This is a genomic window from Roseomonas sp. GC11 (assembly GCF_024437745.1).
Classification (GTDB): domain Bacteria; phylum Pseudomonadota; class Alphaproteobacteria; order Acetobacterales; family Acetobacteraceae; genus Pseudoroseomonas.
In genome coordinates, this window is record NZ_JANFNY010000020.1 from 1 (window position 1) to 52,815 (window position 52,815).

General features: G+C 69.7%; 61 protein-coding genes and 1 pseudogene (1 of these 62 only partly in view). 48 read left to right on the forward strand and 14 right to left on the reverse strand.

Annotated features, from left to right (window positions below; all coding sequences use genetic code 11):
- From NON00_RS08215 to NON00_RS08275, 13 genes and pseudogenes are all read left to right on the forward strand, one after another.
- A pseudogene (locus NON00_RS08215) lies at positions 1–200 on the forward strand (hypothetical protein); the annotation flags it as partial.
- Positions 197–865: a hypothetical protein gene (locus tag NON00_RS08220; RefSeq protein WP_256019626.1), complete on the forward strand. Its 669-nt coding sequence runs from the start codon at positions 197–199 to the stop codon at positions 863–865. The pseudogene NON00_RS08215 and the gene NON00_RS08220, both read left to right, overlap by 4 nt.
- Positions 862–1,143: a FliM/FliN family flagellar motor switch protein gene (locus NON00_RS08225; protein ID WP_256019628.1), complete on the forward strand. Its 282-nt coding sequence runs from the start codon at positions 862–864 to the stop codon at positions 1,141–1,143. Before NON00_RS08220 ends, NON00_RS08225 begins: the two co-directional genes overlap by 4 nt.
- 66 nt (positions 1,144–1,209) lie before the next feature.
- A complete protein-coding gene (gene fliP / locus NON00_RS08230; RefSeq protein WP_256019631.1) occupies positions 1,210–2,013 on the forward strand; it encodes a flagellar type III secretion system pore protein FliP in 804 nt (267 codons plus the stop codon).
- Positions 2,014–2,096: 83 nt separating this feature from the next.
- Complete coding sequence (locus tag NON00_RS08235; RefSeq protein ID WP_256019634.1) at positions 2,097–2,357, forward strand: hypothetical protein; 261 nt, start codon at positions 2,097–2,099, stop codon at positions 2,355–2,357.
- Positions 2,354–3,385, forward strand: coding sequence for a flagellar motor switch protein FliG (locus NON00_RS08240; protein ID WP_256019637.1), 1,032 nt, complete (start codon positions 2,354–2,356; stop codon positions 3,383–3,385). The genes NON00_RS08235 and NON00_RS08240 overlap by 4 nt, the downstream gene beginning before the upstream one ends.
- A gap of 27 nt (positions 3,386–3,412) precedes the next feature.
- A complete protein-coding gene (locus NON00_RS08245) occupies positions 3,413–4,132 on the forward strand; it encodes a hypothetical protein (RefSeq protein WP_256019640.1) in 720 nt (239 codons plus the stop codon).
- A 53-nt stretch (positions 4,133–4,185) separates the two neighbouring features.
- Entirely contained in the window at positions 4,186–5,103 is a 918-nt protein-coding gene (locus NON00_RS08250; RefSeq protein WP_256019643.1) for a flagellar motor protein MotB, read from the forward strand.
- Between the two features lie 117 nt (positions 5,104–5,220).
- Complete coding sequence (locus NON00_RS08255; RefSeq protein ID WP_256019646.1) at positions 5,221–6,747, forward strand: flagellar hook protein FlgE; 1,527 nt, start codon at positions 5,221–5,223, stop codon at positions 6,745–6,747.
- A gap of 76 nt (positions 6,748–6,823) precedes the next feature.
- Positions 6,824–8,299 (forward strand): flagellar hook-associated protein FlgK, encoded by a 1,476-nt coding sequence (flgK, locus tag NON00_RS08260; protein WP_256019651.1) that lies wholly within the window; start codon positions 6,824–6,826, stop codon positions 8,297–8,299.
- A 23-nt stretch (positions 8,300–8,322) separates the two neighbouring features.
- Positions 8,323–9,405 (forward strand): flagellin, encoded by a 1,083-nt coding sequence (locus NON00_RS08265; protein WP_256019654.1) that lies wholly within the window; start codon positions 8,323–8,325, stop codon positions 9,403–9,405.
- A 37-nt stretch (positions 9,406–9,442) separates the two neighbouring features.
- A complete protein-coding gene (locus NON00_RS08270; RefSeq protein WP_256019659.1) occupies positions 9,443–9,796 on the forward strand; it encodes a polysaccharide deacetylase in 354 nt (117 codons plus the stop codon).
- An 11-nt stretch (positions 9,797–9,807) separates the two neighbouring features.
- Positions 9,808–10,923 (forward strand): flagellar basal body P-ring protein FlgI, encoded by a 1,116-nt coding sequence (locus NON00_RS08275; RefSeq protein WP_256019662.1) that lies wholly within the window; start codon positions 9,808–9,810, stop codon positions 10,921–10,923.
- A 49-nt stretch (positions 10,924–10,972) separates the two neighbouring features.
- Here the strand turns inward: NON00_RS08275 and NON00_RS08280 are convergent, their stop codons facing one another.
- The gene (locus tag NON00_RS08280) at positions 10,973–11,311 is read right to left on the reverse strand and encodes a hypothetical protein (protein ID WP_256019666.1); all 339 of its coding nucleotides are present in this window, start codon (positions 11,309–11,311) and stop codon (positions 10,973–10,975) included.
- A gap of 120 nt (positions 11,312–11,431) precedes the next feature.
- Complete coding sequence (locus NON00_RS08285; RefSeq protein ID WP_256019669.1) at positions 11,432–11,818, reverse strand: hypothetical protein; 387 nt, start codon at positions 11,816–11,818, stop codon at positions 11,432–11,434.
- A gap of 240 nt (positions 11,819–12,058) precedes the next feature.
- Between NON00_RS08285 and NON00_RS08290 the strand changes: the two genes are divergently transcribed.
- Positions 12,059–12,727 carry a hypothetical protein gene (locus NON00_RS08290; protein WP_256019672.1) on the forward strand — a complete coding sequence of 223 codons (669 nt, stop codon included), beginning with the start codon at positions 12,059–12,061 and terminating at the stop codon, positions 12,725–12,727.
- An 84-nt stretch (positions 12,728–12,811) separates the two neighbouring features.
- On the opposite strand, the gene NON00_RS08295 is transcribed toward NON00_RS08290, so the two are convergent.
- The gene (locus NON00_RS08295) at positions 12,812–13,648 is read right to left on the reverse strand and encodes a serine protease (protein ID WP_256019675.1); all 837 of its coding nucleotides are present in this window, start codon (positions 13,646–13,648) and stop codon (positions 12,812–12,814) included.
- Positions 13,649–13,751: 103 nt separating this feature from the next.
- Here NON00_RS08295 and NON00_RS08300 point away from each other — a divergent pair, with 103 nt between their 5' ends.
- Positions 13,752–14,147 carry a hypothetical protein gene (locus NON00_RS08300; RefSeq protein ID WP_256019678.1) on the forward strand — a complete coding sequence of 132 codons (396 nt, stop codon included), beginning with the start codon at positions 13,752–13,754 and terminating at the stop codon, positions 14,145–14,147.
- A gap of 81 nt (positions 14,148–14,228) precedes the next feature.
- Here the strand turns inward: NON00_RS08300 and NON00_RS08305 are convergent, their stop codons facing one another.
- Positions 14,229–15,968 (reverse strand): hypothetical protein, encoded by a 1,740-nt coding sequence (locus NON00_RS08305; RefSeq protein WP_256019681.1) that lies wholly within the window; start codon positions 15,966–15,968, stop codon positions 14,229–14,231.
- 425 nt (positions 15,969–16,393) lie between these two features.
- Between NON00_RS08305 and NON00_RS08310 the strand changes: the two genes are divergently transcribed.
- The 3 genes from NON00_RS08310 (at position 16,394) to NON00_RS08320 (ending at position 19,129) form a co-directional block, all read left to right on the forward strand.
- A complete protein-coding gene (locus NON00_RS08310) occupies positions 16,394–16,732 on the forward strand; it encodes a methionyl-tRNA synthetase (RefSeq protein ID WP_256019683.1) in 339 nt (112 codons plus the stop codon).
- Positions 16,733–17,086: 354 nt separating this feature from the next.
- Positions 17,087–17,998, forward strand: a complete 912-nt coding sequence (locus tag NON00_RS08315) for a hypothetical protein (protein ID WP_256019686.1) — start codon at positions 17,087–17,089, stop codon at positions 17,996–17,998.
- Positions 17,999–18,097: 99 nt separating this feature from the next.
- The gene (locus NON00_RS08320) at positions 18,098–19,129 is read left to right on the forward strand and encodes a polymer-forming cytoskeletal protein (RefSeq protein ID WP_256019689.1); all 1,032 of its coding nucleotides are present in this window, start codon (positions 18,098–18,100) and stop codon (positions 19,127–19,129) included.
- A 121-nt stretch (positions 19,130–19,250) separates the two neighbouring features.
- Here NON00_RS08320 and NON00_RS08325 read toward each other — a convergent pair whose 3' ends face one another.
- Positions 19,251–19,694, reverse strand: coding sequence for a hypothetical protein (locus NON00_RS08325; RefSeq protein WP_256019692.1), 444 nt, complete (start codon positions 19,692–19,694; stop codon positions 19,251–19,253).
- A 179-nt stretch (positions 19,695–19,873) separates the two neighbouring features.
- Between NON00_RS08325 and NON00_RS08330 the strand changes: the two genes are divergently transcribed.
- From NON00_RS08330 to NON00_RS08375, 10 genes are all read left to right on the forward strand, one after another.
- Positions 19,874–20,293, forward strand: a complete 420-nt coding sequence (locus NON00_RS08330; protein WP_256019695.1) for a rod-binding protein — start codon at positions 19,874–19,876, stop codon at positions 20,291–20,293.
- On the forward strand, positions 20,290–20,661 hold the full coding sequence (locus NON00_RS08335; protein ID WP_256019698.1) for a hypothetical protein: 372 nt from the start codon (positions 20,290–20,292) through the stop codon (positions 20,659–20,661). The genes NON00_RS08330 and NON00_RS08335 overlap by 4 nt, the downstream gene beginning before the upstream one ends.
- The gene (locus NON00_RS08340) at positions 20,661–22,682 is read left to right on the forward strand and encodes a tetratricopeptide repeat protein (protein ID WP_256019700.1); all 2,022 of its coding nucleotides are present in this window, start codon (positions 20,661–20,663) and stop codon (positions 22,680–22,682) included. The genes NON00_RS08335 and NON00_RS08340 overlap by 1 nt, the downstream gene beginning before the upstream one ends.
- Before the next feature lie 175 nt (positions 22,683–22,857).
- Positions 22,858–24,675, forward strand: coding sequence for a flagellin (locus NON00_RS08345; protein WP_256019703.1), 1,818 nt, complete (start codon positions 22,858–22,860; stop codon positions 24,673–24,675).
- Positions 24,676–24,829: 154 nt separating this feature from the next.
- Complete coding sequence (gene flaF / locus NON00_RS08350; protein ID WP_256019706.1) at positions 24,830–25,273, forward strand: flagellar biosynthesis regulator FlaF; 444 nt, start codon at positions 24,830–24,832, stop codon at positions 25,271–25,273.
- Entirely contained in the window at positions 25,273–25,761 is a 489-nt protein-coding gene (locus NON00_RS08355; RefSeq protein ID WP_256019709.1) for a flagellar biosynthesis repressor FlbT, read from the forward strand. The genes flaF and NON00_RS08355 overlap by 1 nt, the downstream gene beginning before the upstream one ends.
- A 73-nt stretch (positions 25,762–25,834) precedes the next feature.
- Positions 25,835–26,149 carry a hypothetical protein gene (locus NON00_RS08360; protein WP_256019712.1) on the forward strand — a complete coding sequence of 105 codons (315 nt, stop codon included), beginning with the start codon at positions 25,835–25,837 and terminating at the stop codon, positions 26,147–26,149.
- A complete protein-coding gene (locus NON00_RS08365) occupies positions 26,146–27,315 on the forward strand; it encodes a DUF1217 domain-containing protein (protein ID WP_256019714.1) in 1,170 nt (389 codons plus the stop codon). Before NON00_RS08360 ends, NON00_RS08365 begins: the two co-directional genes overlap by 4 nt.
- Positions 27,316–27,359: 44 nt before the next feature.
- Positions 27,360–29,357 (forward strand): hypothetical protein, encoded by a 1,998-nt coding sequence (locus tag NON00_RS08370; RefSeq protein WP_256019717.1) that lies wholly within the window; start codon positions 27,360–27,362, stop codon positions 29,355–29,357.
- 3 nt (positions 29,358–29,360) lie between these two features.
- Complete coding sequence (locus NON00_RS08375; RefSeq protein ID WP_256019720.1) at positions 29,361–30,392, forward strand: bifunctional 2-polyprenyl-6-hydroxyphenol methylase/3-demethylubiquinol 3-O-methyltransferase UbiG; 1,032 nt, start codon at positions 29,361–29,363, stop codon at positions 30,390–30,392.
- 131 nt (positions 30,393–30,523) lie between these two features.
- Here the strand turns inward: NON00_RS08375 and NON00_RS08380 are convergent, their stop codons facing one another.
- Positions 30,524–31,864, reverse strand: coding sequence for a FliI/YscN family ATPase (locus NON00_RS08380; RefSeq protein ID WP_256019723.1), 1,341 nt, complete (start codon positions 31,862–31,864; stop codon positions 30,524–30,526).
- A gap of 253 nt (positions 31,865–32,117) precedes the next feature.
- Here NON00_RS08380 and NON00_RS08385 point away from each other — a divergent pair, with 253 nt between their 5' ends.
- The 8 genes from NON00_RS08385 to NON00_RS08420 all read left to right on the forward strand — a co-directional run bounded on the left by NON00_RS08385 (position 32,118) and on the right by NON00_RS08420 (position 38,025).
- Positions 32,118–32,522 (forward strand): flagellar basal body protein, encoded by a 405-nt coding sequence (locus tag NON00_RS08385; RefSeq protein WP_256019725.1) that lies wholly within the window; start codon positions 32,118–32,120, stop codon positions 32,520–32,522.
- Entirely contained in the window at positions 32,522–32,962 is a 441-nt protein-coding gene (gene flgC, locus NON00_RS08390; RefSeq protein ID WP_256019727.1) for a flagellar basal body rod protein FlgC, read from the forward strand. The genes NON00_RS08385 and flgC overlap by 1 nt, the downstream gene beginning before the upstream one ends.
- 5 nt (positions 32,963–32,967) lie before the next feature.
- On the forward strand, positions 32,968–33,258 hold the full coding sequence (locus tag NON00_RS08395) for a flagellar hook-basal body complex protein FliE (protein ID WP_256019731.1): 291 nt from the start codon (positions 32,968–32,970) through the stop codon (positions 33,256–33,258).
- Between the two features lie 36 nt (positions 33,259–33,294).
- A complete protein-coding gene (locus NON00_RS08400) occupies positions 33,295–33,558 on the forward strand; it encodes a flagellar biosynthetic protein FliQ (RefSeq protein ID WP_256019734.1) in 264 nt (87 codons plus the stop codon).
- A gap of 5 nt (positions 33,559–33,563) precedes the next feature.
- A complete protein-coding gene (gene flhA / locus NON00_RS08405) occupies positions 33,564–35,624 on the forward strand; it encodes a flagellar biosynthesis protein FlhA (protein ID WP_256019738.1) in 2,061 nt (686 codons plus the stop codon).
- A gap of 12 nt (positions 35,625–35,636) precedes the next feature.
- On the forward strand, positions 35,637–36,398 hold the full coding sequence (locus NON00_RS08410; protein ID WP_256019741.1) for a flagellar biosynthetic protein FliR: 762 nt from the start codon (positions 35,637–35,639) through the stop codon (positions 36,396–36,398).
- Between the two features lie 9 nt (positions 36,399–36,407).
- Positions 36,408–37,502: a flagellar biosynthesis protein FlhB gene (locus NON00_RS08415; protein ID WP_256019744.1), complete on the forward strand. Its 1,095-nt coding sequence runs from the start codon at positions 36,408–36,410 to the stop codon at positions 37,500–37,502.
- A gap of 103 nt (positions 37,503–37,605) precedes the next feature.
- Positions 37,606–38,025, forward strand: a complete 420-nt coding sequence (locus NON00_RS08420; protein WP_256019747.1) for a flagellar basal body-associated FliL family protein — start codon at positions 37,606–37,608, stop codon at positions 38,023–38,025.
- 147 nt (positions 38,026–38,172) lie between these two features.
- Here the strand turns inward: NON00_RS08420 and NON00_RS08425 are convergent, their stop codons facing one another.
- The 5 genes from NON00_RS08425 to NON00_RS08445 all read right to left on the reverse strand — a co-directional run bounded on the left by NON00_RS08425 (position 38,173) and on the right by NON00_RS08445 (position 42,961).
- Entirely contained in the window at positions 38,173–38,865 is a 693-nt protein-coding gene (locus NON00_RS08425; protein ID WP_256019750.1) for a flagellar hook assembly protein FlgD, read from the reverse strand.
- Between the two features lie 24 nt (positions 38,866–38,889).
- Positions 38,890–40,485, reverse strand: coding sequence for a flagellar hook-length control protein FliK (locus NON00_RS24725; protein ID WP_305123266.1), 1,596 nt, complete (start codon positions 40,483–40,485; stop codon positions 38,890–38,892).
- A gap of 82 nt (positions 40,486–40,567) precedes the next feature.
- A complete protein-coding gene (locus tag NON00_RS08435; protein WP_256019753.1) occupies positions 40,568–41,197 on the reverse strand; it encodes a protein phosphatase CheZ in 630 nt (209 codons plus the stop codon).
- A gap of 9 nt (positions 41,198–41,206) precedes the next feature.
- Entirely contained in the window at positions 41,207–41,569 is a 363-nt protein-coding gene (locus NON00_RS08440; RefSeq protein WP_256019756.1) for a response regulator, read from the reverse strand.
- A gap of 138 nt (positions 41,570–41,707) precedes the next feature.
- On the reverse strand, positions 41,708–42,961 hold the full coding sequence (locus tag NON00_RS08445; protein ID WP_256019759.1) for a hypothetical protein: 1,254 nt from the start codon (positions 42,959–42,961) through the stop codon (positions 41,708–41,710).
- 166 nt (positions 42,962–43,127) lie between these two features.
- On the opposite strand from NON00_RS08445, the gene NON00_RS08450 reads away from it, so the two are divergent.
- The 6 genes from NON00_RS08450 (at position 43,128) to NON00_RS08475 (ending at position 46,493) form a co-directional block, all read left to right on the forward strand.
- Positions 43,128–43,571 (forward strand): hypothetical protein, encoded by a 444-nt coding sequence (locus tag NON00_RS08450; RefSeq protein WP_256019762.1) that lies wholly within the window; start codon positions 43,128–43,130, stop codon positions 43,569–43,571.
- Entirely contained in the window at positions 43,568–44,260 is a 693-nt protein-coding gene (locus NON00_RS08455) for a hypothetical protein (protein WP_256019765.1), read from the forward strand. Before NON00_RS08450 ends, NON00_RS08455 begins: the two co-directional genes overlap by 4 nt.
- Before the next feature lie 145 nt (positions 44,261–44,405).
- Complete coding sequence (gene minC / locus NON00_RS08460; RefSeq protein WP_256019768.1) at positions 44,406–45,104, forward strand: septum site-determining protein MinC; 699 nt, start codon at positions 44,406–44,408, stop codon at positions 45,102–45,104.
- A 40-nt stretch (positions 45,105–45,144) separates the two neighbouring features.
- The gene (gene minD, locus NON00_RS08465) at positions 45,145–45,987 is read left to right on the forward strand and encodes a septum site-determining protein MinD (protein WP_256019770.1); all 843 of its coding nucleotides are present in this window, start codon (positions 45,145–45,147) and stop codon (positions 45,985–45,987) included.
- Between the two features lie 21 nt (positions 45,988–46,008).
- Positions 46,009–46,254 carry a hypothetical protein gene (locus tag NON00_RS08470; RefSeq protein ID WP_256019772.1) on the forward strand — a complete coding sequence of 82 codons (246 nt, stop codon included), beginning with the start codon at positions 46,009–46,011 and terminating at the stop codon, positions 46,252–46,254.
- An 8-nt stretch (positions 46,255–46,262) separates the two neighbouring features.
- Positions 46,263–46,493 carry a helix-turn-helix domain-containing protein gene (locus NON00_RS08475; RefSeq protein ID WP_256019774.1) on the forward strand — a complete coding sequence of 77 codons (231 nt, stop codon included), beginning with the start codon at positions 46,263–46,265 and terminating at the stop codon, positions 46,491–46,493.
- Between the two features lie 269 nt (positions 46,494–46,762).
- On the opposite strand, the gene NON00_RS08480 is transcribed toward NON00_RS08475, so the two are convergent.
- Positions 46,763–47,740, reverse strand: a complete 978-nt coding sequence (locus tag NON00_RS08480) for a replication initiator protein A (protein WP_256019777.1) — start codon at positions 47,738–47,740, stop codon at positions 46,763–46,765.
- 794 nt (positions 47,741–48,534) lie between these two features.
- On the opposite strand from NON00_RS08480, the gene NON00_RS08485 reads away from it, so the two are divergent.
- The 3 genes from NON00_RS08485 (at position 48,535) to NON00_RS08495 (ending at position 49,436) form a co-directional block, all read left to right on the forward strand.
- Positions 48,535–48,813, forward strand: coding sequence for a hypothetical protein (locus tag NON00_RS08485; protein WP_256019780.1), 279 nt, complete (start codon positions 48,535–48,537; stop codon positions 48,811–48,813).
- Positions 48,814–48,885: 72 nt separating this feature from the next.
- Positions 48,886–49,113: a hypothetical protein gene (locus NON00_RS08490; RefSeq protein ID WP_256019783.1), complete on the forward strand. Its 228-nt coding sequence runs from the start codon at positions 48,886–48,888 to the stop codon at positions 49,111–49,113.
- Positions 49,113–49,436, forward strand: a complete 324-nt coding sequence (locus NON00_RS08495; protein WP_256019785.1) for a hypothetical protein — start codon at positions 49,113–49,115, stop codon at positions 49,434–49,436. The genes NON00_RS08490 and NON00_RS08495 overlap by 1 nt, the downstream gene beginning before the upstream one ends.
- A 22-nt stretch (positions 49,437–49,458) precedes the next feature.
- Here NON00_RS08495 and NON00_RS08500 read toward each other — a convergent pair whose 3' ends face one another.
- Complete coding sequence (locus NON00_RS08500; RefSeq protein WP_256019787.1) at positions 49,459–49,656, reverse strand: hypothetical protein; 198 nt, start codon at positions 49,654–49,656, stop codon at positions 49,459–49,461.
- A 199-nt stretch (positions 49,657–49,855) separates the two neighbouring features.
- On the opposite strand from NON00_RS08500, the gene NON00_RS08505 reads away from it, so the two are divergent.
- Positions 49,856–50,581, forward strand: coding sequence for a hypothetical protein (locus NON00_RS08505; protein ID WP_256019790.1), 726 nt, complete (start codon positions 49,856–49,858; stop codon positions 50,579–50,581).
- Between the two features lie 76 nt (positions 50,582–50,657).
- Here NON00_RS08505 and NON00_RS08510 read toward each other — a convergent pair whose 3' ends face one another.
- The gene (locus NON00_RS08510) at positions 50,658–50,912 is read right to left on the reverse strand and encodes a WGR domain-containing protein (RefSeq protein ID WP_256019793.1); all 255 of its coding nucleotides are present in this window, start codon (positions 50,910–50,912) and stop codon (positions 50,658–50,660) included.
- A 151-nt stretch (positions 50,913–51,063) separates the two neighbouring features.
- Here NON00_RS08510 and NON00_RS08515 point away from each other — a divergent pair, with 151 nt between their 5' ends.
- Both NON00_RS08515 and NON00_RS08520 read left to right on the forward strand, forming a co-directional pair.
- Positions 51,064–52,086, forward strand: a complete 1,023-nt coding sequence (locus tag NON00_RS08515; RefSeq protein WP_256019798.1) for a ParA family protein — start codon at positions 51,064–51,066, stop codon at positions 52,084–52,086.
- Positions 52,083–52,815, forward strand: the 5' portion of a protein-coding gene (locus NON00_RS08520) for a ParB/RepB/Spo0J family partition protein (RefSeq protein WP_256019801.1). 140 nt of this gene lie beyond the right edge of the window; 733 of the gene's 873 nt are visible here — the first part of the coding sequence; it begins with the start codon at positions 52,083–52,085; the stop codon falls past the right edge of the window. Before NON00_RS08515 ends, NON00_RS08520 begins: the two co-directional genes overlap by 4 nt.

Consider the following 52,815-nt stretch of genomic DNA (forward strand, 5'->3'; position numbering starts at 1 on the left):
CCGCCGCCGCCGCCGCCGCCGCGGCAGCCGCCGCCGCCGCCGCCGCCGCGGAGAGCATGGACGAGGCCATCGCCACGGTGGGCCAGGACATCCAGATCCGCCTGTCCTCGCTGACCGCGCTGCAGGAGATCATCGACAACCGGCCTGAGGAGGCCCTGGCGGTGATCCGCACCTGGATCGAGGAGGGCACGCCGCAATGATGGTGCGCCCCTATCACCCGCCCTCCCTGGCCGCGCTGCTGGCCGATGAGGACGGCTCGACCGCCGCGCGGCTGGCCAATGAGGAACGCATCCGCGCCATCGCGCTGGAGACGGGCCGGCAGCGCGGCCTGGAGGAGGGGCTGGCGCGCGGCCGGGCGGAAGGCCAGGCCGCGGGCCGGGCCGAGGCGCAGCGCGAGGCCGAGGCCGAGATGGCCCGGCGTGGCGAGAAGGGGGCGGCGCTGGCCGCCTCCGCGCTGGAGAAGCTGCTGGCCCGCCGGGCCGAGGACCGCCGCCTGCTGGAGACCGACCTGCGCGCCGCCATGGTGGCGGCGCTGCAGGCCGTCTTCCCCGCCCTCCTGGCGCGCGCCGCCGGCGGCGAGGTGGCGGCCCTGCTGGCCGAGGCGCTGACCGAGCGCGCGGCCGACACCATCACGCTGCGCGCCCACCCCGCCGTGCTGGCGGTGATGCAGACCGATGGTTTCCCCGGCCAGGAGCAGCCCGGCCGGGTGCGCCTGCTGCCGGATGACACCCTGCCCGAGGGCCAGGCCGAGGCCGCCTGGGCCGATGGCGGGCTGATCTACGACCCGGCGGCGCTGATGGCGCGGGTGCTCGCGACGCTGGGCGCCCCCGCCGCCGATGCCATGCCACAGGAGAAGACGCAGTGAGCGAGAGCGCCCCTACCGAGAACCCGTTCCTCGCCGAGCGCAAGCCGCGCATCATGGACATTCCGGTGAATGTCCAGGTCGTGCTCGGCAACAAGCGCCTGCCCATGGCGGCGCTGTTCAACCTCAGCCGCGGCTCGGTGATCGAATTCGAAAAGAAGGTGGGCGAGCCGATCGACCTCATGGCCAATGAGCGCCTGATCGCGCGCGGTGAGATCCAGATCACCGATGATGGCCGGCTGTCGATCTCGATCACCGAGATCGTGTCCTCCTCCAGCTGACGCCCCCGGTCGCGGAAGGCGCGCAGAATGCCGCTTCCCCCCTTTCCCCGCGGGGTGCCGGCCAGGATGGCCGCGGCCGTGCCGCTGGCGCTGGCCGGCCTCGCCCTGCTGCTCGCCGCCGCCGGGCCGGCGCTGGGCCAGAGCGTCACCCTCAGTGTCGGGCCCAATGGCGGGCAGGCCGTCGCGAGTGGCGCGCAGAGCCTGACGACCAATGTCGTCGGCCTGATCGTCGCCACCACGCTGCTGGCGCTGGCGCCGGGCATCCTGGTGGTGGCCACCGCCTTCACCCGCATCGTCGTGGTGATGTCGCTGCTGCGCACCGCGCTCGGCCTGCAGCAGTCGCCGCCCAACACGGTGATCATCAGCCTGAGCCTCTTCCTCTCGGCCTTCGTCATGGCGCCGGTGCTGGAGCGCGCCTGGAACGACGCGGCGCGGCCGCTGATCGATGGCACCATCACCGAGGAAATGGCGGCGGAGCGGGCCATCCTGCCCTTCCGCGGCTTCATGGAAGCCAATGTGCGCGAGCGCGACCTGGCGCTGTTCATCGAGATCGCCAAGTGGACGCCGCCGGCCGAGGCGCGGGGCGAGGGGGCGAACAGCGTCAGCCGCCAGGGCCGGGCCAGCGTGCCGCTGCATATCCTCTCGGCCGCCTTCATCATCTCCGAGCTGAACAAGGCCTTCCAGATCGGCTTCCTGCTCTTCCTGCCCTTCCTGGCGATCGATATCGCCATCAGCTCCGTGCTGATGGGCATGGGCATGATGATGCTGCCACCCGTGGTGGTCAGCCTGCCCTTCAAGCTGATCTTCTTCGTGCTGGTCGATGGCTGGACGCTGGTGGCCGGCTCGCTGGTGCGGAGCTTCACGCAATGAGCGGCGCCACGCCTCCCACCGGATCGCCCCAGCCCCCTGCCCAGCCCCCCGCCCAGCAGGCGCGGCCGCGCCGGCGGCGGGCCATGGCCTCCGCCCTGCGCTGGCTGGCGGCGCGGGAGGGCGCGCCGCGCGATGCCGCGCCCCTGCGGGAGCGGCTCTCCGCCATCGCCGCCAGCCAGGGCGTCTTCCTGCCTGCCCCGCGCGCCAGTGAGGGGGACCTGGCCGAGATCATGGCCCGTCTCGCCCCCGGCAGCACCCTGCCGCCGGAACTGGCGCCGGTGCTGGCCGCCCTGTTGCAGCCCTTGTTCAGCCTGCGTCCTGAGCCGCGGAGTCCCGCCCGATGAAAGCCCCCGAAGGCCGCCGCGCCGTCCGCGCCGCGGAGACGAAGTCCGACCCCCTGGCCGATGTCGCGGTCCTGTTCATGACGCTGGACGAGCAGCGCATCACCTCCCTGTTCGACCGGCTGGAGGAGCACGAGATCCGCCGCGTCAGCCGGGCGATGGCCAATCTGGGCAAGGTGGATATCGACCAGGTGGAGCGCGTCATCACGCGCTTCCGCAATGAGGTGGGCCGCACCGGCACGGTGATCGGCACCGCCGAGACGACCGAGCGCCTGCTGCGCCGCATGCTGCCCAATGAGAAGGTCAGCGAGATCATGGACGAGATCCGTGGTCCCGAGGGCAAGACCATGTGGGAGAAGCTGGCCAATATCTCGCCCGAGGTGCTGGCCACCTATCTGCGCACCGAGCTGGCGCAGACGGCGGCCGTCATCCTGGCCAAGCTGCCGGCGCAGCACGCGGCGCGCGTGCTGGCGCTGCTGCCCAAGACCTCGATCGACGAGATCATCCTGCGCATGGTCCGCATGGACAGCATCCAGAAGGGCGTGCTGCAGGATATCGAGGCGACGCTGCAGAAGGAATTCATCACCAACCTCAGCCGCAGCTACGAGCGCGACAGCTCGCAGATCGTGGCGGAGATCATGAACCGCGCCGAGAAGGGGCTGGTGGACCACCTGATGCGCCACATCGAGACGCGCGAGCCGCATGCGGCGAGCCGGATCAAGCGCATCATGTTCACCTTCGACGACCTCATCCGCGTCGACCGCACCACCTTCGCCACGCTGGTGCAGGAATGCCCGGCCGACAAGCTGCAGATCGCCCTCACCGCCGCCAGCCTGGAGCTGCGCGAGCTGTTCCTGAGCAGCATGTCCGCCCGCGCCGCCGCCATGATGCGCGACGAGATCGAGAACATGCCCGCCCAGCGCCGCAAGACGGTGGAGGACGCGCAGGCCGACATCATCACCATCGCCAAGCGCCTGGCCGATGAGGGCCGCATCTTCATCCTCGACGAGGACGAGACAGGCGATAACTGAGCCGTCCGGTAGCCACAGGGGGAAGCGATGACCGAGGAGGCGGACGAGCTGGGCCCTGTGCCATCGGTCTCCCCGTCCGATTTCGGCGGACGGGGGGAGCGCGGTTCGGATCCCGGCTATGGCGCGACGGCGCGGGCGCTGAGCGCGCTGCCGCCGCTCGGCCGGCACGACCCGCCGGTGGACCCGGATGGCGTGCCCGGGCTGGATGGGCCGGCGCTGCTCTCGGCCGGGCTGGGGGGCGTGCTGCCCGGTGGGCTGGGGGGGCTTGCGGTGCCGCTGGCGCTCGCCCTGCTGCGCCCCGATGTGCGGCGCTGGATGGGGCCGGAGCGGGTGGGCGCGCTGGCCGCGCGGCTGGCGATGCCGGAGGAGGAGCTGGTGGCGCTGCTGGAGGCGCCGCCGCTGCCGCCGGTCGGGCTGGGCGATCCCGCGCAGTGGAGCGGGCGGCAGGTGCCGCTGCTGCTGCCGGGCGGCGGGCTGGCCTGGATGGCGCTGTTCTGGCGGCCTGATCGCGGAAGATTGCGCGACCGCCACGCCCTGGCCGCGCGGCTGGTGCTGCCGGTGACGGGGCGGGTGGATCTGCGCGCGCGGCTGGAGGATGGGCGGCTGGATGCCGTGATGGAGACGGCCAATCCCCTGCCGCGCGGCACGGTGGTGGACCTGGAGGAGGCGCTGGCGGCGGTGCTGCACCGGCTGCGGCTGCAGGGCAGCCTGGTGGTGCGGCACACGGAGCAGGATCGGCGGACTTGAAATGCGAAAAACCATCAGGCTAAACAGGATGGACGCCGCAGAACGGGCTGCCCATGAGCGCTGACGACCACCTCAAACGCCCGATCATCATCAAGAAGCATCATGGCGACCATGATGATGAGCATGGCGGCCAGTGGAAGATCGCCTATGCCGACTTCGTGACGGCGATGATGGCCTTCTTCCTGGTGATGTGGCTGCTCTCGAGCACCACGGAATCGCAGCGGGAAGGCATCGCGCAGTTCTTCACGGCGTCGAGCATCCTGGACATGCCGGCCGGCAATGGCGCGCTGGATGGCGGGCGCTCGGTGCTGATCGCGGGCGACAGCCGGCAGGATGCGCTGACGCAGACCGATGATGGCGGCGCGCGGCAGGACAGCCAGGGCGGCGAGACCAACAATGATGGCGAAGCCGCGCCGATCAACCAGGAAGCCATTCGCGACCCGATCGAGCGGCAGCGCTTCGACGCGCTGAAAGCCGAGCTCGAGCGGCAGATGAATTCCGACGCGCTGAAGGAATTCGCGCAGAACATCCAGCTGGAGATGACGCCCGAGGGTCTGCGGCTGCAGATTTTCGACCGCGACGGCCAGCCGATGTTCAACCCCGGCGCCACCGAGCCGACGCCGCGCCTGCTGCGCATCCTCGACGTGGTCGGCAATGTGCTGGCCACGGTGCCGAACGCCGTGGTGGTGGCGGGCCATACCGATGGCCAGTCCTTCCAGCGCGGCAATTACGGCAACTGGGAATTGTCGGCCGACCGCGCCAATGCGTCGCGCCGGGCGCTGGAACGCTCCGGCGTGCGCCCGGCCCGGCTGTTCCGCGTGGAAGCGAAGGCATCGGTTGAACCGCTGCTGCCCGACGCGCCGAATGACGCCCGCAACCGCCGCATCGCGGTGACCGTGCTCCGGTCCGACGTGGTGGCGGATGCCCGTAACGCGGCAGCACGCCGCGCCCAGCAAGAGCCGCGGCGGTGAAGCCCCGCGCATATCCGGCCCGCTGGCAGAAGCCGGCGCCGGTCCCCCCAGCTGATGAACCCGGCCCGGCAAGATGCCGGCCGTTCCCGATGTTCCACTGATTCTTGAGGGACCGCCATGACGGCCATCAACGCGCTTCGTACCAGCACTTCCGGCCTGAATGCCCAGGCCACCAAGCTGTCTGGTATTTCCAACAACATCGCCAACAGCTCGACCGTCGGCTACAAGCGGGTCGACACGCAGTTCGAGAGCCTGGTGCTGGAAGGCTCCAGCAGCGGCTCCTACTCGATGGCGGGGACGCAGGCCAACAACCGCGTCGAGATCAGCAAGGTCGGCCAGGTGCAGTATACCGGCACCGATACCGACATTGCGGTGAATGGCACCGGCTTCCTGGTGGTGAACGAGACCTCGGACAGCGATGGCAAGTACCTCGCCACCCGCGCCGGCTCCTTCCGCCCCGATGCCTATGGCAACCTGGTCAACTCGGCCGGCTATTACCTGCAGGGCGTCAAGCTCGGCGCCGATGGCGAGCCGGTGGACAATGCCGGTGACAACAATGTCGAAGGCCTGACCACGGTCAACATCAACAACATCTCGGTCGCCTCGGCACCGACGACGGAGATGCGCACCTGGTTCAACCTGCCCAAGACCGAGACGGGCTATGCCAACCCGCCGCCCGATGCCGATTCCTTCGTCAGCAGCATCGACTATTACGACCTGACGGGCGGCACGCAGACCCTGACCTACCGCTTCACGCCGCGAATCCCGGAAGAGGATGGCGCGAGCGATACCAACACCTGGACGCTTGAAATCTTTGACAGCGCCTCGGGCGACCTCTCCTCGACCGATACCTTCGACACGACCAAGCGCGTGGCGGCCATCGGTATGCAGTTCTGGAGCACTGGCGATTATGCCGGCACGATCGGCGCCATCTGGGATGAGAGCGGCGCGCTGCTGGCCGATGCCGACTTCCTGACGCAGCAGACCACCATGGCCGCCGCCGGCAGCGCCCCGGTGCTCTCCGGCGTGCCCAACCCCGCGACCTATGGCGCGACGGCTGCCAGCCCCTCCACCGATTATGGCGATACCGATAACCTGGCGGCAGCCAGCGTACTCGGCACCTATGACTCCGAAACCGGCGTGCTGACCGTCAAGGTCGGCGTGCAGGGTGGCTATGAGGGCTATGACCTGCCGATCACCATCGGCACCTTCAACAGCTTCGAGGGCATCACCCAGCTCACCGGCAGCTACCAGGAGACCAAGGTCGAGAAGGATGGCTCGGGCTTCGGCCTGCTGGAGCGCGTCTCGGTCGAGGAGGATGGGCAGGTGATCGCCACCTTCTCCAACGGCAAGTCGCGCGCGATCTACGAGCTGAAGCTGGCCGTCTTCCCCAATGCCAACGGGCTGAACCCGGTGAGCGGCGATGCCTATGAAATGTCGCTGGCGGCCGGCGCCGTGCGCCTGCTGCAGCCGGGCGATGGTGCGGCCGGCACCACCAGCGGCGCCTCGCTCGAATCTTCCAACGTCGATATCGGCACGGAACTGACCAACCTGATCGAGACGCAGCGGGCCTATAGCTCCAATGCCTCGGTCATCCGCACGGCCGACCAGATGATGGAAGAGGCCACGAACCTGAAGCGCTGAGGCCGGCGCCGGGGCGGCCGCGCGCCGCCCCGCACGCATCGCCTGAGCCGCTTCACATCGTGCCGGAGGCTGCCTTATGAGCATCCAAGCCGCTATGTCCAACGCCCTGTCGTCGCTCACGGCTGAGCAGCGGCAGGCGATGATCATTTCCAACAACATCGCCAACGCCAATACCACCGGCTATGTGCGCCGCGACATGGAGCGCAGCGAGCGTCTGGTGGCCGGTGTGGGATCGGGCGTCGATGCCGGCATTGCCAAGCGCCTGGGCGATGATGCACTGACCGCCGCCGCCCGCTCGGCCACCGCCAGTTCCGCCTATGCCAGCCGCATGCAGGAGGGGCTTGAGGCCTATAACGCCCTGGTCGGCCAGCCCTCGGATGAGCGCTCGCTCTCCTCCACGCTCGGCGCCTTCCAGACGGCGATGACGACGCTCTCCTCCTCGCCGGACAATGCGGTCTCGCAGAGCCAGGCCCTGGCGGCGGCGTATAACCTCGTCGACACGCTGCATGATGCCGATGACGCGGTGGCGCAGGCGCGCGTCACGGCCGATCTCGACATCGCGACCGATGTGGATGCGGTGAACACCGCGCTGGAAAGCCTGGCCGAGGTGGACCGGCAGCTGGCCATAGCCAGCGCCCGCGGCGGCTCCACCGCGCCCTATGAGGACCAGCGCGACCTCCTGCTGGCCGAGATCAACGAGAAGCTGCCGATCCGCGTGCATGACAACGGCCCCGGCCACCTGCTGGTGATGACCGAGAGCGGCACGACGATCTATGACAGCACGGTGGTGCACAAGCTCTCCTTCACCCACACGCCGGTGATCGAGGCGGAGCAGCGCTACCCCGCCACCCTCTCCAGCATCACGGTGGATGACAAGACGCTGCGGCTGAGTGATACCGGCTCGATCGCCGCGTCGATGAAGCTGCGCGACGAGACCTTCCCCAACTTCGTCGACATGCTGGACCAGGTCAGCGTCCGCCTGATCGAGAGCTTCCAGGATGCCGATGCTGCCGCCGCCACCACGCGCGGCGAGACGGTGACGGCCAATGCCGCCGGCCTCTTCACCGATGCCGGCGCGGCCACCTGGGATGGCAGCGGCGGTTATTCGACCTTCATCGGCATGGCGCGCAAGATCGCCGTCAACACGGCGGCCGACCCCGACCAGGGCGGCAGCCTGTGGAAGATGCGCACCGGCGTCTATGCCAGCGCCGCCGGCAATGCCGCCGACAACACCTATGTCATCGACGCGCTCGACGCGATGAACGATGTGCGCGCCTATGACAGTTCGACCGGCCTGCCCTCCTCCATGAACCTGTCGCAGGCGGCGGCGCAGAGCATCGGCCTGATGCAGAGCGAGCGCGCCGTCTGGACGGACCGGGCGGAGGTGCGCAGCAACCTCGCCACCCAGGCCAGCGAGGACCTGGCCAACAAGACCGGCGTGAACATCGACGACGAGCTGCAGCGCCTTCTCCTGGTGCAGCAGACCTATTCCGCCTCGGTGCAGATCATCCAGGCGGCCTCCAAGATGCTCGACGAGCTGGTGCAGATCTGAGCGCCGCAGGAAGGAACAGACCCATGATCACCGATCGTGTTTCCCCGAGCGGCGTGGCGATCAACCGCCAGAACAACCTGACGCGGCTGCAGAACGAGCTGGCGACGCTGACGGCCGAGATGTCCTCCGGCCGCAAGTCGGACCCGACGCGCGAACTCGGCGTCGGTGCCTCGCTGCTCTACAAGCTGTATGGCGATGTGCAGCAGGGCGAGGCCATCAAGAACTCCACCAGCCTCGCCGGCAAGCGCATCGAGGCGATGCAGACGGCGCTCACCCAGGTGGGCGACCTGATGGACCAGATGTCGCCCGAGATCCTCAAGACGGATTCCCTGAAGGGCAATGGCTACACGATCATCGCCAGCAATGCGCGCGAGATGCTGGGCAGCATGATCGACCTGCTCAACACCAGCTGGGACGGGCAGAACATCTTCGGTGGCACCGACAGTTCGCAGCCGCCGCTCGCGAATTCCTCCACCCTCCTCGACTGGGCGCAGACCCAGCTCGATGACGCGGTGACAGCCGCCGGCGATGCGCTGGACGAAACCGAGGCGGCGGCGCTGATCACCACCTTTGACACCATGTTCGCCAACGAGACGCGCGACACCAGCAATTCCTTCTACGGCCTGGTCTACCAGTCCACCAGCCGCACCTCGATGGGCAGCAGCGCGGACCCTGAGTCGGACACGGATACGCTGATCCGCATCGGGGCTGGCGAGACGCTCAGCTACAATGTCCGCGCCGACAACCAGACCTTCAAGGATGCCTTCAAGTCGCTGGCGATCCTCTCGACGCTGGACGCCTCCTCCAGCGAATTGTCGGAGGATGCCAAGACCGCGCTGATCGACGAGGCGGGCGAGCTGATGCGCGGCGCGCGCAGCCAGCTCACCGTGCTGGCCGGCGTGCTCGGCGGCAAGCAGGAGCGGCTGGAGAAGGTGGCGACCATCCAGGACAAGGCTGTGACCGCCGCGACCGCCCAGATCAATGATCTGGAAGGCGCGGACTATTACACCATCTCGGACAAGGTCAGCACGCTGCAGATCCAGCTGAACGCCACCTATGCGATCACCGCCAAGCTCGCTGAGCTGAGCCTGGTGAACTACCTCTGAGCAGCCTGTCACCGCATCAAGGACGGAGAAGCCGGACATGACGACCCAGAGCACCCTGCAGGCGGCGGAGGAAATCCCCTTCATCCCCATCGCGCTGGAGGAGGAGGATATCGCCGCCTATGCCAGCATGGCGGAGGCGCTGGGCTGCAGCCTGGAGACCTGCGCCGAGGGCTTCATGCTGGCCACGCCCGCGGCGCGCGACACGGCGGCGCAGCTCTGGGGCTGCCTTGTGCGGCTGCGCGAGGCGCGGCCGCTGCCGCCCGAGGCGCGCGCGCTGCGCGATGTGCAGATCCACGAGGGGGTCGAGGCGCTGCGCAGCCTGATCGGCCTCAACCCCGACGTCATGTCGACCGCCACGCTGGCCGCCGCCGGCCTGCGCTACCGCGCCTGAAGGGACGGGCCATGCCGCGCCGCCACCCGCTTCTGCTGTCCTGCCTGGCCCTGCTCGGCCTGCTGATGGCCGCGCCCGCCATCGCGCAGGTGCGGCTGAAGGACGTCGTCTCGATCGAAGGGGTGCGCGGCAACCAGCTCGTCGGCTATGGGCTGGTCATCGGGTTGCAGGGCACGGGCGACCAGCTCCGCAACAACCCCTTCACCCAGCAGAGCCTTGCCGCGATGCTGGAGCGCATGGGCGTCAATGTCGCCGATGCCCGCGTGCAGACCAAGAACACCGCCGCCGTCATCGTCACCGCCACCCTGCCGCCCTTCGCCCGGCAGGGGACGACGCTCGATGTGCAGGTCTCCTCCCTCGGCGATGCGCGCAGCCTCAATGGCGGCACGCTGATCGTCACCCCCCTGCTCGGCGCCGATGGCGAGGTCTATGCCGTGGCGCAGGGCTCGGTGGTGGTGGGCGGCTTCCAGGCGGGCGGCCAGGCGCAGACCATCACCAGCGGCGTCACCACCCAGGGCCGCGTGCCCGGCGGCGGCATGGTGGAGCGCGAGGTGCCGGTGGATATGCGCAATGTGGAGAGCATCCGCCTCTCGCTGCGCTCGCCGGACTTCACCACGGCGGTGCGGGTGGAAGAGGCGCTGAACCGCCGCTTCGGCGCCGGCAGCGCCACGGCGCTCGACCTCGCCACGGTGGAAATGCGCGTGCCGCCGATGTTCCAGCAGCGCCTGCCGGGGCTGGTGGCGCAGATGGAGGCGCTGACGATTCAGCCCGAGGTGCCGGCCCGCGTCGTGGTGGATGAGCGCACGGGCACCATCATCGTCGGTGCCCAGGTGCGCATCGACCCGGTGGCCATCACCCATGGCAATCTGGTGATCCGCGTGACGGAAAGCCCCATCGTCAGCCAGCCCAACCCGCTCGCGGGCGGGGAGACGGTGGTGGTGCCGCGCACCAATGTGGAGGTGGACGACCAGCGCGGCCGCCGCCTGGCCACGCTGCCGCGCGCCAATACGCTGAGGGATCTGGTGGACGGGCTGAACGCGCTGGGCCTTGCGCCGCGTGACCTGATCTCGGTGCTGGTCGCGCTGAAGGCCAGCGGCGCGCTACACGCCGACCTGCACTTCATGTGAGGCCGGAAGCTGAAGTCTGAAGTCTGAAGGCTGGGGCGCCGGCGGCGCCTCAGCATTTCCCTGCCCGGCCGTTCCAGCCGGGATGCGCGAGCTCCCCCAGATGCTCCTCCAGCCCCGCCTCGCGCAGGGACTGGATGCTGGCCCAGCCGCCCGGGCGGTCGATCTTCACCGGATACAACGCCAGCCCCGCTGTGCGTTCATCCTCTGGCCAGCCGCCTTCCCAGACCTCCACATGCCAGCGGGCCAGGGCCTCGCTGGGGAAGGTGGCGACCGCATCCCGCCCGGCGGCGTTCAGCTTGGACCAGTAGGACAGGCTGGGGGTGCGTCCGACATAAAGCCCCAACGCCGTGTGAACGACGACGAAACCCTGGCCGAAATGCGCGCTCATCAATTCCCTCTGTTCCGGTAACAGGGCACGTGGCCCGGCACCGCCGCATCATGCGCGGAAAGAGAATTCTCTGAAACAGCTACAGTGTCTCAAATGATGAGACTATAGATCATTGGGGGATCATCGCACCGCGCCGACGCCATCCCGCCGCCACCCATCGCTGAAGAAGGGCCGCGCGCCCTGCGCCGCCTCGCCCGTCAGCTCGGCATGGGCCTCCCGCGCCGGGGCGAGGGTGGCGGGGGCCGCCATCACGGGCGCCGCCGCGGCAGCCTCCGGCAGGCCCAGCGGATCAAAGCCGCGGACATCGAAGCTGCTGGCATGAAGGTGGCGCACATCCAGCGGCGGCACGCCCTGGCGCGCCATCGGCTGGTGCCCGGCCTGATGCCCTGTCTGGGGCATGGTCTGGGGCACGGTCTGGGGCATGGTTTGCGCTGGGGCCAGGGTGGGCAGCAGGGCCAGTCCGCAGGCAAGGGCGAAGGGGCCGGGGCGCATGCGGGCATCCTCCATGACGGGAGATCCGGGGGGGACATGCCGTCCTGGCGGCCTGTCCCTCCTGGAACAGGCGGCGCGGGCGCGCGTTGCGGGCGCCTTGTTTTTTCTGGGTCTTTATAGCACCGCCGGACGCTTAGGCGTTGTTAACCATCGGTGCCTCATACTCCTTCCATTCGCTGAATCGCGGAACGCCAGCCAGAACGGCGGAGCGACCTGCTCCACTCTGACGTGCCCGCCCAGGACATGGATGAACCAATGTCACTCGGCCTGACCCTGTTGCTGAACGCCGCCAACGCTGCCCTGGACCAGCTGTGGCATTCGCGGATGGAGCGTGACGCGGCGGTGGTCGTGCCGGACTATCTGGACCCGGGCCTGTTGCCCCCTCTGGAGAGCGCCCCCCCGGCGGCGGAGGAGAGGGTGCGGGCGCATCTTCTGCGGATTGGCGCGCAGATGCGTGGGGTCGGGCTGGCGGCGGTGGCCGAGGCGGTGTTGCAGGCCCGGCTGGCCGGTCGGCGCCAGGCGGCGCTGCTGGCCCTGGCTGGCAGTGGTGACTGGGCGGCGGTGCCGGGCCATCCCGCCCTGCGCCAGCGCGCCGCCGCCGATGGCAGCATCTACCTGCTGGACAGCCGCGCCGCCGGCGGGGCAAGCCACGCCCCGCATGCCATGCTGGAGCAGGAGCAGCGCCTCTGGGTGCTGCCTGCCCCCACCGCGTCCTGCCCGGCCACCCCGCCGGCCCTGGAGCGCCTGAGCGCCCCGGACTGCCTGTCGGTGGAGGCCGCCCTGCGCGATGTGGTGCTGGCCCTGCAAGCCGAGGGCGAGGCCACCTTGGCGGCCGATGTGGCATCCCTGGCCGGTGCGGAGAGCCTGTCCTGGGCCGTGCCCGCGCCGCTTCCCGCCGCGGCCCTGGCCCCCGCCGCCGCCTGACGGGCGTGGCCGTGCCGCGCCACGCCCCCTGACAAAAGGTTTTTGGTTCTTTTTCCCAAAAAGAACTTTTCTTTCAGTTCCCTTTCAGCAGGCGATCCGCTTCACCCCATCCGCCGCGCGGCGGCGCACGGTCTCCCAATCCACCGGCCCATGGCTGGCGGGGGCACGGAACATGGGCACCACCCCGGCGCGGCTGAGGAATTCGCGCAGATCGGCGAGCGGCACGGCGGAGGTGAACCCCGTCCCCCCCGCATAGACCACGCCGACGACATTCCCCGCCCCATCGAGCACCGGCCCCCCCGAGCTTCCCCCGGCGGCCATGGCGTCGATTTCCAGCCGCCAGCGCAGGCGGTCGGCCTTGTCGGCGCCGAAATAGCGCAGCCCATCTTCCCAGTTGGCTTCCACTTCCTGCCCGTTGCGGTCGGTCATGACGAAGCTGACGGCACGGCCGGCCTCCGGGTCATGCACCGTCAGCGCGGCGCGGCGCAGCTGGCCGTTGCTGGCCTGCAGGGCGGCCGGGCGGCCGGCGGTGGCCGGGTAGCCCATCACCATCACCGGTGTCCCGCGCGGCAGGCGCGGCGCGGCGGAGAGCGGCAGGGGCGCATCGCCATGCCAGGCCGGGCCGGCGAGCAGCGCCAGGTCATTGCTCGATTCATCGGCCAGGACGCGCCAGGGGCCGGGCTGGCCGGAGACTTCCACGGGCAGCCCCTCCGCCCGGCAGCGCAGCACCACATGGGCATTGGTCACCAGCAGCCCGGGTGCCACCTGGAAGGCCGAGCCGGTGCGGTGCGCGCCCGCCGCCCAGGGCGTGCGCGCCGTGGGCCGCGCCCCGGTGCCGGACACCGCCTGCGCGCCGCCCCAGAGCGCGCCGGCGCCCGTCACCACAAGTCCCGCCAGCAGCCAGCGCCGCCATGCCTGCATTGGAGTCTCGCCATTTTGCGAAAAACGGATAGAATCACTATCATGCCGCCCCCACCCCGCCAAGCGGCTTGAGGAAGAGGAGGACACCATCAAGGGTCTGCCCTTGCTGATACGCCTCGCACGGCAGGAGGCCGATGCCCGCCGCCTCGCGGTCGCGCAGGCCGAGCACGCGCGCATCGCGCAGGAAGCCCATCTGGCGGCGCAGGACGCCCAGATGGCCGCGGAGGCTGAGCGAGCGCGGGAAGGGCCGGACAGCATGGCCCTGTGGTCCCGCTGGATCGGCGCGGCCAGGCGGGAACGGCAGAAGCGCGAGCAGGCGCTGCTCCAGGCCCACCTCGCCGAGGAAGCCGCGCGCGAAGCCCTGCGGGAGGAATTCGCGCGGATGAAGCGGCTGGAAATCGCCCAGCAGCAGCATGAGGACGCGGCGCGCCTCGTGGCGGCGCGCAAGGCCGAGCAGCGCAGTGAGGAAACTGAAATGCTGAAGCGGCAGGGGCGGTAGGAAAAAAAGAAAACAAAAAAGCAAAAGAAAAGTGCGGGGGAAGGAATTCCCCCGCACCCCCATCTTTTTTCTGTCTGTTGGTTACAGACGCTCGAGGTCGGGCTTGTCCTGGAAACGCTTCCAGGCGCTCAGCAATTCCCGAAGCTGCTCATCCTGGCTGGTACGCTCGCGGCGCAGGATCTGCATGCGCTTGCGCAATTCCAGGATCAGGTGGCCGCGCGGCAGGTCGGCGCCGGTTTCGAAGCGCTCCAGGAAGATGCGGCCCAGCTCCGGGTCGTCACGCTCGATGCAGTAGGCGGCGTAGGCCAGCACCGAACCACGGCCGAACTCGATCATCTTGCGGCCGAAGGTGCGCATCTCCAGCAGGCGCGGATGCTGCTCGACAATGCGCATCACCTCGGCCGGGGTGGGCTTGGCGTTGCGCGTCCCAGGCGGCTTCAGCTCGCGCTTCCACAGCAGCACGGCGGCGGCGGCGATCAGCGGCTTGTCGCCGAAGCTCTCGAAGGCGGCGCCGAGCTGCGGGCCCTTCTTGGCGTGGATGTCGTAGGTGGCGTAAGCCTCCTCCGGCAGGCCGCGCATCACCGGCACCTCGATCGCCTCGCCCGCCAGCAGCACGGCGGAAAGGCGGTGCTGGCCGTTCAGCAGCCGGCCGGAGCGGCTGAAGCAGATGGGCTGCGCGTTCATCATCCAGTTGCCGGCACGGATGTCGCGCGCGATGGCATCCACATGCGCCGCCACGATCTTGCGGTTGCGCGTGTTGTGGGTGAGGTAGGCCTCCGCCATCTCCGGGGTGATGGTCTCGATGGTGAGGGGGAAGACGTTCTCTTCCTTCGAGAGCCGGTCGACGGCGGCGCGGAGCTGCTGGGCCGTCTCCTCCGTCTCGCCGGGCAGGCCGGGGTCGTCGAGGCCGCGATAGCTCTCCAGGCGGGGGAATTCCTCGCCCTTGGTCGGGTTGGCGGTCTTGTCGATCCAGGTGAAGCTGCGCGGCTGCTCGCCGGCCATGGTGGCGTTCAGCGCCTTGATGGACAGGGCGAAGAGGGTGACGGGCTTGAGCCGGGTCGCCGGGTCGCCGCGCGTCAGGTCGATCAGGTCGCGGATGCGCGCGCCCGGCTCCATCGGCGTGTATTTCTCGGGCCAGGCGACGGCGTCGAGGAAGCGGCGCGTCGCCGCCTTGTCCACGCGGAAGCCCATGAAGAGGAGCGGCGTGCGCACGGCCTCGGAGAGGGTGGTGGCCTCGCTCTCCAGCGACATCTTCACCGCCTGCTCGAGGTCGGGGTTGGCGCGCAGCACGCGGTCCATGCGCGACCAGGAGGCGGTGCCGGCGCCGCGCAGCATCTTGCCGTCATCATAGCGGATCAGCTTGACGAGGGCGGATTGCAGGGCATGGGCATGCGGGATGCCGCGCGCCTCGAGCACGCCGGCGAAGGAGCGGCGGCGCTGCTGGTCGATGGTGTGCAGCACATCATCGGGGATGTTCTGCGCCATGACGGTGAGGAAGGGGACGCCGGCCTTCACGCAGGCGCGCAGGCGCTGCACGCCATCGAGCAGCACGCCGCCGCGCGAGAGGATGACGGGCATGCCGTTGAGGATCCAGCGGCCCTCGCGCATCGCCTCGGCATAGGCGTTGATGGCGGTGAGGTTGTCGCCCGCGCTCGGGCGCTTGCGCTGGAGGAGTTCGGTCGCGCCCTGGGGCGTGACGAGTTCGATCGAGAAGCGGGGCCCGTCGGCATTCTTCTGCCCCTGGACCTGGACGATGCGGCCCGTCTGCGGCGCGGCATCCGTCCTGGCGGCCTTCCGTGCTGCTCCGTTCATCCGCGCCATGCGCTGCTTGCTCCCGCTCCAACCGGCGGGCCGATCCATCGCCTCGAGGGAGGCGGCGGGGCTCGGCCACGCCCTGCGTTTAGACTTTTTTCGCTCTTTAATCCATACGCAAAAATAGGTCACGGCACAGATCTATTATCAATTTTTCGCAACATCCGGCGCGCGGGCTCCCTGTCCATAAGGGCCATGCGGGCCAGGGCCGGGGTTGGGGTGGCGTTTCCTTTACCATGTTCTCGATCACTGATGTGGTGATGCGGCGCACATGGTGCTAAAAATCCTTGGCCGGAGTCCGGCCATGCCACGGAATCCGGGGCTGGCGCCGGGCCGCGAGAAACCGGCGTGGCGAAGCCGATGCGAAGCATGCCGGGCTCCGCCCGCCCGGCGTGCCTGATCCCGTGTGTATCCAGGAAGGAGAACCCCTCCCCATGACCGGATCCGCCCCTTTCTTCGTCAATCATACCATCCGCCTGACCCGCACCGAGGTGCTGGAGGCGCTGCGTGGCGCGGCCCTCAACCGGGCGCGCGAGACGCTGCGGCTGGTCGAGCCGACACCGCGCGGGGTGGAGATGGAAACCCGCCTGCTCTCCGGCGCCATGGTCGAGATCGACGGCGCGGCGGTGATGATCGAGGGGCGCCTGCCGGAGGATCTGGCCGCGCTGCTGCGCGCCGCGCCGCTGCCGGCGCCGGCCGCCGCGCGCGGGCGGGGCGAGACGCGGGGCGACAGCCCGGCCGACCCCTCGGCCGAACCGCTGGTGATGGCCTGAACCGGCCCTTCCGGCGGCTCTCTGGCCGGCCGGGCGGCGGGCGCGGAACCGCGGCCTGAGGCCAGGTCCGTGCTGGCCCTCGGGCCGGGGGGAAGGGTTTGCAGCGTCTCCCATGACGTTGCGAAATATCATGATTAAGGCGGCAAGGCGATGCATGCGCGGGGCTCGCCCACCGTTTTTGCGTCCCCCGCGCGGATCGGCTCTTGCCGTCGGGCGACAGGGCCGGTTTTCTGCTCACGAAAACGAGAGCGCGCCAGGACGGCCCGCGCCCGCCCGATGGAACCCCAGGGGGAGACCTCTCCGCGGGGCCAGGGCGGGGGTGGCGCGGAGAATGGCGGCACGAGGACGGCAGGCATGGTGACGCGTGTGCGACCCGGGCGGGATGGCACCTGGCAGGTTGCGGTGGGCCAGGGCCCGATGAGCTTCCAGCGCGACGCCTTCCCGGACCGCGCCGCGGCCGAGGACTGGGCGGCGATGGCGACGCTGGCCGCGCGCATGTGCATGATCCGCATCGGCACCAAGCGCTTCCTCGGCACGGCGGCGGAGGCGCTGCGCCGTTGGGCGATCGACCAGGGCACGCTGCCGCGCAGCGAGGGCGGCACCCAGGTCGCGCCGCTGCAGCGGCTGGAGGCGCTGATGGCCGACCCGGATTGCGCCCTGCCCCTGGCGGCGCTGCAGCCTTCCGACCTCGCCGCGCTGCGCGCGCGGCGGCTGGAGGCGCTTGGCTCCCACGCCGCCATGCTGGCGGAGCAGGCGGCGCTGGCGGCGGCGCTGGAGCATTTCCGCGAATTCCATATCCCCTCGCTCGACGACCCCTTCGCCGAGCTGGCGCCGGACGGGCTCTGCGTGCTGGACGATGCCGCCTGTGCCCAGGCCATCGCGCGGGCGGGGCAGATCCATGAGTCGCTCGGCACGCTGGTGGCGCTGATGCTGACCACGGCGGCGCCGCTGCCCGCGCTGCTGCAGTGCTGCAATGCCCAGGCCGATGCGCGGGCGGGGCTGCTGCACCTGCCGGGCGGCCCGGCCGTGCCGGTGCCCTCGGAACTGCTGCCCCCGCCCTCCGCCCTGCCCACGGCGCCACTGCTGCCGGGGCTGGAGGCGGCGGCGGCGCGGCGCGGGCTGGAGGCCGTGGCGGCCTATCTGGACAAGCCCGGCCTCGACCCTGACGCGCTGCGGCTGACGGCGCTGACCCAGGTTCTGAACCAGGGCCAGCACCTGGACGAGATGCTGGTGCTGGCCGGGGCGCGCGGCTCGCTGGTGAGTTGAACACCGGCATTGCGAAAATCATTGCATGGATTGTGCGAAAAACGTAGGAGAGAGAACCGAGCGGCCGCCTCTGCCGTGCTTCCTAGAATGGGATTCGACATGAGCATCTTCGGCAAGCCCAGCGGCGGGGAGCCGCGCATCACCTTCGAGCGCTTCGATCTCTCGGCGGAGGGCGCCGATGGCTTCGACAATGCGCCCCTCTCCCGCCCCGTCGCCGAGCGTGCCCCGCCCGACAGGAGCTTCCCTGACCGGCATTTTCCGGACCGGGCTTTCCCCGAACGCGCCACCCCCGAGCGGACCCTGTCTGAGCGGGCCCTGTCTGAGCGGACCCTGGCGGACCGCGTCCTGGCCGAGCGCCCGGCGGCGGAGCGGCTGGAGCCGCGCATCGAGCGCGCCCGGGGCGCCGCCGCGGCCAGCCCCGCCGGCACGGCGGTGATGCTGATCGCCGCCGATAGCGAGGTGGAGGGCCGGCTGCGCAGCCGTGGCGTGGTGCGGGTGGAAGGGGTGCTGCGCGGCAGCATCCATGCCCCCGTCGTGCTGCTGGAGGCCGGCGGGCTGATCGAGGGCACGGTGACGGTGGAGCGCGCCAAGCTCTGCGGCACGCTGCGCGGCACGCTGCTGGCGCGGGAGATCGAGATCCTGCGCACCGCCTCGGTCGATGCCGAGCTGGTCTATGACGAGATCTCCGTCGAGCGCGGCGCGCGGGTGCGCGGCCTGCACCGCCAGCGCGACCCCGAGCCGGTGGCCGAGCCCGCCACGCCCGAACTGGCCGGGACCCTGCCCACCGACACCCTGGCCACCGAGGCCCTGGCCGGCGCCGCGCTGCCGGCGGAGATCCTGCCGGGGGCCGCCGAGGCCGCGGGCAACCCGGTGGTGCTGGCCGCCGCCGCCGCCAGCACGGCGGCGCTGGTGGCCGAGGCCGAGGCGGCGCTGCAATCCCTGGCCTCCGTCAGCCAGGCGGCGGCCGAGGCCGTGGCCGAGCTGGCCGAGGAAGGCGTGACCGACCTCGTGGCGCTGGAGGCTGAGCTGCGCGCCGCGCCGGATGAAATCCTGCTGGGCAAGCCGGTGCTCGGGCTCAACCCGCTGGCGCCGTCGCCGCTCTCTCCTCCCCTGGCCACTCCCCTGGCCTGATCTCCGGGCGGCGATGCAGAGGCAGTGCTCCGGGCGCGGCTCTGCCGTGCCCGCGCCGGCCTTTCTGGCCTGGCCCGGGTTCCGGGAAGGGAACGCTCTGTCTGTCGGGGGGGATCCCGCCTTACCGGTAGAGCGGCGTGAGGCCGGGATAGGGAATTTCCGCCAGGCCGCGCTCACGCAGCAGGCGGTTCGCGGCACGGGTCACTTCCTTGGGCCCGGCCTGGAAGCCATCGAGAACATAATAGCCGTTGCGCAGCGGGCGCACCCGGGTGCCCAGCACGCAACAGGCGTACTGGATCGGCGTCATCTCGTCCTCCACCTCCGAGAAGCTGGAGAGGAAGGGGGAGGTCTCGCGCCCCTTGCTGGCGCGGCTCAGGACGCGCTTGGCGCGGCGCTGGGCATACCAGGGCTCAATCCCGAAGGCGCGGGCCAGGCTGTTCACATCCTCCCCCGCCAGGAGCCTGCGGTCGAACTCGCCGCGCAATTCCACAGCCAGGGCACGCCGCCGAACCTGCTGCCGTCGCTTCGGTGCCGTCTGAAAAGACCGGTCCTCATCCTCGCCCACAGCGTCTTCCCTCTGTGTCCGCGTCTCACGACGCGATCCGGGTTGCTCCTTCTGGAGATCAAGGAGCCGTCCCTTCTGGAGGCCGGGTTTGGCGCACGTTATGCGAAAATTTCCTGATTCCTTGCTAACGTGAGGGGAGCGAAGAGCGCGCGACTCACGATTTTGGGAGCAAAAAGCTCATGAGCATGGATGGCGTGCCAGCTGTCGGGGGGCTCCCGGCGGCGGGGGCGGCGCGGGCGTCTGGCCCGAACACGCCGCGCCGGCTGGCGCAGCAGCTGGAGGCGAGCTTCGCCGCCGAATTGCTGCGCGCGGCGCGGCCCAGCCAGAAGGAAGGCCTGGCCGGCCGCGGCACCGGCGGCGAGGCCTTTGACAGCTTCATGGACCAGGCCCTGGGCGATGCGCTGGTCTCCAAGGGCGGGCTGGGCCTGACCAAGGTCCTGGAAGAGACGATCGCCGCGCGGGCCCGGCCCGGGCACCCCGCCTCTCAGGCCACCCAGACGACCCAGGCCGCGCAGGACACCCCGGCCCCGCAGGCGATGGCCCCGCAGGCTGTGGTCCCGCAGGCGCCGGCCGCCCAGCCCGGCGGGGTGCGGCCATGAGCGCCGTGACCCAGGCCGCGCGCCAGTTGCAGCGGGTGCTGGAGCAGGAAACCGCCGCCGCCCGCCAGGCCCTGCTGCCCGAGCTGCGCCGGCTGATCGAGGAAAAGCGCCGCGCCGTCGCCGCCATGGGCGAGGTTGGCGCGCCCTCCACCCCGGAGGAGCGCGAGGCGCTGCGCAGCATGATGCTGGCGGCGGAGGAAAATGCCCTGGTGCTGGGCGCCGTGGCCGGCGCGCTGGAGGGCATCCGCGACCGGCTGCGGCGTGACCTCGCCCAGGCGGCCGATCCCGGCCTCTACGGGCCGGGCGGGCGGCCCAGGCGGCGGCCCCCCCGGCATACCCTGGCCGCCAGCATCGACAGGACCGCGTGATGGCCACCCTGACCCGCGCCCCTGCGAAAAGCGCCGATGCGCTGTTGCCCCAGGCCGTCGCCCTGCACCAGGCCGGCCGGCTGCAGGATGCGGAGGCGCTCTACCGCGAGATCCTGCGCCAGCAGCCGCGCCAGGCGGATGCGCAGAACCTGCTTGGCCTCGTGCTCTACCAGCGCGGTGACCACGCGGCGGCGCTGCCGGCGTTTCGCCGCGCCCTCGTGCTGCGGCCGGGGGCGGGGGAGTTCCACCGCAACCTCGGCATGGCGCTGCGCGCCACCGGGCAGCTGGCCGAGGCGGCGGCGGCGACGCGCCGGGCCGTGCAGCTCCTGCCCGCGGCGCCGGAGGGGCATTGCAACCTCGGCAATATCCTCGCCGATCTCGGCCAGGCGGAGGAGGCGGTGGCCGCCTACCGCGCGGCGCTGGCGCGGCATCCGGGCTTCCTGGTGGCGCGGCAGGCGCTGGTGCGCCAGCTCATCCAGCTCGCCCGCTACGCGGAGGCGGAGGAGGAGCTGCGGCAGATCCTCGCCGCCCGGCCGGGCGATGCCCAAGCGCTCTACGAGCAGGGCCGCGTGCTGCTGGCGCTGGAGCGGCCGGAGGAGGCGGAGGCGGCGCTCCAGGCCGCCCGTGCCGGCGGCCTGGACGATGCGCGGCTCTGGCTCAACCTCGGCATCGCGCAGCAGGATCTGAAGCGGTGGGAGGCGGCCGAGGCGGCCTACCGCGCCGCGCTGGTGCGCGATGCGGGGCTGGCGGAAGCCTGGTTTGGCCTGAGCGTCGCCCTCCAGGAAAGCGAACGCAAGGCGGAGCGCCTGCCGGAAATCCGCGCGGCCTTGGAGGAATCGCTGCGCTTGCGGCCGGGTTACATGGCCGCCTGCCGCAACCTTGGCCGCGTGCTGATCGATCTGGAGGACTATTCGGCGGCCATCGCGCTCCAGGAAGAATTGCTGGCCAAGAACTCGGATGATCCTGAGGCGCTGACCGTTATCAGCAATGTTCTGACCGAACTGGGCCGGCAGGACGAAGCCTTGCCCTATGCCGAGCAGGCTCATGCGCTGGAGCCGGGCAGCACGGCGACACGCACCAATCTGGCGCGGCTCCTGCTGACCAACGGCATTTATGGACCTGGCTGGGATCTTTACGAATTTCGTGAACGCGATGCGGAGGATGGCCCGCATGATATGGGCCTGCCGCAATGGGATGGCAGCCTGTTGCCCGATGAGGGGCGCGTCCTGGTCTGGCGCGACCAGGGTATTGGCGATGAAGTGATGTTCTGCAGCATCCTGCCGGAATTGCTGGCGGCGGGACATCGCTTCACCCTGATGTGCAACCGGCGGCTCCAGCCCATCCTCGCCCGCGCGCTGCCGGAGGCGCGCTTCCTGCCGCATGGCCCGCCCAGGCCGGATCTGCTCACGCCCGATGTGCGCGCGCAGATCTGCATGAGCAGCCTGCCGCGCCTGTTCCGGCGCGATGCCGATTCCTTCCGCAACCAGAAACCCTATCTCTCGGCCGATCTGGTGAAGAGCTGGGCGCTGCGGAGCCGCTATGCGGGGGGGACGGTGACGGTCGGCCTGTCCTGGTACACGCTGCATCCGCAGACGGGGCGGTATCGCTCCGTGCCGCTCACCGCCTTCGCGCCGCTGGTGGAAGCGCTGCCGGGCGCGCGCTGGGTCAGCCTGCAATATGGCGAGGCCGATGCGCTGCGCGAGGAGATCGCCGCCTCCGGCCTGCCGGTCCTGCTCGATGAGGGCGTGCATCCGCAAAGCAGCCTGGAGGACGCCTTCGCGCAGATTTCCGCGGTTGACCATGTGGTCACGATTGACAATTCCGTGGCGCATATGGCGGGCGCCATGGGCAAGGACGCGCATGTCCTTCTTCCAGCCGTTGTTGATTACCGCTGGGGTTTTCAGAAAACGGAAAGCGTTTGGTACCCGACATTGCGGCTGTGGCGGCAGAGCCGGAGAGGTGAATGGGATGTGACAATCCAAAATCTTGCTGAATTTGCCGGCAAGAATTTCATTCCATAAAAATTTTTGTTGATGGATGAGGAATTTCGGCGAGAGGTCTGGCACAAAACGGCCTTGTCCCCGGATTTCGCATGATGCTAAAAATAAGCATCGCTGCGGCCGCAGGAGGCTTAAATCGCTGCGATGATCGCGTCAGAAGGCGCTCCCAGAACCGGAACCCTCGAAGGGCGCAAAAATGGTTAGCTCTATCCTCACCAATAATGGCGCGATGACGGCTCTGCAGTCGCTGCAGGCGACGCAGAAGAACCTGCTGCAGACGCAGAACCGCATCTCGACTGGTCTGAAGGTTTCGACGGCGAAGGACAACGCGGCCACCTGGGCGGTGGCCACGACGATGCGGTCCGACATCGCGAATTACAAGCAGGTCGGCGAGAATCTCTCGGTTTCCTCCTCCATCCTGTCGACGGCCGAGACCGCGGCGACCCAGATCGCCGATCTGGTGAAGACGATCCGCACCAAGGTCTCCTCCGCCTCCAACCCGGCGGTCGACAAGAGCCAGGTGCAGGCGGACATCGACTCTGCGCTCGATCAGATCAACACCATCGCCTCGGCCGCCGCGATGAACGGCGTGAACCTGGTCGATGGCGGCACCTCCTCGCTGCGCATCCTGAGCTCGGTCAACCAGGTGAACGGTGTCTCCACCGGCTCCTACCTGACCGTCTCCGGCCAGAACCTGAAGATCGAGGACGGTTCTCTGCTCGAGGACCTGCAGAACCTGACGGTTCTCTCGCGCGCGGACCAGACCTTCACCAACACCAATGACGGTGTGGAGAAGGTGACGCTGACGGTCGGCAGCGCCACCAGCGGCCTGAACGTCAATTCGGGCAACTACCTGAACTTCGACTATATCGATGCCGATGGCACCGAGCGCACGCTGACGGTGAAGGCCACCGAGGACATCAGCAGCGTGGCCGACCTGGTCACCTACCTGAACAGTGACACGGGCTTCAACAAGCTGTTCAAGGCCGACCGCGTCTACACGCAGGGCACGACGCTGGACGCCGCGCGGATCACGATCAGCGTGCTGAACCGTGATTCCGAGATCCAGCTGGGCAGCTACTCCACCGGCACCGCCGGCCTGACGACCGAGGCCCGCACCTTCAGCACCGCGCTGGTCATCAGCACGGGCACGGGCTCGGCCGGTAACTTCCTGACCACCGGTTCGACCACGGGCGCCTCCTTCACCAGCCTCGATGGCGGCTTCCGTCGCCTGGACGTGACCTTCGTCGATGGCGGCCTGGAAATCGGCGACACCTTCAGCATCAAGGTCGCCAACGGCTTCAGCACCTCGCTGAGCGCGTCCGCGACCGCCACCTACATGCTGAAGGTTGTCGATGACGGCTCGACCACCGGCCAGCTGCTCGTGGGTGATGCCGCCTACAGCAACACCGACAACGTCTTCGTGATCGCGGTCGCGGCGGCCGATGTCTCGGCCGATCTGCACCCGAACCTGACCGGGATCCAGCTCGCCGGCTATATCCAGACGGCGCTGACCACCGGCGCGACCAATGTGGCGACGGCCGCCCAGGGCCTGAATGACGCGACGGCCGACTTCTCGACGGGCACCTTCCTGGCTTCTGGTGCCGCTCCCGCCGCGGCGACGGCCGGCACCGACTTCGCGGTTGCCGTTGACGCCACGACCGGCCTGCTGAGCATCATCAACGCCAGTGGCGTTGATACGCTGCAGGTGCTGTCCTTCAACTCGTCGAAGACCGACTACGACGTGCTGATGTCGAAGATCGACACGGCGACCACCAACGTCCAGAACGCCGCGGCGGCCTTCGGCACGGCCGGCAATCGTGTTGACCAGCAAAAGGATTTCCTTAGCAAGCTGGTGGATACGCTGACGACGGGCCTCGGCGCCCTGGTGGATGCGGATATGTCGGAGGAGGCGGCGCGCCTGCAGGCCCTGCAGGTGCAGGAGCAGCTGGGCACCCAGGCGCTCTCCATCGCCAACTCGGCGCCGCAGACGATCCTGCGTCTCTTCCAGTAAGAGGCCAGGGGTGACGTGGCGACCCCACGTCACCCGGGCTGAGGTGGCATCCCCTGGGAAGGGCCGGCCGGTGCAAAGCCGGCCCTTCCTGTGGATGTCGAGTTCAGGAGGGTAGTGCCGGCGCCCGGCCTGCGCGTGACCGAGGAAGAATCCGATGCTGAACGCTGCCCAAGACGACTCTTTCCAGATCCCCTTGCAGCGACCTCGCGGCGCGGCCCAGGCTTATGGCTCCGTGATCCGTGGGACCGAAGATCAGCGTGATATCGAATACCGTGTCCTGGCGCGCGTGACGGCGAGGCTGGAGGCCGCCATGGCCGCCGATGCCGGACCCGCCGCCATTCCCCACGCCATCCATGAGAACCGCATGGTCTGGATCACCTTCGCATCCGATCTGGCCAGCAGCGAGAACACCCTGGACGAGGCGATCAAGGCGCGCCTCCTTTCCCTGGCCCATTGGGTCATGGGAGAAAGCGACCGCGTGCTGCGCCAGGGCGGTACGGTCCAGGCCCTGTGCGATGTGAACCGTGCCATCATGAGCGGCCTGAAGCCCGCTTCCCCTCCAGAAGGGATCATTTCTGAAGGGACGGAGCCCGGCTGATGTCGCTCATCCTGAAGTTGGCGCCAGGGGAAAGGCTTTTCATCAATGGCGCCGTCGTCACCAATGGCGACCGGCGCGCCTATCTGATGGTGGAAACCAAGGCGCAGATCGTGCGGGAGAAGGATGTCCTTCTCCCCGCTGACGCCAACACGCCTGTGCGGCGCGCCTATTTCGCCGCGCAGAACGTCCTGCTGAACGCCCAGTCCTCTCTGGGCAATATCGATACCTTTCTCGAACAGGTCGAAACCCTTCGTGGTGTCTTTCTCAAGCCAGAACACCTGAATCTTCTGGATGAGGCGGAGATGCACATGCGCCAGGGCAACACCTACCGCGCCCTGGCCGCCTTGCGTGAACTGGTTTTGTACGAATGCGTTCTGCTCGAAATGGATCCACCGCCGCGCTTCCGCCGCGGCGTGGCAGAGCGTCCTCCGGCACCAGCGTCTTCCGTTTCAATGAGGCACAATGCGAGCGAATCGAAAACGGTTTGATTCCGTCATGGTGGGATATAACGGGCGAAACCTGTTCAACTCAGCCTGAGAGGCGAACATAGGAGCATAGGACATGATCGAAGCAACGCAATCGGTGAAGCAGCAGACCTCAGCGTCTGAGAACGCCTACAGGGTTCTTCCCCGCCCCGCTGACAGCGCAGAGCGCACACCCGCCACCCCTGCCACAGGGGAGGTCCTCGTCGCCGAGCGCCAGAAGCAGATCACGGCGGTGATCCCGAGCTTCGATATCCGTCTCGACCTGGCCACCATGCAGCTCTACACCGAGATGCGTGACCCTTCGACGGACCGTGTCCTGCTCCGCCTGGCCGCCGGCTACAGGCCGCAGTCGCAGGAAAACGAAACCTCGCGCGACATGACTTTTGCATGACCATCAATGCCGTCACGGTCGGGATCCCGACTGGTTACGCCGGATGGAAGCTCCTCCAGACGAAGAGCTTGAAGGACTTCAAAGCCTTCAGCCAGGATGCCTCGCTTCAGCGCGACATCGCGTATCTGAAGGAAAAGCTCCCGACCAAGCTCACCGCCGAGGATCTTCTGTCCGACCGACGGCTGCAAACCATCGTCCTGACAGCCTACGGGCTGGACGGGCAGGTGGGCTATAACGGGATGATGAAGAAGGTGCTGGAGAGCAATGTCAGCGACAGCTCCTCCTTCGCCATGCTGATGACCGACTACCGCTTCCGCCAGATCGCCAAGGATCTGAACTATGGCGGCATCTCCATCCCCGCCATCCCCGCTGTGCCGTCGAGCCTGAGCGTGCAGGTCGAAGGCGTCATGGCGGGGCAGAGTTTCCAGAGCGCCAGCGGAACCTTCGGCGGCATCAAGGTTTCCGATGTCGATCTCTCCGGCCTGACCAAGCGCACCGATATCGCCGCCGCCCTCCAGGCCGCCTTCCGCAAGGCCGACAAGGGCAGCGAGGATATCTCCGTCACCGCCCTCGGCATGAAGCTCATTTTCACCGATGCGAAAGGTCGCGGCACCGGCACCGTCTCCTTCACCACCGACGAAAACAGCACGCCGCGCGCCTATCTGCTGGAGCAGACCAAGGGCAGCACCGAGATCGCCGCCAGCGGCGGCCCGAAGGTGACCGACAGCACGACCATCAACAGCATCGTCGAGAAATACACCCAGGCCCGCTTTGAATCCGCCCTGGGCGAAAGCTCGGACACGCTGCGCCACGCCGTCTATGCCAAGCGCATGCTGCCCAACGTCACCAACTGGTACAGCGTCATCGCCGACCGCAACCTGGCCGATGTGGTGCAGACCGTCCTTGGCCTGCCCAGCAGCTTCTCCTCCGTCGATGTCGACACCCAGAAGGAGATGCTGGAGAAGCGCATGGATATCGCTGACTTCCAGGATTCAACAAAGCTGCAGAAGCTGCTGGACCGCTACGTGGCCACCGCCAGCACCCAGGAAAGCGCCGCCGCCGCAGCCTCCGGCGCCGCCGCGCTGATCCAGCCGATTTCCTGGGGCGGCAACGGCTTCAGCGGCGAAGCCGCCTCAGCGCTGATCTCCATCCTCTACAGTTCCTGATCGCACTTCTCCGCCTCCCCTCTCGCCATCTGGCAGGTTCCGCCGTGCGAAAAACAGATGATGTCGCGAGGGGCGGCGGCGAAGCCTCCCGCCTGCCCTCTGCCCTGCGCGCCGTGACGGATTGGGCAGAACTGGCGCCCCTCCTGCCGCAACTCGCCACCTCCGCCGGCCAGGCCGAGGCCGAGGCCCTGGGCGAACTCCTGCCCCGGCTCTGCATGGGGGCGGACAGGCGGCTCAAGATCAATCTTGCCCTGCTCTGCCAGCTGGCGCGGCTGATGACAGCGCGGGGTCTGCTCCTCAGCAGCCCGGATTGGCAGGAACTGGCGCGGCAGATCACCACCCACATCGCCGCACAGTCCGGCCAGGCACCTGGGGACCACATGATCCTGGCCCTGGCCGTGCGCGGCCTGACCGAAGGGCGCATGGCCACGCTGCGCTGGGCCTTGGGCCATGCCCTCGGCCCCTCCATCGGCAGTGCCGATGCCCTCAACTGGTACAAGATTCTGCACCACGCAGGCATCCTGGCCGATGAGGTGCAGGCGGCGGAAATCGCCGGCGCCTTCAGCGGGATGCTGTCTTACGGCGATGTCAGCGCCGTGGCGCGGCTGTTGCTGGTGCTCGGCATGACGCAGCAGCGCAGCATGGCCTATCTGCGCGCCGTCTTTGAAGGTGCGGCGCTGCCGGCCATGCTGAACAGCCTGAAACGGGACAAGACGGATACCGCACTTCAGATCGAACAGTTCCTGGCCACGCACTGGCTGCCCCGCCATGAATGCGAGAGCCATTACGACCAGAGCTACCGCCTGTGGGCGGGGGCCTTTGCCCGCGCCGGGCGCGCCGCCGGGCGCGGCCTGCCGCGCCTGCCGGAGCCAGGGCCAGAGAGCCGCATCGGCTTTTTCCTGCATCAGGCTTCCACCCTGTCGCATGTGATGTGCTTCCACGATGCCATGGCAGCCGCCCGGCGTGCCGGGCGCCCGCTACCCGCCGTGCTCTACATCTGGCATGGCCACAACGCCGAACTGAACGCCATGATGCGGGCGCTCGACGTCGAAGTCGTCGAGATGGAAACCCTGCCCGGCCTGCCATCCAGCCTGACCGAGCGCTTCCTCTGGCTGCGGCAAAGGCTGGCGGCGGACAAGGTCGGCCTGCTCGTCTGGCTCTGCGTGCCCTGCTGGCAGTCCTTCGCCTTCTCGATGCGCCTCGCCCCACGCCAGCTCTGGTGGTCGATGAAATACCACCCGGCGGCGGTGGAAGGGGCGGATGTCCTGCTCAGCCTGCATGGCCGGGCGCGGGAAAAGGCCGTCTGGCACGGGCGGGAATGGCAGACCGTGCCCTATACCGTCCTGCTGCCGCCCTATGCCCCGCGCGCGGAGGAGGTGGCGGCGCTGCGCGCGCCTTTCGGCGATGCGGTGATCTGCTTCACCCCCTCCCGCCCGGAGAAAATGCTGGACCTGGAATTCCTGGAGACCGTCGTGGCCATCCTGAAGGCTGCGCCAGAGGCCATCTGGGCCTATCCGGGGCATGAGGACACGCCAGCCATCCGCGAGACCTTCGCCGCCGCCGGGCTGGCGGAGCGCGTGCGCTGGGTGGGCTGGGTGGACACCGCCCTGTGGGGCCATGTGGCCGATCTCGTGCTGGACAGCTTCCCCCACTCCACCGGGCTGACCGGGGCGCAGGCCATGGCCGCCGCCACGCCGGTGCTCTTCCGCCTGCTGCCGGAGGGGCATGATGGCTTCGGCATGTTCGACATGCTGCTGGGCGACCCGCTGCGCCGCGGCCTGGGGCCAGAGGCGGAGCGCCAGGAGATGGCCGCCACCTTCACCGCCGCCGATGGCACGGAACTGCTGATGGCCGCCGAAACGCCGGCGGACTACGTGGCCCAGGCGCTGCGCCTGATCCGCGATCCCGCCCTGCGCGCGGCCAGCGGCGCCGCATACCAGCGCTACGCCGGGCGCTGGCTCTGCGACACCGAATTGCTCGGCAATCGTTTTGCCGATGTCCTGCTCCATGCAAAAAATCAAAAGACTCAAAAAGAGGCTTGATGCATGGATGGCTTGCAGACCGGTCTGGCCCTGGAGCTGGCCCCGACGCGGGACAGCTTCGATGCCGCCGCCATTCCTGGCTTCCGCGCGGCCCTGCAGGCCGCCTATCGCCGCCTGACGGCGGCGGAGCGCCTGGAGGCCAGCCAGCAAAGCCAATCCCTGCGCTGGCACAGCCGGGCCTGCCCGCTCTGCGCCAGCCAGGCCGGAGAGCCGGTGGCCGGCACGGGGGAAGATGTCGTCCGCTGCCGCTGCTGCCACCTCCTCTACCGCGACCGCATCCCGGAGGATGACCAGTCCCGCCTGCGCTTCGGCGAGACGGAGGCCATGGCCGCCTTCCACGCGCTGAAGTCGGAGCCGCTCTATGCGCAGCTGGAGGCGCGCAAGAGCCGCTATGTGCTCTCCCGCCTGCTGGAGCATGCGGGCACGGGCGGGCGGCGCCTGCGGCTGCTGGAAATCGGCGCCTCCAGCGGCGTGCTGCTGCGCGCGGCGGCGGAGCGCGGCTGCGTGGCCCTCGGGCTGGAGCCCAACCCCGGCTTCGCGCAGGAGGCCCGCGCGCTGGGCGGCAATGTGGTCGAGGGCTTCTTCCCCGATGCCCTGCCCGACCAGGCGCGCTTCGACCTGATCATCTCGATGGATGTGCTGGAATATATCGAGGACCCGGTGGACTCCCTGGTCCGCATGGGCCGCCATCTGGCGCCGGGCGGGCGGATCGCCGTGCAGGTGCCCAATGCCGCGCACCCGCTGGTGGCGCTGCAGGGCGCGCGCAGCCCCATCTACAAGCCGGGCCACATCACCTTCTTCGAGATGGAGACGCTGATCACCGCCGGCTATCTGGCCGGCTTCAAGGCCGTCCACGCGGAGACCTACATCTCCGAGGTGGACCGCCTGCTCTCCTGGCCGGATGAAGCCCTCTGGCCCGCGCTGCACGCCCAGGGCTGGACCCCGCGCGACCGGGCCGAGATCACCGCCGAGGCCCTCTTCGCACGGGATCTCGGCTACAAGCTCTTCGTGGTGTTCGGGCGGCCTGGAGAGTAGGAAGAGTCCTGTTCTTTTTTGGAAAAAAGAACCAAAAAACTCTTTTCAGTTCAGCGTCCCGCTTCAGGCCTGAGGCGGGACGCCAAACGGAAAGAAAGTCTTTTTGCTTCTTTTTCTTCAGAAAAAGAAGATCATCCCTTCAGGATATCCTTCAGCCGCGCGAAAGCCTCTTCCGAACCGCTGCGCTCATCGATGCCCTGGCCGAGCAGGGCTTCCAGGGCGGGGTGGCGTTCGATCGCGGCATCCACACCGGCATCGCTGCCCTGGCGATAGGCGCCGAGGCGGATCATCTCCGCCATGTCGGCATAGGTGCCGATCAGGCGGCGGGCCTGGGCGAGCAGGGCGTTTTCCTCCGGCGTGTGGCAGCGCGGCAGGGCGCGGCTGACGGAGCGCAGCACATCGAGCGCCGGCCAGCGCCCGCGCTCGCCAATGCGGCGGTCCAGCACGATATGCCCGTCGAGAATGCCGCGCACGGCATCGGAAATCGGCTCGTCATGGTCATCGCCATCGACGAGCACGGTGAAGATGGCGGTGATGTCGCCCTCGCCCTCCGGCCCCGGGCCAGCGCGTTCCAGCAGCGCCGGCAATTCGGTGAAGACGGAGGGGGTGTAGGAGCGGGCCGTGGCGGGCTCGCCAGCGGCCAGGCCGATCTCGCGCTGGGCATGGGCGAGGCGCGTGACGGAATCGAGCAGCAGGAAGACCTGCTTGCCCTCGGCGCGGAAATGCTCGGCCACGGCGAGGGTGGCCATGGCGGCGCGGCGGCGGGCCAGGGCCGGCTCGTCCGAGGTGGAGACGACGACGACGGCGCGGCGCCGCCCTTCCTCGCCCAGCGTCTGGTCGAGGAATTCGCGCACCTCGCGCCCGCGCTCGCCGATCAGCCCGACGACGATGACATCCGCCTCGACGAAGCGCGCGAGCATGCCGATCAGCGTGGATTTGCCGACGCCGGAGGCGGCGAAGATGCCGAGGCGCTGGCCGCGGCAGACGGGGGTGAAGATGTCGAGCGCGCGCAGCCCCGTCTCCAGCCGCTGGCCGACGAGGCGGCGGGTCAGGGCGGGCGGCGGCGGCTGGCGCAGCAGCGCGCCGCGCCGGCCCTGCGGCAGGTGGCCCAGCCCGTCCACCGGGCGGCCCAGGCTGTCGATCACCCGGCCCATCCAGGCATCGGAGGGGTAGAGGCGCAGCGGCTCTTCCAGCCAGAGGCGGGCGCCGGGGCTGAGCCCCTCGGTGCCGCCTTCCGGCACGGCGATGGCGCTGTCCGGCGAGAAGGCGACGAACTCGCCATGGACGGGCGGGCGGCCGTGGCGCTGCACCCGCATGCGGTCGCCGATCGACACCCCCTCCCCCAGCCCGGTGACGGAGAGCGCCGCGCCGCGCACGGCGGCCAGGGTGCCGTAGCGCTGCCGCGTGGGCAGGCGGGCCAGTTGCGCGGCGGTATCGCCCAGGGCGGTGGAGAGGAGAGGCGAGAAGGTCATGAGGCCGCGTCACTCCGCGCCAGGAGGGGATTGGCCCGCGAGCGGGCGCGGAAAATTTATGCGAAAAATTCAAGCCCGACAAGGCCGTTCGGCCCCCTGCCCCGGCGGCCGCCACGGCCCCGGGCCAGCTTTGAGGCCGCCCGCGCGGTGGTGGGGGGCCGCCCCACGGTGGTCACACTTATGCGAAAAATCTCGACATAAGGGGCCATGGGCGCTATTGCTCCGCAGGACAGCCAGAGGGGCAACCGGATCCATGCTCGACGGCATTGACGTCTTCCGCATCTCTGGGGCGCGGATGCGCCAGCTGGCGGAGCGGCAGAATGTGCTGGCGCAGAACATCGCCAACGCCGACACCCCGCTCTACCGCGCCCGCGATGTGAAACCCTTCCAGTTCGACAGCGCCCTGCTGCGCAACCAGCCGGGCCTGCCCTCGCTGCAGCTGGCGGCGACGCGGGCGGGGCATCTCGGCCTGTCGCGCAACGGCGTGACCATCGCGGCGGACAAGGCGCAGTCCTACAGCGAGGATCCGGACGGCAACACCGTCAACATCGAGGAACAGATGGTGAAGCAGGCCGATGTTCTGAAAGCCTATGACCTGACGACGCTGGTCTACCGGCGCGGCACCGCGCTGCTGCGCACCGCCGTGGGTGGCCGCTGATGATCCGCACCGGCCCCATCACGGGCGCGGGCCCGCTCACCCAGGCGATGGCCACCGCCGCCTCGGGCATGAGCACGCAGGCCACGCGCATGCGCGTCTCGGCCGAGAACATCGCCAACGCCACCTCCACGGCGGGCACGCCGGGCGGCGATGCCTACCGGCGCAAGCTCATCACCTTCGATCGCGCGGTGGACCGCGCGACGGGCGCGCAGCTCGTGCGGCTGGACCAGGTCCGGCCCGACCAGCGCGACTTCCGCACGCAGTTCGACCCCTCCCACCCGGCGGCGGACGAGCGCGGCTATGTCAAGCTTCCCAACGTCGATGTCCTGATCGAGCAGGCAGACCTGCGCGCCGCCGGGCGCAGCTATGAGGCCTCGATGGCCGTCATGCAGCAGGCGCGCTCGCTCTACCTCAAGACGCTCGACATCCTGAGGTCCTGATCCCCATGCCCAATGCTCTCGCCGCTGTCCCGCCCGTCTCCGCCGCCGTGCGTGCCTATGGCACGACCTCGACGCCGGCCGGGGATTTCTCGACCATGGTGGGCGATGCGGCCCGCGCCTCGCTCAACACGCTGCGCCAGGCGGAGGTGACGAGCGCGCGCGGCGTCGCCGGCGCCGCCGATGTGCAGGAGGTGGTGCAGGCCGCCGCCTCGGCCGAGCTGACGGTGCAGACCATGACGCAGCTGCGCGACAAGGTGCTTGGCGCCTACATGGACGTGCTGCGCATGGCGGTCTGATCCGCCCCGATATTTCCGCGCCGGAGAACTGACGCGATGCAAGAAGGCGACGTCATCGAGGTCCTGCGCAGCGGCTTCTACGCCACCATGATGGTGGCGGGGCCGCCGCTGCTGGCCGCGCTCATCACCGGCGTCGCCGTCTCCGTGCTGCAGGCGCTGACGCAGATCCAGGAGATGACGCTGTCCTATGTGCCGAAGATCGTGGTGACCCTGGTGGCCACCATGCTCTCCCTGCCCTTCGGCTTCGCGGCGCTGCGCTCCTACACGGAGGAGATCGCGCAGCTGATCATCGGGCTTTAAGCGCCATGGAGTTCTTCCGCAAGCTGCGCCTGGGGCTGGGCCACCAGGACCTCCTCTTCGCCGCCGCCATGGTGGTGCTGCTGGCCGTGCTGGTCCTGCCCATGCCGAAATGGCTGGTGGATCTGGGCCTCGCCACCTCCATCACCCTCTCCGTGCTGATCCTGATGGTCGCCATCTGGATCGAGCGGCCGCTGGATTTCTCGGTCTTTCCCACCGTGCTTCTGGTGGCGACGCTGCTGCGCCTCGCGCTCAACCTCGCCACCACGCGCCTGATCCTGGCCGATGGCCATCGCGGCCTCGACGCGGCGGGCAGCGTCATCCACGGCTTCGCCGTCTTTGTCGTGGGCGGCGACTTCATCATTGGCGTCATCGTCTTCGCCATCCTCATCATCGTGAACTTCATCGTGGTGACGAAGGGCGCGGGGCGCATCGCCGAGGTGGCGGCGCGCTTCAGCCTCGACGCCATGCCCGGCAAGCAGATGGCCATTGATGCCGATCTCGCCGCCGGCACCATCGACGACACCGAGGCCAAGCGCCGCCGCAAGGAGCTGGAGGACGAGAACTCCTTCTTCGGCGCCATGGACGGCGCGTCGAAATTCGTCCGCGGTGACGCGATCGCGGCGATCATCGTCACCATCGTCAATATCCTGGGCGGCATCGTCGTCGGCACGCTGCGGCATGGCATGCCGATCAGCGGCGCGGCCACCACCTATGTCACCCTGGCGGTGGGCGATGGCATCGTCTCGCAGATCCCGGGGCTGATCGTCTCCGTCGGCGCCGGCATGCTGGTGTCCAAGGGCAGCGTGCGCGGCTCGACGGACAAGGCCTTCATCTCCCAGCTCGGCGCGCAGCCCAAGCCGCTCTACCTGGCGGCGGGCCTGGCCGGGCTGTTCGCCGTGCTGCCGGGCCTGCCCTTCCTGCCCTTCATGGCGCTGGGCCTCGTCGCCGCGGGCGGCGGCTGGCTCGCCCAGCGCAGCGTGCAGCGCGCGGCGGCGGCGGCCGAGGCGGGCCTGCCGGCCGAGACCCCGGCGCGGGAGGAGACCATCGCCGAGCTGATCCGGGTGGACGATGTCCGGCTGGAACTGGGCATGGGCCTCGTCTCCCTCACCACCGGGCGGCAGGGCGGGCTGACCGAGAAGATCAAGAAGCTGCGCCGCTCCTTCGGCCTGGAATTCGGCTTCGTGCTGCCGGCGGTGCGCATCAAGGACAATATGGACCTCGCCTCGGGCGAATACTCGATCCAGGTGCAGGGCGTGGAAGTCGCGCGCGAGACGATGATGCTCGGCCGCCTGCTCGCCTTCGCGCCCAATGGCCAGGAGGTGGGCATCCCCGGCGTCGACACGCAGGAGCCTTCCTTCCGCATCAAGGCGCGCTGGATCGAGCCGGCGATGCGCGAGGTGGCCATGGCCCAGGGGCTGACGGTGGTCGATGTCGAGACCGTGCTGATCACCCACATGTCCGAGGTGCTGAAGGGCTACATGTCCCAGTTGCAGACCTATGCGGCGACGCAGAAGCTGCTGGAGGGGCTGGAGAAGGAGCACCAGCGCCTGGTGGGCGAGCTGGTGCCCGGCATCCTGCCCATGGCCACGGTGCAGAAGGTGCTCTCCATCCTGCTGGCCGAGCGCATTTCCATCCGCAACCTGCCGCTGATCCTCGAGGCGCTGCACGAGGGCGCGACCTTCACCCGCAATGTCTCGATGCTGACCGAGCATGTGCGCCAGCGCCTCAGCCTGCAGATCTGCCGCGGGCTGGCGCAGGAGGATGGCTACATCACCACCATCCTGCTCTCGCCCGAGTGGGAGCGCGAGGTGGGGGCCGCCATCGTCGAGGAGGGCGAGCAGCGCAGCTTCGCCATGGCCCCCTCCAAGATCCAGGAGCTGGTCAGCCTGACGCGCACGCGCATCGCCGAGTCCGCCGCGAAGGGGGACTGGCCGGCGGTGCTGACCTCGGCCGGGGCGCGGCCCTTCGTGCGGCACCTGGTGGAGCGCATCAACCCCACCATCGCCGTCATCTCCCATGCCGAGGTGCACCAGCAGGCCAAGCTGCGCACCGTCGGCACCATCTGAGGCCGCCGCCCCGTGGAGGCGGCGCTCGGCCTGGAATCCTGGCTCTCGGCGGAGATCTACCGGCTGCTGCTGGTGTTCTGCCGGGTGTCGATGACCATGATCCTGATGCCCGGCTTCGGCGAGATCATGATCCCCGGGCGCATCCGCATGATCGCCGCCCTGGTGGCGGCCTTCTGCATCGCCCCGCTGGCCGGGCCGGCGCCCAGCCCGCCCGGCGCCATCGCCATGGCCGGGGCCATCGGCATGGAGGTGGTGGCGGGGGCCTTCATCGGCACCCTCTCGCGCATCCTGCTCGCCGCCGTGCAGATGGCCGGGCAGATCATCGGCCAGAGCATCGGCCTCAGCAACGCCTTCGCCTTCGGCATGGGGGCGGACAATGCGGCGCTGCTGGGCTCGGTGCTCTATGCCGGGCTGCTGGTGGCGCTCTTCGCCATGGACGGGCACCATGCCGGGCTGCGCGCCCTGGCGGACAGCTACAGCCTGATGCCGCTCGGCCAGCCGCTACAGGCGGCCCCGGCGGCGCGCGCCCTGGCCGATGCCACCGCGACCTCCTTCCGGCTGGCGATGCAGCTCAGCATGCCCTTCCTGGTGCTGGCGGTGCTGTTCAACGCCGCCCTGGCCGGCATCAACCGCGCCATGCCGGCCATGCCGGTCTTTCTGATCGGGGCGCCGGCGCTGCTGATGGTGGGCTTGTACCTGATGCGCGAAACCATGCCGGCGCTGGTGACGGAGATGCTGGGCGCCTATGCCGAAGCCTTCCTGCTGCGGCGCTGAGGAGACGCCATGGCGGAAGAAACCGGCCAGGAAAAAACACTCGACGCCTCCTCCCGCAAGCTCCAGCAGGCGCGCGAGCGTGGCGACCTGCCGATGTCGCGCGAGGGGGCGAGCGCGGGGCTCTACCTGATCGTCCTGCTGCTGATCTGGATGGGCGGGGGGGCGATCAGCTGGCGCTTTTGCCTGGTGCTGATACCCATGCTGGAACAGCCGGAGGCCTTCCTGGAACTCTCCGGCGAGGGCTACCGGCAGGCGGCGCGCAGCGTGGTGGAGGCGCTGACGCTGGCGCTGCTGCCCGTCTTCGGGCTGCTGGTGGCGGGCAGCCTGCTGCCGCACCTGATGCAGAACAACGTGGTCTTCGCCCTGGAGCGGCTGGAGCCCAAGCTCTCCAACCTCTCCATCATCGCCGGGCTGCGGCGGATGTTCGGGCTGAAGGGGATCTTCGAGTTCTTCAAAGGTCTGGTGAAGGCCGCCGCCGTGGCCGCGGTCTGCTGGGTGGTGGGCATGCCGCTCTATGAGCAGGCGGCGCAGCTCACCGGGCTGGACCCGGTGGTCTTTCCCGGGCTGGTGGTGCAGGCGCTCTCCGCCATGCTGCTGGCGGTGACGCTGGTGGCCGCCGTGGTGGCGGCGGGCGACATCACCTTCCAGCGTTTCGAATATGCCCGCCGCCAGCGCATGACCCACCAGGAAATGCGCGAGGAACTGCGCACCACCGATGGCGACCCGCATGTGAAGGCCGCGCTGAGGAAGAAGCGCCGGCAATTGTCGCAGCGGCGCATGCTGGCGGATGTGCCAAAAGCCACGGTCGTCATCACCAACCCCACCCATTTCGCCGTGGCCCTGCGCTATGAGCGGGGGGAGGATGCCGCCCCCGTCTGTGTCGCCAAAGGGACGGACCGGCTGGCCCGGCGCATCCGCGAGAAGGCGCAGGCCGCCGGCGTGGTGGTGATGGAGGACAAGCCCCTGGCCCGTGCCCTCTATGCCTCGGTGGAGGTGGGCGACACCATTCCCCCCATGCATTTCGAGGCGGTGGCCAAGATCATCGGTATCGTCTGGGCCCAGAAGGGGATGCAGAAGGGGCGGCCGCGGGCGGCAAGGGCCTGAAACAAAAATCTCGCTGCGTCGCAAAAAATAGACAAGATCGATTGACGCGAGACACCCCCCTTGCGAAATAGGAGGCATAACAACCCGCCGAGGTCGTTGGATGATGTCTCCGAAGTTTCGCCGTTCCGTGATGGGTGCCCTGGCCGCCGTCGCGCTGCTGCCTTCGCTGGCTGCACCCCTGGCCCCGGCCATGGCGGCCGAAGCCGCCCCCAAGAAGGAGTTCGAATTCGTCACCCTGGGCGATTTCACGGTGAATCTGCCCGGTACGAACCGCCGCATGTCCTATGTGGTGGTGTCGGTGACGCTGGAGACGAAGGCGGAGCAGACGCAGCAGTTCCGTGATCTTTCGCCGCGCCTGAAGCAGGCGGTCCTGCGCCGCCTGATGGCGATGTCCGAGCGCCAGGAGCTGCGCCCGGGCCGGCTGGATCCCGCGCTGCTGCGCGACAGCCTCTATGACAGCCTGGCGCAGGTCCAGGAGGATGGGCTCAAGGACGTGGTCATCACCCGCCTGATCCTGAGCTGAAACGAGGCGGCCGCGGACTTCGCCGCGGCCGCCTGTCATTGAGGGAGGGGCGCGAGCGCCCCATTGCTGTGGCCCGCGCCCCTCTCGTGCCGGGCCTTTGCCGCGCGCCGCGCGGGCCTGCGGGCTTTCCCCTTCCGCCGCGCGGCGTCAGCTGCCGAGGCGCGTGACCTCGCTGGCATTGACGATCGAGCCATTGTTGAGGACGAGCTGCGTCGTCCCCGTGGTGCTGTCGCGGCGCACTTCCGTCACCGTGCCGCTGAGCGCCACCGTGCCCGCCGTCTGGCGCGTGCCGCTGCTGTCCTCGCCCACCACCCGCACCGTGTATTTGCCGGCGGCCAGCGCATTGCCGCTGCTGTCCTTGCCGTCGAAGGTCATGGTGGTGGTGGCGGCGCTGAGCGAGACGCTGCGCACCACCGAACCATTGGAATTCAGGACCTCCAGCCGGGTGCTCTTCAGCCCGGAGGCGGAGACATCGACCGTCATCGGCACCGTCTGGCCGGTCTGGGCGAGGGTGAGGCTGCTCGCCGTGGTCTTGATGGACTTGCCGAGCAGGGCGGCATTCTCGGCCAGGGTGTCGCCGGCGGTCAGGGCGGAGGAAATGCCCTGCAGCAGGGTGTTGGTCTTGGTCTGCTGCTCGACCTGGGAGAACTGCGCGAGCTGGGCGACGAACTGCGTCGCATCCGTCGGGTTCATCGGGTCCTGATACTGGAGCTGTGCGGTCAGCAGCTTCAGGAAGCGGTCGAAATCCGAGCTGCTGCTGGAGTTCAGCGTGGTGGTGGGCGCCGTCGTCGTGGTGGAGGACGTGCCGCTGGTCGCGCTCACGGCGCTGGTGGTGGCCATTGGAATCTCCCGGCGCGTGGCGCCTCAGGCGATGATGTCGATCAGGCTGTCCGAGGCGGGGCGGGGCGGGGTCTCGGCTTCGGCGGAGAGATCCCCGGCGCGCTCCTGGGCGGCCTGGGCCAGGCGGAAGGCCTGTTCCTCGGCCGTCTCGGTGTCCTGCCGCGGCAGGGCGCCATGCTGGAGGTCAAGCCCGGATTGTCCGAGCTGGAGGCCCGCCTGCTCCATCTGCTGCAACAGGCTTTGCCTGTCCTGGCGCAGGGCCTCGAAGGTGTCGCTGCGCTCGGCGGCCATGACCACCTGGTGCACCTGTCCTTCGCGGAAGGTCAGGCGCAGTTCGACGCGCCCGAGCTCCGGCGGGGTGAGTTCGACGGAAACGGTCTGCTGACCCTTCCCGGCGGCATCGGCGAGGCGCAGCACGATCTGCGGCGCGGCCTCGGCGGCGATGCGGGCATGGTGGGGCGATTGCGGCACCAGCTCCGGCGCCGCGCCCTGCTGGCTGGCCTGCTGGGCCGCCTGGGCGGCGCCGGACTGGGTGGCCTGGGCCGCGGCCGTGGCGAGCAGCCCGGCCGAGGTCTCGTTGCCGGGCAGCACCACCGGGCTGGCCTGGGCCAGCACGGGCGCGGGCGGCGCGGCATGCGGCTGCGGCGGGGCGGGGGAGGAAGCCTTGTCCGCCGCGCCGGCCTGCGGGGTGGCGGGGTGGAGGCTGCTATCCTCCTCCGGCACCAGGGCGGAGAGCGCGGCATCGGCCCCCACCCCAGCTCCGGCCTGGGGCGTGGCCGCGTCCTGGCCGGCCGTGGCGTTGGCCTGGGCCTCCGCCTGGGCGGCGGCGCGGCTGGCCGAGGCGGCGGGCCAGGCGGGCGGGGCCAGCGTGGCCCGGCGCGGCGCGGGCTGCGCCGTGGCCTCGGCCCCAGCCTGGCTTTGTGGCAGGGTCTGCGCCTGGGCCTGCGCGGCCTCGGCGGCTTCGGTGAGCAGGAGCTGCGCGGATTGGGCCTCCGCGGATTGGGCCAGGGCGGCGGCTTCCGCGCCCTCCCCGCTTTCCGGCACGGGCAGGATGCTGCCCGCCGGCCCGTCCTGGCCGGCCATGGCCGCGAGGGCCTGCGCCGCGGCCCCCTCCAGCGTGGTGCCGGGCGGCGCCTGTGGCGCACCGGGTGCGGCCTCCCCGGCGGCAGCCCCCACGGCCGCCCCGAGGGTGGCCTCGAGAGCAGCCTGTGTGGCGGCGGCGGCATCCTGCGCGGCGGCGATGGCCGGGGCCAGGGCCGTCATCTCCGCATTGGCCGCGCCCTCGCCGGTGAGGGTGGCAGGCTGGGCCGGGGTGTTGGCCTGCCATTGCAGGAACCCGGCCAATTGGCTGGCTTCCTCGGCGGCGGCGGCGAGCATGTCCCAGGGCAGGTCACCGGCGACCAGCGGGGTGGTGCTGCTGTCGCTGTCCTCCGGCGGGGCCGGGGCGGCGGCGGTGTCCTCGGTCACGCCGGCCAGGAACTGGGCGAAATCCCCAGGGGCGGACGTATCGGACGGGGTGTCGGGGGCTGTCGCGGAGGCCGGGCCTGCGCTGCGTTCCCCTTCGCCACGGCCAAGCAGGCGCGCCGGAAGGGCAGCATCGGAGCCGATCGGTATCGCCATGGAGTTCTTCCTGTCGCCGCCATTTTCGCGGTCGGCCCTGGCGCCGGAACGCCAGGGCCAGGGAGGAGCGGGAAGCGGAGTGTCAGCCGAACAGGTCGTCCACCGCGCTCTGGCCGAGGCCGCCCTGGGCGGCGGAACTCGGACCATTGAGCAGGTGGGCGTCCGGGCGGTCGTCGTTCTTCTCTTCCCAGGCTTTGCTGCTGGCCTCCTCGGGCTTGATGCCCATGAGGCTGACCAGCGTCGTCACCCGCGCCTCCACCTGCCGCATCGTCGACAGGATCTTGCGCAGGCGCTGCCCGGTGATGTCCTGGAAGGCACAGGCCAGGACGATGCTGGTCGCGGCGTCATTGACCTCCGCGAGGTCCGCGCGGGTATCGGTGGAGGTGCCGGCGTGCAGCCGGCCGGCGGCCGCCTGTGCCCGTTCCGCCTGCCGCAGGATCTCGAAGGCCGCGCCTTCGGTATCGACCACGACGGCGTCCAGCGTATCGCCGAGCCCGATCGGCGGCGGGGAGAGGCCGATGACCTCCGCCCGCGTCTCCGCCAGGAGCTTCGACATGCTGCGCATCTCGTCCAGCGCCTGGGTCAGCTTATCGGCTGAGGCGGCGTCCGTGACCGAACCCAGGCCCAGCAGCCGGTCCACTTCACCCGCGATGGCAGCCGCATGCCCGGCGATCCGGGTCAGCCCGGATGGGGGCGTTGGCGTTCCGCTCACACTGCCCCCTTAGCCCACCACAGACGCGATTTTCGCCTTCAGCGTCTCGGCCGTGAACGGCTTGACGATGTACTGCGAGGCGCCCGCCTGTTTCGCGGCGATGACGTTCTCGGTCTTGCTCTCGGCCGTCACCATGATGAAGGGCATCTTGGCGAGGTTGGCATCGCCACGGACTTCCTTCAGCAGTTCCAGCCCCGTCATCGGCTCCATGTTCCAGTCGGAGATGACGAGGTCGTAGCGGGACACCTTGATCTTCTCCAAGGCTTCCGCCCCGTTCCCCGCCTCCTCGACATCCTTGTAGCCGATCTGGTCGAGCAGGTTTCGCACGATGCGCCGCATGGTGGGATAGTCATCGACAACCAGAATCTTCACGCGCCGGTCCCCCTTCTGCGTCTCGGCGCATCTTTCCTCCAAGCTGCGGTTTTTCGCAAGAACATTTGGCGCCTCGCTGCGCCGCTGGATACGCAGCGGCGCCCCGCCCCACCCCTCTGCGTGCAGCCTCACCCCCTCCTAGGGCGCGCCATACCAGGCGGCATTGCCCTGCCCCGGCCCGCCCCCCGGCTCGCAGCGATGCGCGATGCCCCAGCAGGGCACCACCAGCTGCACCGGCGCGCCGCAGCCCTCGGCCACCGCCTGGCCCAGCCGCAGCGCCGTGGCCGGGCTGGCCGGCAGGGCGCCGAGCAGGGCGGCATCCCCCGCGCCGGCGCGCATCTGCCGGTCCGCCGCCAGCAGCCCCAGCGGATAGGGGCCGCAGCGCGCATCCTCGGGCACCAGCAGCCCCTCCGGCAGGGCCTGCCGCGCCGCGCGCAGGAAGGCATGGCGCCGCGCCGGCCGCCACGCCTCGCCCCAGGCCGCGGCGGCAATGCCCAGCAGCAGGCGCGGCCCCTCCGCCGCCGGCAGCAGCGCCGCCGCGCGCGGCCAGGGCGCCAGCGCCGCCGCCCCCACCGGCTGCTCCCAGGGCGAGGCGAAGCAGGCCGGCAGCAGGCCCAGCCCATCGGCCAGCTGGCTCGCCAGGCTGTCCTCGCCATCCGTCCAGTGGTCCACCAGCTCATAGCGGAGCAGGTCGCTCACCTCATTGCCCAGCAGCTCGTCCAGATGGGCGAAGAGGCCGGTGGAGAGCAGCGGGAAGCGGTCATCCCCCTCCGGCGCGTCCCAGGCCTCGCGCGGGATGGGCGGGCCGTCGGCGGCCAGCGGCTCCCCCGCCACGCTGACGCCGAGCGCGAGCGCCGCCGCCGCCGGCACCATCGCCCAGGCCACCGCCCCGCCCGGGCACCAGCGCAGCAGCGCCGGGCCGGACCAGCCGGCCGCCTCGGGCAGCACGGGGGAGAGCGCCGCGCCCTCGGGCAGCAGCGTCGCCGCCTGCACCGCCCCGACGGGCGGCAGGCCGGGCACGCGCGCGAGCCCGGCCGGGCCATGCGTGACACTGACCAGCCCCGGCAGGCCCGGCAGCAGGTGCCACAGCGCCGCCACCAGCCCGCCCCAGACCCCGATCGCCGAGGCCGGGTCGGGCACCAGCACCCGATCCCCCTGGCGCAGCGCCAGCGCGCCACCCGGCAGCACCAGCGGCCCCGCCGCGCGGTTGGCCAGTGGCGCGATGCAGCTCAGCCGCCGCACCGCCGCACGCTGCGCCGCCGCATCGCCCAGCCGCCGCAGCCGCGCATCGAAATGCCGCAGCCGCGCCATGCCTTCCGGGGTCGCCAGGTCGAAGGACAGCATTCCGTCCAGCGGCGTGTCCTGCAGGGGGGGCGCGGCCGGCTTCAGCATCGGCATCCTGTTCCCGCACGGGTTGAGGGTATAGCTCAACATTTCACCCACCCCCCGTCAATCGCGCGCTTGACGCCATGCATGGGGACGTCATGCGAAAAATTATGGACGAAAGCCACCCATCCGTGGCACCACGGCGCGGTGGGATCGATTCAGGAGAAGCCGAATGCAGATCAACCGCCGCGGCCCCGGCGAGGCTTGCCTCGTCGTGGAGGGCCGTGACGTGCTCGACCTCCTCATTGCCGAGGCGAGCGACGAGGAATACGAGCGCGTGCTGGGCAAGCTGGAGCGTCTGCTGGTCAGCGGGCGCGGCGCGCCCCGCGTGGCGCTGTCCTACCAGGGCGGGCTGCTCGGCCCGGTCCAGGCCGATGTGCCGGTGGAGGTGATCGTCATCGAGGAAGACCCGCATGACGACCCGCCGCTGCGCCTGCTGCGGCGGGAGGTGGGGGCGGATCCGGCGGGGGTGGAAGCCACCGTGGCCGTGGCCGAGCGCCGCGCCGGCCTGCCGCCCGGCCGGCAGGCCGCGCCGGGCACCGCCCTCGGCCTGCCGCGCGCCCCGGCACCGGGTGTCCAGGCACCGGGTGCCCAGGCACCGGGGAAGAAGCCATGAGCACCCCGCGCCAGGCGCGGCTCGACCTCGATGCCGCGCTGCGCCAGCCCCTGCCGCGGGCCGAGGCGGAGGCGCTGGTGGCGCTGCTGATGGGCCGCGCCCCGCGCCCCGCCCCCGCCCATCCGCTGTTCCGCCACCCGGATGCGGAACTGCTGCTCACCGGGGAGAGCCTGGACCATGCCACCGCCGGCTCGCGCATCGTGCAGGAGGAGGAGGCGCCGCGCCTCGCCATCTCCTCCAGCCTGCCGCCGCAGCCGCAGCTGCTCGGCCATGCGCTGGACTGGCTCGGCGGGCTGGTGAAGGGGGAGCCGGGGGAGCTGCTGGGCTTCGTCGTGCCACCAGGCAGCCACCGCCACGATATGCGCCTTCTGGCCTGGGACGGGGCGCGGCTCTGCCCGCTCGGCCCGGTGCCGAAGCCGGAGACGCTGCTGGAGGAGGGATGCAGCATGGCCGCCTTCCAGCGCGCCGCCGGCCTGCCGGACCCGGAGGCGCCGGAGGCGGTGCTGGCCCCGGCCATGCGCCGGGTGGTGCTGGCCCAGCTCGGCCGGCGCGCCCTGCCGGTGGCGCAGCGGCTGCTCGACGGGCGCTTCGACGGGCAGGCCCTGTTCCGCGCCTGGCTGGCGGCGGCGGCGGCGCGGCGGCACGGCTTCACCACCGCCTGCACCCCGCTCTCGCTGACGCTGGCATGAGGTCCGGCGCCATGCGTGGTGGCAAAAACGATTTTTCTTGCGAAAAACACCGGAAGGCCGTAAGCCCTTGTCATCCGCAGGATGCGGCAGTTCGCTGTCCGGTTTCTTGCGAAAATTCCGGACAGGGCCGGCAGAAGGCAGGCGCATGACGCAAGACAGCACCCGGGCGGCGGCCGCGCATTCCCCCATCAGGCTGCGGGGCCGCGCCCATCCCTTCCTGACCCTCGACATCGCCGATCTCGAGCCGGAGGCGCTGGAACAGGCCCTGGCCAGCCGCCTCGCCGGCACCGCCAGCTTCTTCCGCCACGCCCCCGTGCTGCTCGACCTCGGCGCGCTGCCGGCCGATGCCGGGCCGCGCGTCGCCGGGCTGGTGGAGGCGGTGCGCCGCATGGGCCTCGTCCCCGCCGCCTTCCGCGCCCGCTGGCCGGAGGTGGAGCGCGCCGCCCTCGCCGCCGGCCTCGGCCGCATGCTGGAGCCCGAGCCGCGCCAGGACCTCGCCGCCCCCTGCGACCGCCGGCCCACCGTCATCGTCAGCGAGCCGGTCCGCTCCGGCCAGCGCATCTACGCCGCAGAGGCCGATCTCGTGGTGCTGCACTCGGTCTCGCCGGGGGCGCAGCTGCTGGCCGATGGCTGCATCCATGTCTATGGCGCGCTGCGCGGCTCGGCCAGCGCCGGCATCGGCGACGACCCGCATGCCCGCATCTTTGCGAAAATCATGGACGCCGAAATGCTCTCGATCGCCGGGCTCTGGCTCAGCGCCGAGGAAGTGCCCTCCGAATGGGTGAAGCGCCCGGCCCAGCTCGCCATCCGCGACGGCTGGCTGCGCTTTTCCCCCCTGCCCTGACCTTTCCACCGACCGCACGCCCGACAACAGGGAGAACCCGATGTCCGCGACCGTCATCACCATCACCTCCGGCAAGGGCGGCGTCGGCAAGACGACCACCACCGCCGCCTTCGGCGCCGCCCTCGCGCTGCGCGGCAAGCGCGTCTGCGTGGTGGATTTCGACGTCGGCCTGCGCAACCTGGACCTCGTCCTCGGCATCGAGAAGCGGGTGGTCTACGACTTCCTGCACGTCGCCAACGGCCAGGCCAAGCTCGGCCAGGCGCTGATCCGCGACAAGCGCATCGACAATCTCTACGTCCTCGCCACCTCCCAGACGCATGAGAAGGACGCCCTGACCTTCGAGGGGGTCAACCGCGTGATGGCGGAGCTGAAGGAAGAGTTCGACTACATCCTGTGCGACAGCCCGGCCGGGATCGAGCACGGCGCCATCATGGCGCTCTACCACGCCGACCACGCCATCGTGGTCTGCAACCCCGAGGTCAGCTCGATCCGCGACGCCGACCGCATCCTGGGCTTCATCGCCTCCAAGTCGAAGCGCGCCGAGGAAGGGCGGGAGCCGGTGCAGGAGCACCTCCTCGTCACCCGCTTCGACCCGGAGCGGGTGAAGCAGGGCGAGATGCTGCCGCTGCACGATATCCAGGAGATCCTCTCGGCCGAGCTGCTCGGCGTCGTGCCGGAGAGCAAGGCAGTGCTGAAATCCTCCAATGCCGGCGTGCCGGCCAGCCTGGATGAGAACACCGATGCCGGCCGGGCCTACCGCGATGCCGTCTCGCGCTTCCTGGGGGAGGTGCGCAACCCCATCCGCTTGCCGAGCGCCCCCGCGCTGGAGATGGCGGAGGCGGAACCGCGCGGCTTCCTGCGGCGCCTCTTCCGCTTCGCCTGAACCCACAGGACACCCCCGACCATGTCCCTGATTGCCCTGATCCATCGCCGGCGCAACACCGCCGGCCTCGCGGCGGCCAGGCTGCGCCGCCAGATCAGCGCCGACCGCATGGCGGTGCTGGGCGAGGACATCACGCAGCGTATCCAGGACGCCTGCCTGCGGGAGATCCGCAAGCTGGCGCGCGGCGGGAATGTGCGGGTGCGCATCGGCACCTCGCCCACCCTGGAACTGCGCGAAATCGATATCGACCTCACCCCTGGACGCTAGGAGATGCGATGCTGATCTCAGCCTCCCAGTGCCGCATGGCCCGCGCGGCCCTCGGCATGAGCATGCGCGAGCTGGCCGCCGCCGCGGGCGTGTCCGTCAACACGCTGAGCCGGATCGAGGGCGACGGCAATGTCACCAGCCGGACCCTGGCCAAGGTGCAGGACATCCTCGCCCAAAGCGGCGTCGTATTCCGCCGTGACGGCTCCGTCGCCGTGGTGCAGCACGCGCAGCAGAACTGAGCGCGGCCGCGGACCCCTGCGGCCCGCCTCAGCCCCGGCAGAAGCCGGGCAAAGCCAGGGGAAAATCCCCACGCCTTCCGGAAGGGAGGACAGTTCCGTGAGAAACGGCAACAGGGCCGGGGGCAGAACAGCCGCCGGCCCTTTTTCATGCGCCAGGGTTTGGTTCCCTGGGGAGGCTCCGCCTCCCCAGACCCCTCCGCCGGGGTGGCGCGGCCACCCCGGACCCCGCGTTCAGATGGCAGGGTTCGGGGGCCGCGCCCCCGCCTGCCTCAGGCCGCCTTGCGCCGTGGCCGGCTGGGGCGGGCCTCGGCCGGGCTGGCCTCGGCGCCCGGCTCGGCATCGTCATCCTCCAGCAGGGGCATGTTCTCGATCGGCTCCAGGCTGGTGATGTTGGTGGTGGGGTAGAAGGCCACCAACCAGGATTTCAGCGGCGTCTGGCCGGAAGGCTTGGGGAAGCCCTTGTCCAGCGCCCGGCGCAGCCGCGGGTCGATCAGGGCGATGCCATAATCCGGCAGGCTGCGCTTGTGCGTGGCATAGGCGGCGAGCTCGGCCTTGAAGCGGCGCAGGTCCTGGGTGGTGCCGACACGCGAGCGCAGCTTGGCCAGGCCCATGCGGAAGCCGCCCGGCGGCCCGCTGCGCGCGATCTCGTAGAGCCGCTTGGCCACCGGCGGCAGCTCGAAATATTTCGGGCTGTAGGTGAGGAAGTGCTTGTCCTGCACGATGGCGCGGAACAGCCAGGCGCAGAGGGTGAGTTCCACCGCGCGCATCTGCTTCTGCCCGTCGCGGCCCCGGCGATAGAGGATCTTGTATTCATCGAGCCAGCCGAAGCCGCGATCCTCGCCCTCGCCGCCGGTCTCAATGTTGGTGCGGACAAAGGTGGATTTCAGCCGCGCCAGGGACTCTTCCAGCCGCTCATAGGCGGAGCCGCCAGGGGTGCTGCCGGTGGTGATGAAGAAATCATGCGCGGTGAAGGTGATGCGGGCGGAGGGGGACTCTCCGCGGTTGATCTTGTCGGCGATCAGCGAGGCCGAATAGACGAGAAGTTCCTTGTCCCAGATGGAAGCGACGCCGTGCTTGGTGCCGACCACCTCGATCCAGGTGGTGCCGTCGTCATAGCGGGGCAGCTCGGTCTCCTTCTCCCGCCGCAGCGAGAAGAAGTTGTAGACCATGGTGTTGCGGTCGCCCTTGACCTTGCCGACGAGGGGGCTGTCGGTGGCGCCGAAGTTGAAGGCCTGCTGCTCGTCCATCCGCGATCCGCCTCCTGCCCGGATGTTTTGGACGAGGGCGAAGCGCAGCGCCAGCACTGGCTGAGGGGGTGTCGGCGTGGCGACGAGTCTTTTTCCACCCCCCCTCGTCGTGACGCCGACATCCCGGTTCCCCCGATGTGACAAGGCTTCCCGGAGAGTTATCCACACCCCCTCCTCGTCGTGACGCCGACACTCTGTTCTTCACTCGTCGTGACGCCGACAAATCCTCGTCGCGACGCCGACGCAGACTCGTCGTCAGGCCGACGCAGACTCGTCGCCACGCGGACACAACCTCGTCTTAACGCCGACAAGTTTTGCGATAAGCTTTTGATTCTAAAAGTCAAATTTGGGTGTATAACCTTATAACCCTGTAACTCTATGACTCCTTCAACACAAGAAAGGAGAAAGCTCGGGAAAAGCGGGCCTGGAGGGCAGCGCCAGGGGGGCCAGCGTGTCGGCGTAATGACGAACCTGAATATTGGGCAGGGGAACCGTAATCAACCTTTGGTTGATGTCGGCCAAAAGACGATCACCCATCAAGTAATACATGCCAGGGTTTGAAATGAATACCTCGTCGTGACGCCGACACATGGCGGGCAGCCCAAGGGATATCTGTATCGCGGCGACCGGGGCGCGATTCTGGGGGTTTTCTCCACGGGTTCTTCAGGGTGTGTCACGCGGAATCAAACAAAGATGGTAGGGGCGTTTTATGCGAAAAATATGGAAGCTGTAGGAGGGCTGCCCTAAACTGCCGCCATCGCCGCGCCGAGCGCGGCCCTGGTGGGAGAATCCCAATGCTTGACGGACGGCTCATCGGCCCCCTGCTGCTGCTGGCCGGCAGCGTCTGCCTGGTGTTTCCCGGCACGCTGTCCTCCTGGCTCGCGCCACAGGAGGGTGCGCTGGCAGGCTTCACAACCATCGCGCTGGGCATTGGCGCAGCCCTGGTCGGATGGCGCAGCGATCTCGCCGATGCCTCCTTCCACGCCCATAGTGCATTGCGGCATATGGCGGTCGGGGCTGGCCTTACCGGTCCCGCGAAGCGCATGCGCATCCGCATCCGCTGCGCCCGTTAACGAAGGGCGGCGCCAGAACAGCCCCGGTGGCACCGGGGTGGCGCCTCAGTTCCCTGCATGGAAGGACAAGAGATGACTGATCCCCTGAACGGCCGCGAGATCTGGGTGGTCTGGGGCGGGATCTTCCGTGACACCAGCTTCCAGGAGCTGGAAGAGGGCACGGAGGAACTGCACGGTCCCTTCCACAGCCTCGAAGCCGCCGAGAAGGCGTGGCTCGAGCGCATGCGGCGGATGGTGGATATCGCGTCACACCGGCTTTTCGTGCTGCGGGCGGTGGCCGTGCCCGGGCGGGGCGCCTGATGCGGCGCGGCCTGCCCGCCCTGCCCGGCGCGCCCCTGGCGGTGCCGCAGGGGTGGCTGGGCCGCTGTCTCTCGGCCGCGCCGCCCTGGCGGCGCGCGTCAGACCTCGTTCCCGCCCAGAGCCGGCGGGAACGTGCCCTCGAACAGGCGATGGAAGCCCTGGCGGACCGCCTGGCGCGGACCGAGATCGCCCTGCTGCGCGAACAGCGGCGCACGGACCGTGAGAGCGCCCGGGCCGAGGCGGCGGAAGCCGCGGTGGTGCGGCTTCAGGATGCGCTGGACCGGCTGCGGCAGACGCAGCGCGAGCCTTTCCACCCGGCCTGAAGCACGGCCGGGCGCGCCAGCCTTACTGCGAAAACACCTTGGAGAAGCGGGCGGCCCGCTCGGCGGGCGGCAGCTGCAGCAGCGTCGGCGCCGGGCGCTCGGCCGCGGCCTGTGCGTGGGCGGGCTGCGGCGCCGCGGCACCATGGGGAAGCTGAGCCAGGGCGAAGCCACCAGCGGAGAGGGCGAGCAGCAGAGCGACGGCGAAACGGCCAAGCGACATGGGAGTGGCTCTCGTGACAGGGCCCCGGCTGGTCCGGGGCACGGGCACATTTTAACCACTCGTAAATAAAAATCGACGATTCATTTTTTTTGAGGCACCCCTGCGGGGCGTGCAGCGCTGCTTTGGGGGTAACCTGTCCGTGAGCCACCACAGGCGCACCCCTTCTGGGCGTTCTGTGGTTTTCCCGGGAGCCATGCTGATGGGCCTGACGCAGGTGCCGCGCTTCATCGCGCCGCATTTTATCGAGATCGAGGGCAGTGCCGACATTCCCGGCCCTGTCCGCCGCGCCTGCGCCTTCACCACTGCCGCCCCTGGATGGCCGCGTGACGCCGACGGCGCCACGCACCGGCACCGCTGCCAGCTGCTTTCCCATAGCGGGCGGTGGCAGGAGGCGGGGCCGGTGAACTGGCGGACCGAAACTTCTTCCTGCCTGGCGGCGCCGGGGGAGGCTCCGGTGGTTGTCGAGGGCTCGGCGCCCGACCTGATGCATGCCATCGCCGCCGCGCTGGGGGCTGCCCATGCTCCATTGCCGCCGCGCGGCGTGGAGCCGGCGACGCCGGCGGCGGTGATCTGCATCGCCCCGGCCTTTGTCGAGATGCAGCGCGAACCGGGCATGCCGCGCATCTGGGTGAGCAGCCATCTCAGCGCGACGGGGGTGGTTTCGGCGGTGCAGCCCTGGACGCATCTGATCACCGCCTTCATCCGCGAATGGCCTTCCGGCGAGGGTGGCGGTTTCCGCTGCGAGCTGGAGGCGCTGCCCTATGCGGCGGTGATGCCGGGCCTGGCGACCACCGGCACTCCGGAGCGTGAAATGCAATTCTGGGAGGCGCCGACGCTGGAGGCTGCCATCCGGGGTAGCATGGTGCGGATTTTCGCGCCGCGCGTGGCGACGCCGGGCCTGGATGTCGGCGAGGGCGGCGGCTGAGGCCGCCAAACTGGCAGAGTCTTTTTGCTTCTTTTTCTTCAGAAAAAGAAGTTTCTTTCTAATTCAACCATTTAACTTACGCCTCTGGCAGGGCTGATCCTGGCGGTAGCCGGTATCCCCGCCGGAGCTTGCGGCGTGCCAGGGCGAGGCCGGCGGCGCGCGCCTCTCCTTCCGCGGCGTAATGATCCTGCCGCACCTGCCCGGATGCGCCGCGCCGCCCCCATTCCCGCAGCAGGGACCAGCCGCCGAACAGCTCGCGCTGGACGCGCAGGCGGTAGAAGCGGTCCATGTTCCGCGCCGGCTCATGCCGGTGCAGCAGCAGCGACAGCATCGGGCGGGCCATCCTCCAGGCCGGGAGCGGTACTCTGCGACCGCGCTCCATCAACCGTCAACCACAAAAGTTGACGTTGACGTCGCCGGGGTGGTTTGGCAGCCTCCGCGCCGGGTTCTGACGTCAGAAGTACGGATCGGGGGATCGGGGCATGGAGGGGGAAGCGCTGCGGGCGCTGCGGCAGCAGTTGCGGCTCAGCCAGTCGGAGCTGAAGGACGCGCTGAACCGCGAGCTCAGCCGCAGCTATGACAAGCCGCGCATCTCGCGCTGGGAGAATGGACGCGAGCCGATCCCGGAGGAGGTGGCGCGCAGCGTGCAGGCGCTGGCGCAGGAGCGGCCGCGGCATGCGCGCATCCTGGTGCTGGCCAACCAGAAGGGCGGTGTCGGCAAGACGACGTCGGCCTTGAACCTGGCGGCCGGGCTGGCGCGGCAGGGGCAGCGGGTGCTGCTGGTGGATCTCGACCCGCAGGCCACGGCCTCGGTGGCGCTGCTGGCGGAGCGGCATGTGGAGGCATGGCGGCAGGGCCGCACCATGGCCCATGTCATCCTGCGGGAGCAGCCGGTGGAGGGCGCCATCCTGCCGCGCGGCGATGCGCTGCTGGCGCCGCAGACGCCTTTCGACCTCGCCCCCAGCCATATCGAGCTGGCCGAGACGGATAGCCGCCGCGAACCCGGCTTCGATGTCGCCCTGCGCGAGGCGCTGGAGGCTGTGCGCGGGCGCTATGACACCATCGTCGTCGATGCGCCGCCCAATCTCGGCATGCTGACGGTGATGGGGCTGGCGGCGGCGGATGCGGTGATCATCCCCGTCCGCACCGAGCCGTATGACAGCATGGGGGTGGGCCTGATCCTCTCCACCATCGGCAAGGTGCAGCGGCGGCTGAACCCGGCGCTGCGGCTGGCCGGCATCCTGCCCACGCAGTATGGCGCGCGGAAATCGGTGGACCGTGAGGTGCTGGAGCAGCTGGTGGCCATCATGGCCGGCCGTGCGCCGGTGCTGGAGCCGGTGCCGGCCAGCGCGGTGTTCGGCCATGCCGCGCGCAATGGCCGCATCGCGCTGGAGGTTTCGGCCAGTTCCCCGGCGGTTGGGGTCTATGCGCGGCTGGCGCATGCGCTGGCGGCGGGCGCCCCCCTGCCCGAGGCGGTCCTGGCGCCGCTGGAGGCCAGCGCGTGAGCCGGGCGCGGGCGAAGCCGGCCTCTCCCGTGCTGGGGGCGGCGATGTCGGTGATCGGCGCGGCGGCGGAAGGGCTGGTGCCGCAGGACAGCCGCTTCCGCCATTCCTTCGAGGCGCCGCTGGCGCGCATCCACCCCGACCCCGACCAGCCGCGCAAGAATTTCGACGAGGCGGAGATCGCCGCCCTGGCCGCGACCATGCAGGCGGAGGGGCAGTTGCAGCCGGTGCTGCTGCGCCGCCACCCGGAGCGGCGGGGCGAATGGCTGCTGGTGGCGGGGGAGCGGCGCTTTCGCGCGGCGCGGCGGAATGGCTGGCCGAGCCTGCTGGCGATCGAGCACACGGGGGATGCGGCGCTGGCGGCGCTGCTGGAGAATCTGCAGCGGCAGGACCTGACCCCGGCGGAGGAGGCGCGTGGCCTGCAACGGCTGCTGGAGCAGCGCGGCATGACGCAGGCGGCGGCGGCGGCGCTGCTGGGCCGCAGCCCGGCGGAGATCAGTGCCACGCTGCGGCTGCTGACCCTGCCGGCGGCCTTCCTGGAGGGGGCGGGCGCCGTGCCGCGCAACCTGCTGGTGGAGCTGGCGCGGCTGGAGGAGGGCCCGCTGCGCGACCGGCTGCTGCGGCAGGCGGCGGCGGGGGGGCTGACGGTGCGGGCTTTGCGCGCCGCGCGGGCCGCCGGGCCTGCGCCCTCGCCTGCCCCGGCTTCTGAATCGGCTTCTGAACCTGGGCCCG

What these genes read in the sequence shown, in the direction of transcription:
- NON00_RS08255 (WP_256019646.1), top strand. Translation starts at nt 5,221, where the DNA reads ATGACGGCCATCAACGCGCTTCGTACCAGCACTTCCGGCCTGAATGCC.
- NON00_RS08445 (WP_256019759.1), bottom strand. Translation starts at nt 42,961, where the DNA reads ATGCTGAAGCCGGCCGCGCCCCCCCTGCAGGACACGCCGCTGGACGGA.
- NON00_RS08340 (WP_256019700.1), top strand. Translation starts at nt 20,661, where the DNA reads ATGGCCACCCTGACCCGCGCCCCTGCGAAAAGCGCCGATGCGCTGTTG.
- flgK (WP_256019651.1), top strand. Translation starts at nt 6,824, where the DNA reads ATGAGCATCCAAGCCGCTATGTCCAACGCCCTGTCGTCGCTCACGGCT.
- NON00_RS08270 (WP_256019659.1), top strand. Translation starts at nt 9,443, where the DNA reads ATGACGACCCAGAGCACCCTGCAGGCGGCGGAGGAAATCCCCTTCATC.
- minD (WP_256019770.1), top strand. Translation starts at nt 45,145, where the DNA reads ATGTCCGCGACCGTCATCACCATCACCTCCGGCAAGGGCGGCGTCGGC.
- NON00_RS08485 (WP_256019780.1), top strand. Translation starts at nt 48,535, where the DNA reads ATGCTTGACGGACGGCTCATCGGCCCCCTGCTGCTGCTGGCCGGCAGC.
- NON00_RS08470 (WP_256019772.1), top strand. Translation starts at nt 46,009, where the DNA reads ATGTCCCTGATTGCCCTGATCCATCGCCGGCGCAACACCGCCGGCCTC.
- NON00_RS08335 (WP_256019698.1), top strand. Translation starts at nt 20,290, where the DNA reads ATGAGCGCCGTGACCCAGGCCGCGCGCCAGTTGCAGCGGGTGCTGGAG.
- NON00_RS24725 (WP_305123266.1), bottom strand. Translation starts at nt 40,485, where the DNA reads ATGGCGATACCGATCGGCTCCGATGCTGCCCTTCCGGCGCGCCTGCTT.
- NON00_RS08310 (WP_256019683.1), top strand. Translation starts at nt 16,394, where the DNA reads ATGACCGGATCCGCCCCTTTCTTCGTCAATCATACCATCCGCCTGACC.
- NON00_RS08455 (WP_256019765.1), top strand. Translation starts at nt 43,568, where the DNA reads ATGAGCACCCCGCGCCAGGCGCGGCTCGACCTCGATGCCGCGCTGCGC.
- NON00_RS08395 (WP_256019731.1), top strand. Translation starts at nt 32,968, where the DNA reads ATGCCCAATGCTCTCGCCGCTGTCCCGCCCGTCTCCGCCGCCGTGCGT.
- NON00_RS08320 (WP_256019689.1), top strand. Translation starts at nt 18,098, where the DNA reads ATGAGCATCTTCGGCAAGCCCAGCGGCGGGGAGCCGCGCATCACCTTC.
- NON00_RS08290 (WP_256019672.1), top strand. Translation starts at nt 12,059, where the DNA reads ATGTCACTCGGCCTGACCCTGTTGCTGAACGCCGCCAACGCTGCCCTG.
- NON00_RS08345 (WP_256019703.1), top strand. Translation starts at nt 22,858, where the DNA reads ATGGTTAGCTCTATCCTCACCAATAATGGCGCGATGACGGCTCTGCAG.
- flhA (WP_256019738.1), top strand. Translation starts at nt 33,564, where the DNA reads ATGGAGTTCTTCCGCAAGCTGCGCCTGGGGCTGGGCCACCAGGACCTC.
- NON00_RS08315 (WP_256019686.1), top strand. Translation starts at nt 17,087, where the DNA reads ATGGTGACGCGTGTGCGACCCGGGCGGGATGGCACCTGGCAGGTTGCG.
- NON00_RS08495 (WP_256019785.1), top strand. Translation starts at nt 49,113, where the DNA reads ATGCGGCGCGGCCTGCCCGCCCTGCCCGGCGCGCCCCTGGCGGTGCCG.
- NON00_RS08295 (WP_256019675.1), bottom strand. Translation starts at nt 13,648, where the DNA reads ATGCAGGCATGGCGGCGCTGGCTGCTGGCGGGACTTGTGGTGACGGGC.
- NON00_RS08505 (WP_256019790.1), top strand. Translation starts at nt 49,856, where the DNA reads ATGGGCCTGACGCAGGTGCCGCGCTTCATCGCGCCGCATTTTATCGAG.
- NON00_RS08510 (WP_256019793.1), bottom strand. Translation starts at nt 50,912, where the DNA reads ATGCTGTCGCTGCTGCTGCACCGGCATGAGCCGGCGCGGAACATGGAC.
- NON00_RS08450 (WP_256019762.1), top strand. Translation starts at nt 43,128, where the DNA reads ATGCAGATCAACCGCCGCGGCCCCGGCGAGGCTTGCCTCGTCGTGGAG.
- flgC (WP_256019727.1), top strand. Translation starts at nt 32,522, where the DNA reads ATGATCCGCACCGGCCCCATCACGGGCGCGGGCCCGCTCACCCAGGCG.
- NON00_RS08285 (WP_256019669.1), bottom strand. Translation starts at nt 11,818, where the DNA reads ATGGAGGATGCCCGCATGCGCCCCGGCCCCTTCGCCCTTGCCTGCGGA.
- flaF (WP_256019706.1), top strand. Translation starts at nt 24,830, where the DNA reads ATGCTGAACGCTGCCCAAGACGACTCTTTCCAGATCCCCTTGCAGCGA.
- NON00_RS08490 (WP_256019783.1), top strand. Translation starts at nt 48,886, where the DNA reads ATGACTGATCCCCTGAACGGCCGCGAGATCTGGGTGGTCTGGGGCGGG.
- NON00_RS08235 (WP_256019634.1), top strand. Translation starts at nt 2,097, where the DNA reads ATGGCCTCCGCCCTGCGCTGGCTGGCGGCGCGGGAGGGCGCGCCGCGC.
- NON00_RS08265 (WP_256019654.1), top strand. Translation starts at nt 8,323, where the DNA reads ATGATCACCGATCGTGTTTCCCCGAGCGGCGTGGCGATCAACCGCCAG.
- NON00_RS08475 (WP_256019774.1), top strand. Translation starts at nt 46,263, where the DNA reads ATGCTGATCTCAGCCTCCCAGTGCCGCATGGCCCGCGCGGCCCTCGGC.
- NON00_RS08330 (WP_256019695.1), top strand. Translation starts at nt 19,874, where the DNA reads ATGAGCATGGATGGCGTGCCAGCTGTCGGGGGGCTCCCGGCGGCGGGG.
- NON00_RS08500 (WP_256019787.1), bottom strand. Translation starts at nt 49,656, where the DNA reads ATGTCGCTTGGCCGTTTCGCCGTCGCTCTGCTGCTCGCCCTCTCCGCT.
- NON00_RS08240 (WP_256019637.1), top strand. Translation starts at nt 2,354, where the DNA reads ATGAAAGCCCCCGAAGGCCGCCGCGCCGTCCGCGCCGCGGAGACGAAG.
- NON00_RS08380 (WP_256019723.1), bottom strand. Translation starts at nt 31,864, where the DNA reads ATGACCTTCTCGCCTCTCCTCTCCACCGCCCTGGGCGATACCGCCGCG.
- NON00_RS08480 (WP_256019777.1), bottom strand. Translation starts at nt 47,740, where the DNA reads ATGGACGAGCAGCAGGCCTTCAACTTCGGCGCCACCGACAGCCCCCTC.
- NON00_RS08400 (WP_256019734.1), top strand. Translation starts at nt 33,295, where the DNA reads ATGCAAGAAGGCGACGTCATCGAGGTCCTGCGCAGCGGCTTCTACGCC.
- NON00_RS08425 (WP_256019750.1), bottom strand. Translation starts at nt 38,865, where the DNA reads ATGGCCACCACCAGCGCCGTGAGCGCGACCAGCGGCACGTCCTCCACC.
- NON00_RS08220 (WP_256019626.1), top strand. Translation starts at nt 197, where the DNA reads ATGATGGTGCGCCCCTATCACCCGCCCTCCCTGGCCGCGCTGCTGGCC.
- NON00_RS08355 (WP_256019709.1), top strand. Translation starts at nt 25,273, where the DNA reads ATGTCGCTCATCCTGAAGTTGGCGCCAGGGGAAAGGCTTTTCATCAAT.
- NON00_RS08280 (WP_256019666.1), bottom strand. Translation starts at nt 11,311, where the DNA reads ATGAGCGCGCATTTCGGCCAGGGTTTCGTCGTCGTTCACACGGCGTTG.
- NON00_RS08305 (WP_256019681.1), bottom strand. Translation starts at nt 15,968, where the DNA reads ATGGCGCGGATGAACGGAGCAGCACGGAAGGCCGCCAGGACGGATGCC.
- NON00_RS08515 (WP_256019798.1), top strand. Translation starts at nt 51,064, where the DNA reads ATGGAGGGGGAAGCGCTGCGGGCGCTGCGGCAGCAGTTGCGGCTCAGC.
- fliP (WP_256019631.1), top strand. Translation starts at nt 1,210, where the DNA reads ATGGCCGCGGCCGTGCCGCTGGCGCTGGCCGGCCTCGCCCTGCTGCTC.
- minC (WP_256019768.1), top strand. Translation starts at nt 44,406, where the DNA reads ATGACGCAAGACAGCACCCGGGCGGCGGCCGCGCATTCCCCCATCAGG.
- NON00_RS08420 (WP_256019747.1), top strand. Translation starts at nt 37,606, where the DNA reads ATGTCTCCGAAGTTTCGCCGTTCCGTGATGGGTGCCCTGGCCGCCGTC.
- NON00_RS08385 (WP_256019725.1), top strand. Translation starts at nt 32,118, where the DNA reads ATGCTCGACGGCATTGACGTCTTCCGCATCTCTGGGGCGCGGATGCGC.
- NON00_RS08365 (WP_256019714.1), top strand. Translation starts at nt 26,146, where the DNA reads ATGACCATCAATGCCGTCACGGTCGGGATCCCGACTGGTTACGCCGGA.
- NON00_RS08375 (WP_256019720.1), top strand. Translation starts at nt 29,361, where the DNA reads ATGGATGGCTTGCAGACCGGTCTGGCCCTGGAGCTGGCCCCGACGCGG.
- NON00_RS08415 (WP_256019744.1), top strand. Translation starts at nt 36,408, where the DNA reads ATGGCGGAAGAAACCGGCCAGGAAAAAACACTCGACGCCTCCTCCCGC.
- NON00_RS08245 (WP_256019640.1), top strand. Translation starts at nt 3,413, where the DNA reads ATGACCGAGGAGGCGGACGAGCTGGGCCCTGTGCCATCGGTCTCCCCG.
- NON00_RS08250 (WP_256019643.1), top strand. Translation starts at nt 4,186, where the DNA reads ATGAGCGCTGACGACCACCTCAAACGCCCGATCATCATCAAGAAGCAT.
- NON00_RS08360 (WP_256019712.1), top strand. Translation starts at nt 25,835, where the DNA reads ATGATCGAAGCAACGCAATCGGTGAAGCAGCAGACCTCAGCGTCTGAG.
- NON00_RS08275 (WP_256019662.1), top strand. Translation starts at nt 9,808, where the DNA reads ATGCCGCGCCGCCACCCGCTTCTGCTGTCCTGCCTGGCCCTGCTCGGC.